47 protein-coding genes and 1 pseudogene (1 of these 48 running past the window's edge) are annotated in these 57,671 nt (G+C 40.4%); 23 read left to right on the plus strand and 25 right to left on the minus strand.

Annotation, left to right across the window (positions count from 1 at the left end):
- From ACKTT2_RS19310 to ACKTT2_RS19320, 3 genes are all read left to right on the plus strand, one after another.
- Positions 1–119: winged helix-turn-helix domain-containing protein (locus ACKTT2_RS19310; protein WP_407889956.1), on the plus strand; the 119-nt coding region annotated here is incomplete at its 5' end.
- Positions 120–218: 99 nt separating this feature from the next.
- Positions 219–776, plus strand: a complete 558-nt coding sequence (locus tag ACKTT2_RS19315; RefSeq protein WP_407889855.1) for a DUF192 domain-containing protein — start codon at positions 219–221, stop codon at positions 774–776.
- 644 nt (positions 777–1,420) lie between these two features.
- A complete protein-coding gene (locus tag ACKTT2_RS19320; protein ID WP_407889857.1) occupies positions 1,421–1,618 on the plus strand; it encodes a DUF2949 domain-containing protein in 198 nt (65 codons plus the stop codon).
- A 309-nt stretch (positions 1,619–1,927) separates the two neighbouring features.
- Here ACKTT2_RS19320 and ACKTT2_RS19325 read toward each other — a convergent pair whose 3' ends face one another.
- The 4 genes from ACKTT2_RS19325 to ACKTT2_RS19340 all read right to left on the minus strand — a co-directional run bounded on the left by ACKTT2_RS19325 (position 1,928) and on the right by ACKTT2_RS19340 (position 5,796).
- On the minus strand, positions 1,928–2,179 hold the full coding sequence (locus ACKTT2_RS19325) for a DUF5340 domain-containing protein (protein ID WP_407889859.1): 252 nt from the start codon (positions 2,177–2,179) through the stop codon (positions 1,928–1,930).
- A gap of 173 nt (positions 2,180–2,352) precedes the next feature.
- Positions 2,353–3,255, minus strand: coding sequence for an indole-3-glycerol phosphate synthase TrpC (gene trpC, locus ACKTT2_RS19330; RefSeq protein WP_407889861.1), 903 nt, complete (start codon positions 3,253–3,255; stop codon positions 2,353–2,355).
- A gap of 72 nt (positions 3,256–3,327) precedes the next feature.
- Positions 3,328–4,755, minus strand: a complete 1,428-nt coding sequence (gene lpdA / locus ACKTT2_RS19335; RefSeq protein WP_407889863.1) for a dihydrolipoyl dehydrogenase — start codon at positions 4,753–4,755, stop codon at positions 3,328–3,330.
- A 228-nt stretch (positions 4,756–4,983) separates the two neighbouring features.
- Complete coding sequence (locus ACKTT2_RS19340) at positions 4,984–5,796, minus strand: SDR family NAD(P)-dependent oxidoreductase (protein ID WP_407889865.1); 813 nt, start codon at positions 5,794–5,796, stop codon at positions 4,984–4,986.
- Positions 5,797–6,170: 374 nt separating this feature from the next.
- Between ACKTT2_RS19340 and dhaK the strand changes: the two genes are divergently transcribed.
- The 12 genes and pseudogenes from dhaK to ACKTT2_RS19400 all read left to right on the plus strand — a co-directional run bounded on the left by dhaK (position 6,171) and on the right by ACKTT2_RS19400 (position 19,118).
- The gene (gene dhaK / locus ACKTT2_RS19345; RefSeq protein ID WP_407889868.1) at positions 6,171–7,244 is read left to right on the plus strand and encodes a dihydroxyacetone kinase subunit DhaK; all 1,074 of its coding nucleotides are present in this window, start codon (positions 6,171–6,173) and stop codon (positions 7,242–7,244) included.
- Positions 7,245–7,247: 3 nt separating this feature from the next.
- Entirely contained in the window at positions 7,248–7,871 is a 624-nt protein-coding gene (gene dhaL / locus ACKTT2_RS19350; RefSeq protein ID WP_407889870.1) for a dihydroxyacetone kinase subunit DhaL, read from the plus strand.
- Between the two features lie 219 nt (positions 7,872–8,090).
- Positions 8,091–9,215: a phosphotransferase enzyme family protein gene (locus tag ACKTT2_RS19355; RefSeq protein ID WP_407889872.1), complete on the plus strand. Its 1,125-nt coding sequence runs from the start codon at positions 8,091–8,093 to the stop codon at positions 9,213–9,215.
- Between the two features lie 127 nt (positions 9,216–9,342).
- Entirely contained in the window at positions 9,343–11,442 is a 2,100-nt protein-coding gene (locus tag ACKTT2_RS19360; protein ID WP_407889874.1) for a PAS domain-containing sensor histidine kinase, read from the plus strand.
- Between the two features lie 68 nt (positions 11,443–11,510).
- Positions 11,511–12,050: a DOMON-like domain-containing protein gene (locus tag ACKTT2_RS19365; RefSeq protein ID WP_407889876.1), complete on the plus strand. Its 540-nt coding sequence runs from the start codon at positions 11,511–11,513 to the stop codon at positions 12,048–12,050.
- Positions 12,051–12,213: 163 nt separating this feature from the next.
- Positions 12,214–12,462 (plus strand): type II toxin-antitoxin system PrlF family antitoxin, encoded by a 249-nt coding sequence (locus ACKTT2_RS19370; RefSeq protein ID WP_407889878.1) that lies wholly within the window; start codon positions 12,214–12,216, stop codon positions 12,460–12,462.
- A 20-nt stretch (positions 12,463–12,482) separates the two neighbouring features.
- Positions 12,483–12,932 (plus strand): type II toxin-antitoxin system YhaV family toxin, encoded by a 450-nt coding sequence (locus ACKTT2_RS19375; RefSeq protein ID WP_407889880.1) that lies wholly within the window; start codon positions 12,483–12,485, stop codon positions 12,930–12,932.
- A 256-nt stretch (positions 12,933–13,188) separates the two neighbouring features.
- Entirely contained in the window at positions 13,189–15,807 is a 2,619-nt protein-coding gene (clpB, locus tag ACKTT2_RS19380; protein ID WP_407889882.1) for an ATP-dependent chaperone ClpB, read from the plus strand.
- Positions 15,808–16,050: 243 nt separating this feature from the next.
- Positions 16,051–16,225: pseudogene (locus tag ACKTT2_RS19385) on the plus strand (glycosyl hydrolase family 57); the annotation flags it as partial.
- Between the two features lie 36 nt (positions 16,226–16,261).
- Positions 16,262–16,909: a Uma2 family endonuclease gene (locus tag ACKTT2_RS19390; protein ID WP_407889885.1), complete on the plus strand. Its 648-nt coding sequence runs from the start codon at positions 16,262–16,264 to the stop codon at positions 16,907–16,909.
- Between the two features lie 425 nt (positions 16,910–17,334).
- Positions 17,335–18,462 carry a hypothetical protein gene (locus ACKTT2_RS19395; protein WP_407889887.1) on the plus strand — a complete coding sequence of 376 codons (1,128 nt, stop codon included), beginning with the start codon at positions 17,335–17,337 and terminating at the stop codon, positions 18,460–18,462.
- Complete coding sequence (locus tag ACKTT2_RS19400; protein ID WP_407889889.1) at positions 18,459–19,118, plus strand: hypothetical protein; 660 nt, start codon at positions 18,459–18,461, stop codon at positions 19,116–19,118. The genes ACKTT2_RS19395 and ACKTT2_RS19400 overlap by 4 nt, the downstream gene beginning before the upstream one ends.
- Before the next feature lie 241 nt (positions 19,119–19,359).
- Here the strand turns inward: ACKTT2_RS19400 and ACKTT2_RS19405 are convergent, their stop codons facing one another.
- From ACKTT2_RS19405 to ACKTT2_RS19430, 6 genes are all read right to left on the minus strand, one after another.
- On the minus strand, positions 19,360–20,133 hold the full coding sequence (locus tag ACKTT2_RS19405) for a pentapeptide repeat-containing protein (RefSeq protein ID WP_407889891.1): 774 nt from the start codon (positions 20,131–20,133) through the stop codon (positions 19,360–19,362).
- A gap of 592 nt (positions 20,134–20,725) precedes the next feature.
- The gene (locus ACKTT2_RS19410; RefSeq protein ID WP_407889894.1) at positions 20,726–20,911 is read right to left on the minus strand and encodes a DUF6887 family protein; all 186 of its coding nucleotides are present in this window, start codon (positions 20,909–20,911) and stop codon (positions 20,726–20,728) included.
- Positions 20,904–21,005 (minus strand): DUF6888 family protein, encoded by a 102-nt coding sequence (locus ACKTT2_RS19415; RefSeq protein ID WP_407889896.1) that lies wholly within the window; start codon positions 21,003–21,005, stop codon positions 20,904–20,906. The genes ACKTT2_RS19410 and ACKTT2_RS19415 overlap by 8 nt, the downstream gene beginning before the upstream one ends.
- Before the next feature lie 9 nt (positions 21,006–21,014).
- A complete protein-coding gene (locus ACKTT2_RS19420) occupies positions 21,015–22,139 on the minus strand; it encodes a substrate-binding domain-containing protein (protein ID WP_407889898.1) in 1,125 nt (374 codons plus the stop codon).
- 82 nt (positions 22,140–22,221) lie between these two features.
- Complete coding sequence (locus ACKTT2_RS19425; protein ID WP_407889900.1) at positions 22,222–22,950, minus strand: hypothetical protein; 729 nt, start codon at positions 22,948–22,950, stop codon at positions 22,222–22,224.
- 111 nt (positions 22,951–23,061) lie between these two features.
- Positions 23,062–24,936, minus strand: coding sequence for an extracellular solute-binding protein (locus tag ACKTT2_RS19430; RefSeq protein WP_407889902.1), 1,875 nt, complete (start codon positions 24,934–24,936; stop codon positions 23,062–23,064).
- A gap of 242 nt (positions 24,937–25,178) precedes the next feature.
- Between ACKTT2_RS19430 and ACKTT2_RS19435 the strand changes: the two genes are divergently transcribed.
- On the plus strand, positions 25,179–29,630 hold the full coding sequence (locus tag ACKTT2_RS19435) for a CBS domain-containing protein (protein ID WP_407889904.1): 4,452 nt from the start codon (positions 25,179–25,181) through the stop codon (positions 29,628–29,630).
- Here ACKTT2_RS19435 and ACKTT2_RS19440 read toward each other — a convergent pair.
- The gene (locus tag ACKTT2_RS19440; protein ID WP_407889906.1) at positions 29,611–30,561 is read right to left on the minus strand and encodes a diguanylate cyclase; all 951 of its coding nucleotides are present in this window, start codon (positions 30,559–30,561) and stop codon (positions 29,611–29,613) included. The genes ACKTT2_RS19435 and ACKTT2_RS19440 overlap by 20 nt on opposite strands.
- Positions 30,562–31,147: 586 nt before the next feature.
- Here ACKTT2_RS19440 and ACKTT2_RS19445 point away from each other — a divergent pair.
- Positions 31,148–31,444: a molybdate ABC transporter substrate-binding protein gene (locus ACKTT2_RS19445; protein ID WP_407889908.1), complete on the plus strand. Its 297-nt coding sequence runs from the start codon at positions 31,148–31,150 to the stop codon at positions 31,442–31,444.
- 264 nt (positions 31,445–31,708) lie between these two features.
- Positions 31,709–32,485 (plus strand): sensor histidine kinase, encoded by a 777-nt coding sequence (locus tag ACKTT2_RS19450; RefSeq protein ID WP_407889910.1) that lies wholly within the window; start codon positions 31,709–31,711, stop codon positions 32,483–32,485.
- A 234-nt stretch (positions 32,486–32,719) separates the two neighbouring features.
- Here ACKTT2_RS19450 and xylB read toward each other — a convergent pair whose 3' ends face one another.
- Both xylB and ACKTT2_RS19460 read right to left on the minus strand, forming a co-directional pair.
- Positions 32,720–34,186 (minus strand): xylulokinase, encoded by a 1,467-nt coding sequence (gene xylB / locus ACKTT2_RS19455; RefSeq protein WP_407889912.1) that lies wholly within the window; start codon positions 34,184–34,186, stop codon positions 32,720–32,722.
- 9 nt (positions 34,187–34,195) lie between these two features.
- Complete coding sequence (locus tag ACKTT2_RS19460) at positions 34,196–35,692, minus strand: mannitol dehydrogenase family protein (protein ID WP_407889914.1); 1,497 nt, start codon at positions 35,690–35,692, stop codon at positions 34,196–34,198.
- 309 nt (positions 35,693–36,001) lie between these two features.
- On the opposite strand from ACKTT2_RS19460, the gene ACKTT2_RS19465 reads away from it, so the two are divergent.
- The 3 genes from ACKTT2_RS19465 (at position 36,002) to ACKTT2_RS19475 (ending at position 42,081) form a co-directional block, all read left to right on the plus strand.
- The gene (locus ACKTT2_RS19465; protein WP_407889916.1) at positions 36,002–36,361 is read left to right on the plus strand and encodes an SDR family NAD(P)-dependent oxidoreductase; all 360 of its coding nucleotides are present in this window, start codon (positions 36,002–36,004) and stop codon (positions 36,359–36,361) included.
- Positions 36,333–36,806, plus strand: a complete 474-nt coding sequence (locus ACKTT2_RS19470) for an SDR family NAD(P)-dependent oxidoreductase (RefSeq protein WP_407889918.1) — start codon at positions 36,333–36,335, stop codon at positions 36,804–36,806. Before ACKTT2_RS19465 ends, ACKTT2_RS19470 begins: the two co-directional genes overlap by 29 nt.
- A 346-nt stretch (positions 36,807–37,152) precedes the next feature.
- Positions 37,153–42,081, plus strand: a complete 4,929-nt coding sequence (locus tag ACKTT2_RS19475; RefSeq protein ID WP_407889920.1) for a PDDEXK-like endonuclease domain-containing protein — start codon at positions 37,153–37,155, stop codon at positions 42,079–42,081.
- A gap of 308 nt (positions 42,082–42,389) precedes the next feature.
- Here the strand turns inward: ACKTT2_RS19475 and ACKTT2_RS19480 are convergent, their stop codons facing one another.
- The 6 genes from ACKTT2_RS19480 to ACKTT2_RS19505 all read right to left on the minus strand — a co-directional run bounded on the left by ACKTT2_RS19480 (position 42,390) and on the right by ACKTT2_RS19505 (position 47,849).
- Positions 42,390–42,623 (minus strand): hypothetical protein, encoded by a 234-nt coding sequence (locus tag ACKTT2_RS19480; protein ID WP_407889922.1) that lies wholly within the window; start codon positions 42,621–42,623, stop codon positions 42,390–42,392.
- 354 nt (positions 42,624–42,977) lie between these two features.
- A complete protein-coding gene (locus tag ACKTT2_RS19485; RefSeq protein WP_407889924.1) occupies positions 42,978–43,361 on the minus strand; it encodes a Uma2 family endonuclease in 384 nt (127 codons plus the stop codon).
- A gap of 25 nt (positions 43,362–43,386) precedes the next feature.
- Complete coding sequence (locus tag ACKTT2_RS19490; protein WP_407889926.1) at positions 43,387–43,659, minus strand: hypothetical protein; 273 nt, start codon at positions 43,657–43,659, stop codon at positions 43,387–43,389.
- Positions 43,660–43,888: 229 nt separating this feature from the next.
- The gene (locus tag ACKTT2_RS19495) at positions 43,889–46,060 is read right to left on the minus strand and encodes a substrate-binding domain-containing protein (protein ID WP_407889928.1); all 2,172 of its coding nucleotides are present in this window, start codon (positions 46,058–46,060) and stop codon (positions 43,889–43,891) included.
- 23 nt (positions 46,061–46,083) lie between these two features.
- Positions 46,084–47,049, minus strand: coding sequence for a DUF1822 family protein (locus ACKTT2_RS19500; RefSeq protein WP_407889930.1), 966 nt, complete (start codon positions 47,047–47,049; stop codon positions 46,084–46,086).
- Positions 47,046–47,849, minus strand: coding sequence for a hypothetical protein (locus ACKTT2_RS19505; protein ID WP_407889932.1), 804 nt, complete (start codon positions 47,847–47,849; stop codon positions 47,046–47,048). Before ACKTT2_RS19505 ends, ACKTT2_RS19500 begins: the two co-directional genes overlap by 4 nt.
- A 550-nt stretch (positions 47,850–48,399) precedes the next feature.
- Between ACKTT2_RS19505 and ACKTT2_RS19510 the strand changes: the two genes are divergently transcribed.
- Positions 48,400–48,735 (plus strand): XisI protein, encoded by a 336-nt coding sequence (locus tag ACKTT2_RS19510; RefSeq protein WP_407889934.1) that lies wholly within the window; start codon positions 48,400–48,402, stop codon positions 48,733–48,735.
- Positions 48,736–48,870: 135 nt separating this feature from the next.
- Here ACKTT2_RS19510 and ACKTT2_RS19515 read toward each other — a convergent pair whose 3' ends face one another.
- The 3 genes from ACKTT2_RS19515 to ACKTT2_RS19525 form a co-directional block, all read right to left on the minus strand.
- A complete protein-coding gene (locus tag ACKTT2_RS19515) occupies positions 48,871–49,668 on the minus strand; it encodes a GumC domain-containing protein (RefSeq protein ID WP_407889936.1) in 798 nt (265 codons plus the stop codon).
- A 204-nt stretch (positions 49,669–49,872) separates the two neighbouring features.
- Positions 49,873–51,351, minus strand: coding sequence for a serine aminopeptidase domain-containing protein (locus ACKTT2_RS19520; protein ID WP_407889938.1), 1,479 nt, complete (start codon positions 51,349–51,351; stop codon positions 49,873–49,875).
- Between the two features lie 289 nt (positions 51,352–51,640).
- Positions 51,641–52,852: a hypothetical protein gene (locus ACKTT2_RS19525; RefSeq protein ID WP_407889940.1), complete on the minus strand. Its 1,212-nt coding sequence runs from the start codon at positions 52,850–52,852 to the stop codon at positions 51,641–51,643.
- Positions 52,853–53,043: 191 nt separating this feature from the next.
- On the opposite strand from ACKTT2_RS19525, the gene ACKTT2_RS19530 reads away from it, so the two are divergent.
- The gene (locus ACKTT2_RS19530; protein ID WP_407889942.1) at positions 53,044–53,916 is read left to right on the plus strand and encodes a helix-turn-helix domain-containing protein; all 873 of its coding nucleotides are present in this window, start codon (positions 53,044–53,046) and stop codon (positions 53,914–53,916) included.
- Positions 53,917–53,944: 28 nt separating this feature from the next.
- Here the strand turns inward: ACKTT2_RS19530 and ACKTT2_RS19535 are convergent, their stop codons facing one another.
- The 3 genes in view from ACKTT2_RS19535 to ACKTT2_RS19545 are tightly spaced (at most 53 nt apart) and all read right to left on the minus strand, a layout consistent with a single transcriptional unit that may run on beyond the window.
- Entirely contained in the window at positions 53,945–54,193 is a 249-nt protein-coding gene (locus ACKTT2_RS19535) for a hypothetical protein (protein WP_407889944.1), read from the minus strand.
- A 5-nt stretch (positions 54,194–54,198) separates the two neighbouring features.
- Complete coding sequence (locus ACKTT2_RS19540; RefSeq protein WP_407889946.1) at positions 54,199–55,659, minus strand: hypothetical protein; 1,461 nt, start codon at positions 55,657–55,659, stop codon at positions 54,199–54,201.
- 53 nt (positions 55,660–55,712) lie between these two features.
- Positions 55,713–57,671, minus strand: partial view of an Hsp70 family protein gene (locus ACKTT2_RS19545; protein WP_407889948.1) — the 3' portion only. It continues 81 nt past the right edge of the window; only the last 1,959 of its 2,040 coding nucleotides appear in the window; its start codon lies off the right edge, out of view; the stop codon is at positions 55,713–55,715.

The raw sequence follows: 57,671 nt of genomic DNA on the forward strand, positions 1-57,671 counted from the left end.
GCGAATCAAACGTAATTGAAGTATATATTCGCTACTTACGGTTAAAAATAGAAGATGAAGGTCAAAAGCGCCTTATTCAAACAGTCCGGGGCGTGGGTTACGTGTTGAGAGAATCGTAGTAGTGACCACCTGACCACCTGACCACCTGACCAGTGACCACCTGACCAGTGACCACCTGACCAGTGACCATTAACAATTAACCACTAACAAAAGCTGTTATGATAAATTGGCTATGCGTCTTATCAATGATGTTGAGTGTATTGCTGATGAGTTGTTCTACTCAAACATCAGCAGTGTCGCCCACAAGTACTCCTAGTTCTCAAACTCAAGCACCAATGGATCGGGAGAAAGTGTCACTCAGCACCAATAGAGGTCAACAGTTACCCATTTCAGCCGTTGCAACTGTTCCTAATGGTGCAAAAATTCAATTGGAAGTAGCACGGACACCTCAAGAACAAGCAATGGGCTTGATGTTTCGACCTGCTTTATCTAACGATAGAGGAATGCTCTTTCAATTTCCGTCAGCGTTTCAAGCAAGTTTTTGGATGAAGGATGTACCCGTTCCTTTGGATATGGTCTTTCTACTTGATGGTGTTGTAAAACACGTTGCTGTTTCCGTACCTCCTTGTAACACTATGCCTTGTCCTAGCTATAGTCCCGAAACACCAGTTAACCAAGTTATTGAACTCCGTTCTAGGCGAGCATCTGAACTTGGTTTGAAACCAGGATCTCGCGTCAAAATCGAGTTTCTTAAGTCTGGTTCTTCGGTAAAATAATCTTCACCAATTTTTGTAGGGTGGGCAATGCCAACTGTTCAATGTTAGTAGGTAATGCCCACCCTACGCCCTGTTTTCAAGCTTTTTAGGTAGGCAAGATGCCCGCCCCACAAGAACTGTATTGAATTCAAATGAAAACCGCTATAGTTTCCAATACAATACCCCATGCCCAATGCCCTATTTTCCAGCCAGATTTGAAGTAATTGTAAAAAAAGTATTACGTATCTGTAAAGAGACTTTCTATAAGACTAATATTTGATACAATGCAATTCAGTAAGCAATGTTGTCCTTAGATCTAATGATAGATTTCACGCTAGGCTGCAAAAGATACTTCTTTTGACGTAAGTGTAAAGTGTAGTCAGTAAGGGAGTATTATCTAAGGAATCTTTCTTAGTGCAGGTGTAGTTAACTGGGGTACTAGGGTAAAAAGAATAAAGCTGAATTGAACAAGAATTTGTGCTATTTGAAACTCAAAATTTAGTGGCACAAGAGCTTGAGTTAATACAAGCCTTCTTTTTCAAGAATATTAGGAAACCAATACACGTGTTTGCCGAAGCTTATTTAGCATAATCAAACACGTCGGTTGCGGAAAAATTTTTACTTGATATACTTAAGTACACTTTAGTTCTCAATTTAGGGGGTCAATGAGGGTGTCGCCATCAACATATTCTAGGTTTATTCATTTTCTGCAGGAAGATTTAGCAATCTCCACTGCTTGCATAGCAGTTGCTCTTCGCCATCGAGAGCAAGATCCAGGTCCTTTACCTATGATTCTTTGGAAGTATGGCTTGATTACCATCGACCAGTTAGAGCAAATCTATGACTGGTTGGAAACAGCATAGTTACGTGATGGTCGTTGAGGATAATCTACTATGCGGGATCTGCCCTGCCTTTTACAAAGGCTAATTCAGAATGCGATTGATTGCTTACCTTATCGCTTTGTTAAACTTAATAGGTTGGAGGAGCGGGTCGAAGAATCTTCAACCCGCTTCTCATTTGGTTGGTAGTTCTTGGTTGGTAGATGTTTGAGCCACAAAAAATCATATTAATTCGCAAATTGTAATCAACAGGGGAATCAATTGCAAATTGCAAATTGTTTGAGTATAGGTAGTATTATTTAAGCTATTGAGCTTCATTTTGAAAGTTTTTTGTTAATCTGGAGTCACCACTTGTTCGGTGTTAAGATGATTGAGCGACCAACGATGATCGACTTCTAAAGAGGTTGATTGGCATGCTTCTTCTAATTGCTTTTGTTGTGCAACGGCTTTTCTGAGAGTAATAATGAGCTGGTTCACCTGATTTCTGAGCTTTGGGTTGCTGTTGAGTGTAGGCATAGTTTGCCTTTCTAGCAGTTGCAGTATGAGTTCGTAGTGAACAGGTGAAGGCAGAGGAATTTGCTCCATGTAATTAATATTTTGATTGCAATTTTTGGATAAGTCTAGTGAAGGATAAAGTGTAAAGTATGAAGGATAAAGGAATGGCGAGGCATTGACCTTTCTTACTTTAGCTTTTATCCTTCACTGGGTTTGTCATTAAATAAATTGTTACATAAACAGAAATGATTTGGTGAAACCGTTTATTTAGTGGGTGATGAAGATTTTGCAAAAAGATTGGTAATTGCTTCCCCTGGATCTGGGCATTTTACAAGAGATTCGCCAATAAGGACGCCAGATACTCCCGCACGTTCCACTATCCCTAAATCTTCTGGGGTGTGGAATCCCGACTCGCTCACAACTAAAATGTTACGCTCTTGTATTAAGTCCCTCCTTGCGGCTATAAGTTCGCAGGTGGTTTGCAAATTCACGGAGAAATCTTCTAAATTGCGGTTGTTTATACCTATTAAGGTGACGCCCTCAAGATTTAAGACGCGATCGAGTTCTGCTAGAGTATGAACTTCAACCAACGCTACCATTTTTAGAGTTTTGGCAATTTTGATGAAGTATTGTAAATCGCGATCGCTCAGTATCGCTGCAATCAACAGCACTGCATCTGCACCCGCAACACGTGCTCTATACATTTGATAAGGATAAATGACAAATTCCTTACATAGCAACGGTAAATCTACCGCAGAGCGAACCTTACTTAAGTTTTCAAAGCTGCCAGAGAAAAATTTTTCATCAGTAAGTACCGAAATACAACTTGCACCGCTTTGCTCGTATTTGAGTGCGATCTCCACTGAATCGAAATTTTCTCTTAAAACCCCTTTACTAGGAGAAGCTTTTTTAACCTCAGCAATCAGTGCTGGGTGTGTTTTTCCTTGACGCAACGCAGCCACAAAATCACGAGTTGGAGGTGCATCGAGTACTTGACGCTGCAATTCTAGTAGCGGTAGCTTTTCCCGCATGATATCTACTTCTTCTTCTTTGTGCCAAACAATTTCCTCTAATATATTGTTTGGCTGAGCATCGGGCACAGCAACCTGATACCGCAGTATCGAAACAGCTATAGATGGGTTAGGACGACGGCGACGGATTTGCATAAAAGAAAATTATGAATTATGAATTATGAAGTGCCAATTTTTCAGCATTCATCATTCATAATTCAGCATTTATTAAGCCACTGCTCGTTTGTATGCTTCATCTAACACTTCAGAAAGTGTTGGATGGGCGTGGACTAGATGAGCTAGGGTGTGAACGGATTGACGGTTAGCAATAGCTGCTGATGCTTCATGAATAATATCCGAAGCGTGCATCCCAAAAATATGGACACCTAAAACTTCTCCCGTGTCTTTGCGATAAATAACTTTTGCCATTCCATCTGCTTCACCTTCAGCCAGGGCTTTGGAATTGCCTTTGAAGTAACTCTTAGCGATTCCTACTGTCCATCCTTCTGCACTCCCTTTTTCTTTAGCGGCGGTTTCTGTCATGCCTACGTAGCTAATTTCTGGGTGGGTAAAAGCAGCAGCCGGAATGCTGGCATAGTCTACTTCTTTATGACGCCCACAAATATTTTCTACAGCAACAATCCCTTGAGCTGAGGCAGCATGGGCAAGCATCATTTTACCAGTGGCGTCTCCGATTGCCCACAAGTGCGGCACTGGTTCCCCAGCAGATAGCACAGCCATGTTATCGTTAACTGGAATAAAATTCCGGCGATCGAGTTCTACACCCACAGAATCTAAACCTAAGTTTTGCGTAGCAGGAATGCGTCCGGTTGCTACCAAGCAAGCATCGACTTCCAGTACATCTACATCTTCTTTGGTTTTGAAATTAGCTAACTCAATAATGACGGGCGAACCGGGAATCACTTTTTTAGCGTATATTCCTACATGGGTTTCAATGTCTCGGTTCGTAATGAGAACTCGTTCTGCGAGTTTGGCAATATCGCGATCGAATCCCGGCATAAGTTGGTCTAGGGCTTCTATCATAGTAATTTCACTGCCCAATGCCGAGTAAACATCAGAAAATTCCAATCCGATGTAACCACTGCCTACAATTGCTACCCAGTCTGGTAGTGATTCTAATTTCACTGCTTGGTCGCTTGTGAAAACTGTTTTGCCATCGACTTGAATACCCGGAGGAACGAAAGGTACAGATCCGGGGGAAAGAATAATATCTTTTGCCGTAATAGTTTTTTCACCGCTATCTGTTGTGACAGTCACTTTTTGTTTTCCAGCGACTTTACCCCAGCCGCGAATAATATCGACCTTCAGGCGTTTCAAGCTATTGGTTAAGTCACCCTGAATTTTTGCCGCAAGATTGTTGGCATGATCGGCAATTCCTTGTCTGTCAAACTCAACATTTCCCAATTGAATACCTAGGGACTTGAGGTGATGAGCATTACGTAATTCCCGCACTCGCCCAGATGCTGCTAGCAGTGCTTTGGATGGGACACAGCCTCGGTTAACACAAGTTCCTCCCATGTCAGCCGCTTCGACAATCGCTGTCTTGAGACCGCAGCTTACGGCGTGTAGAGCAGCACCATGTCCGCCCACTCCAGCGCCTAAAATCACTAAATCGTAATCGAACCCTTCACTCACGTTAATCTCCCCGCGTGCATTCACCAAATTTAATTTTTAACTGACCAAACGATCGGTGCAAGTATTCATTATTATGCCGTTGCTCGATCGAGATTATGACTTACGATACTAGGGGACAAAATTAATAGCGTTTTAGATTGTAACATAAATTACCAAAAAATCAACCTAGAGTTGGGGTTGGCATTGCCAACCCTTTAAATGTCACACCAACATTAGGGAGAAACAGTATTACCTAGCATTTCTCCATCTTTGATAGCGCACTTGTTTTTCTTGAGAGAGCGGAGATGCCATTTGTAATACTTTTTCCAAGAACCAAGGCGCAAGACGATCGCACCACACAGCAATGTGACTTTGCCATCCTACCAAGATTTCAGGCGAATCTCTTTGTAGACCTCTAACAAGTGCTTGAGCCACCTGTTGGGGAGTCATAGGTATGACCCAGCGAAACCAATCTAAATTTCTCACCATATCGGTGTCAGTTAAAGATGGTAACAAAGCAGCAACTCGAATATTGTATGGTGCGAGTTCGCCTCGCAAAGCCTGAGTGAAGCCTAGAATTGCAAATTTTGTAGCTGAATAGGTTGCCATTGTTGGTGCAGCTACTTTACCCATCAAACTAGAAACGTTAATAATATTCCCCGAACGTTGTACAGCCATACGTCTAGCTACTAGACGAGTCATAGTGTACATACCAATAAGATTCACAGAGATTTCTGCTTGTACGTTAGACAATCGAGAGTTGAGGAAAGGTGTTTGATAGGCTACTCCAGCACAATTGACAAGGACATCAATGGGTCCGTAATTCCGCCAAGCTTGAGCGATCGCAATATTCACTTCCACAACTTGAGATAAATCTAAAGCCATAGTATGTGCTTTCACACCAAGCATTTCTATTTCAGAAGCCACCTCAGCTAATCGAGTCGTATCTCTAGCCACTAATAAAAGGCATTTGACTCCTTGCTTTGCCAATTCAATTGCGATCGCTCGCCCAATGCCTCGGGAGGCTCCAGTAATCAGAACTGTTTTGTCTCGAATATTCATAGTTAAAACCTACAAAGTGAAAGTCTCACTCTCGTTAGTGCATGCTTTGCAAGTTGAAAAATTTCTCAAAGAATGCACTTATCGTCGAGAGAGATAGAAAATACTTGCAATCGAGATATCAATTGCAGAAAACCCTAATAGTAAGAAACTCAATTCTGTAAGACAATGACCATGGATAACACCTCTGCTAAATACGAGTGTTTACCAGAACAAACTGCATAGGCATACACTAGCAAAGGGATCGACTGTCAGCAACATTTCTTAATAATAATCTGTGACTGTTACATATCTTGATAAAGCTCTCATAAATCAATAAAGAGCAAGAACGATCTATTCTAGGTTTTAGAAACTTATAAATAAAGAATGGTTAAACCATGAAAAAACTTATTAATAAACCTGAAGATTTTGTCCGCGAAAGTTTACAAGGAATGGCAGAAGCTCATTCCGATTTCATCAAAGTTGACTATGACCCTACTTTTGTTTATAGAGTCGATGCACCAATACCTGGGAAAGTCGCAATTATTTCTGGTGGGGGAAGCGGTCACGAACCAATGCACGCAGGGTTTGTCGGTCTAGGAATGTTAGACGCTGCTTGTCCTGGTGAGGTTTTTACTTCTCCTACCCCCGACCAAATGTTGGCAGCTGCTAAAAAAGTCGATGGAGGGGCTGGTATCGTTTACATTGTGAAAAATTACAGTGGGGATATCATGAACTTTGAAATGGCAACGGAGTTAGCCCGAAGTGAGGGGATTCGAGTTTTAAATATTCTCATAGATGATGATGTAGCAGTTAAAGATAGCTTATATACTCAGGGACGCCGGGGTGTAGGCACAACGGTACTGGCAGAAAAGATTTGTGGTGCGGCAGCACAAGAAGGATACGATTTACAACAAGTTGTAGATTTGTGTCGCCAAGTGAATTTGAATGGTCGTAGTATGGGGATCGCACTCAGTTCTTGCACAGTTCCTGCTAAAGGGATGCCAACTTTTGAACTGAGCGATCGCGAAATAGAAATGGGTATTGGTATCCACGGCGAACCGGGAAGAGAACGTAGAGCTTTCGTACCCGTAGATGAGATAACAGAAATGCTGGCACTATCTATTATTGAGGATACGTCTTACAGTCGTACAGTGAGGGAATGGGATGAAGAGAAAGATGAATGGGTAGATGTAGAACTTATCGATCCTGCTTTTCAGAACGGGGATCGCGTTCTAGCTTTTGTCAATGGTATGGGTGGGACTCCTCTGAGCGAACTGTATCTTGTTTATCGCAAACTCGCCGAAATTTGCAAAAAGAAGGGATTGTTTATTGTACGCAACCTAATTGGCTCGTATATCACTTCTTTAGAGATGCAAGGATGTTCCATAACATTATTAAAAGTGAACGACGACATGGTTCGGTTATGGGATGCACCTGTAAAAACACCAAGTTTGCGGTGGGGAAATTGAGCTATGGTTACAAAAGAGCAGATTTTAAAGTGGTTGCAGCATTTTACTGACGAGATAGAGAAGAATAAAGATTATTTGACAGAATTAGATGCGGCAATTGGTGATGCCGATCATGGTATTAACATGGAGCGTGGATTTAAAAAAGTTATAGGTCAATTGCCAACGGTAGCAGATAAAGATATCGGTAGTCTTTTAAAAACCGTTAGCATGACCCTCATTTCTTCAGTAGGCGGTGCGAGTGGTCCTCTTTATGGGACTTTCTTTTTAAGAGCAAGTACAGCTGTCGCTGGCAAAGAAGAACTAAATGATGGGGATTTGCTAGCAATGTTGCAAGCAGGTTTAGATGGTGTTTTTCAAAGAGGTAAAGCAGAACTGGGAGACAAAACGATGTTGGATGTACTCTCTCGAGCTGTCGCTGCTTTTCAACAAGCTCTAAGTGAAGGTAAGAATTCTATCCAAGCCATGCAGGAAGCTGTCGCTGCGGGCGAACGGGGAATGCAAGACACAACTCCTATGCTGGCTAAAAAGGGACGGGCTAGTTATTTAGGAGAGCGAAGTATAGGACATCAAGATCCAGGAGCGACTTCATCTTACTTAATGTTAAAGAGTTTATTAGAAGTACTGTAGGTAGGGCTAAAGCCCACCCTACCATGTGTATATAGCTCATCACTTGAATAAAGTAAAGATTTATCCGCGTTCGTCTGCTACAGCCTGCGGTTCCATAACTTTTTATATATTATACCCAAATGAAAACCGCTATATTTCAAAAATTAAATAGGGATTTTATAGTGCATAAAGTAGGAGCTAACAGCTATAACAGTTCAGGAGTAGAGATTTCATTCAAATATGACAGAAAACCGAGACACAAATAAATTAACTGCCATTGCTGACCAATTCGCCTTGAAAGGACAGGTGATGACTGTTCAAGCATTTGGTAGTGGCAATATTAATGATACATTTCTGGTCACTTTGGATTCTTCAGAGGAGAAGCACTTTGTCTTACAACGCATCAACACGCAAGTGTTTCGTCAACCAGAACTGATTATGCAGAATATGCGTACTTTTACTGAGTACGTTCGCGCTCGCTTACAACGTACTCCTCTCAATCGTCGTTGGGAAGTACCAAGAGTACTAGTTACAAAAAATGCACGAGATTACTGGAAAGATACTGACGACTCGTTTTGGCGAGCAATTAGTTTTATTGATGGTACTCAGTCTTTTGATACCATGCAAACTATGGAACACGCCAGAGAAATCGGTTATGCTTTGGGTATGTTTCACAACCTCATCAGCGATTTGCCCCCTGAAAAACTTGCTGATACCCTAGAAGGATTTCACATCACTCCCCTGTATCTCCAACATTACCACCAAGTGTTGGCAAAAGCTCATCCCCAGAAATCACCTGAAGTTGAATATTGCTTGCAGTTTATTAGCGATCGCCAACTTTGGGCAGAAGTTTTAGAAAAGGCTAAAGCGACAGGTGAGTTACCACTACGTCTTATGCATGGCGACCCCAAAATTAACAATGTTATGTTTGATACTGCTACTCAGCAAGCTGCTAGCGTGATAGACTTAGATACTGTAAAGCCCGGTCTCGTGCATTACGACATTGGAGACTGCTTGCGCTCTGGTTGCAATTTAGCTGGAGAAGAAACAGAAGAATGGGAAAAAGTTTCTTTTGATACAGATTTATGCCAAGGAATTCTTCAGGGGTATCTCTTTGTAGCTAAAACATTTCTTCTTGAGGAGGATTACGTATATATGTATGACGCAATTCGTCTCATTTCCTTTGAGTTGGGGTTAAGATTTTTTGCTGATTATTTAGCAGGAAATATCTACTTTAAAGTTAAGTATCCAGAACACAACCTTAATAGAGCACTTGTCCAATTTAAACTGACAGAGAGTATTGAATCTCAGGAAATAGCTATTCGTAAAATTATTCAAGATGCGAAGTTATTAACTCGAAAGTAGCGTTCGGAGCTTATCTTGAAAATAGGGCTATGGGCATGGGGCATTGGAAAAGAATTATTTTTATTCCCTCGTTGTGGGTTATTCTATTGCCCGTGGGTGTCTGGCTTAGATAGAATGGGAAGGTACAGTGAAACAAAGTTATGGTAAAACACCATACAATAAAGTAGGAAATGTGACCGAGCGCAAACAAGCCGAACAGCAGCTTGCAGAACAAGCACGAGTTTTGCAGCAACAGGCTAAACTTTTAGAATTATCTAGCGAAGCAATCTTTGTCCGAGACGAACGAGGTACGATTACTTATTGGAATCGTGGCGCTGAAGTCATGTATGGCTGGATGCGGGAAGAAGTAATTGGACTTGTGCCTGATACTTTACTAGAAACTCAAAATCCGAAAAGTATAAATCTCGATAACACGTTGTTACAACAAGAAAGCTGGCAAGGTGAGTTAATTCGTACCTGTAAAAATGGTCGGCAATTAATAGTTGAAAGCCGTCAAGTCTTAATACGGGATGAGCAAGGAAACCCAACCGGATTTTTAGAAGTGAATTGCGATATCACCGTTCGCAAACAAGCTGAAATTGCCTTGCGCGAGAGCGAAGAACGAATGCATTCTGCTCTTCTGAATTTAAATCAGGAACTCCAACGACAGTTAGCAGAATCTCAGACTTTATTAGAGGTTATTCCCATTGGTGTTGGCATCGCTGAAGACTCCCAATGCAAAAAAATTCGGGTCAACTCAGCATTTGCTCAAATGTTATCTATTTCTTCTACTGTAAATGCTTCTTTAAGTGCGCCAGAAGACGAGCGACCAAAAAACTTTAAGGTCTATTGTGAAGGTCAGGAACTTTCTTCAGAAGATCTGCCCTTACAGCGTGCAGCCGCTCTTGGGATAGAAGTTCGGGATTTAGAGGTTGATGTGGTTTGGAATGATGGCACAGCCTTAACTCTTTTAGAGTACGCCGCCCCGCTTTTTGACGAATGCGGAAAAGTAAGAGGCAGTATCGGCGCGTTTTTGAATATTACCGAGCGCAAGCGGGCAGAGATGGCATTACAGCAAACGCTCAAAGACTTGGCGGACTTTAAGTTTGCTCTCGATCGCTCCTCAATTGTTGCCATTACTGATACTGAAGGAACGCTCGCATACGTAAACGACAAATTTTGCGAGCTTTCACAGTACTCAAGAGAAGAATTGATCGGACAAAACCATCGTGTTGTAAACTCCGGCTATCACCCTAAAGAATTCTTTCAACATCTATGGGCAACTATTACTCGCGGACAGGTATGGCAAGGAGAAATTAAAAATCGCGCCAAGGATGGTACTTTCTACTGGGTTGCTACCACAATTGTGCCGTTTCTAGATGTCTCTGGGAAACCGTATCAGTACATAGCCGTTCATACCGACATCACAACCCGTAAAATGGCAGAAGTTGAGCTTCAACAACTGAATATCACCTTAGAACAACGGGTTGAAGAACGTACAATTGAACTTCAAGAGGTGAATAAAGACTTGGAGGCTTTTTCCTACACTGTGGCGCATGACCTACGAGCACCGTTACGAGGTATTCAAGGGTTTGCTCAAGCTTTAGCTGAAGATTATGACGATCGCTTAGATGAAACAGCTCGAGAATATATTCAACATATTTTTCGCGGCACTGAGGTCATGAGCGAGTTAGTTCACGATCTGTTAGCCTACAGCCGTCTCAGTCGCGAGAAGATTAAGTTGGCTCCTGTGCAATTGGCTCAAGTTATAGCAGATGCTCGCTCGCAATTAGCAACAGATTTACGCGAGCGCCAAGCTCAAATTGCGAGCGCTGAAAACTTGCCTATTGTTATGGGACATCACCCAATTTTAGTACAAATTATTGTTAATCTCTTTTCAAATGCAATTAAATTTATTACACCAGGAATTCAACCATATATTCGAGTTTGGGCGGAAACAATAGAACTAAAAGAAACAAGGGAATCAGGCGAAGATTCCTCTCCATCATTGCAACAAGTGCGTCTATGGATAGAAGATAACGGAATTGGTATTGAACCAAATTATCAGGAGCAAATTTTTGGTGTGTTTGAGCGACTACATAGTACTGAAACTTACCCAGGAACTGGAATTGGATTAGCTATTGTGCGAAAAGGAGCAGAACGTCTCGGAGGACGAGCAGGTGTTGAATCTACTCTCGGTCAAGGAAGTCGATTTTGGATTGAGTTGCAAGAGTCAACTGACCAGTGACCACCTGACCAGTGACCACCTGACCAGTGACCACCTGACCAGTGACCAGTTTTCTATGAGGTTTTTTGATGAAAGAGCAAACATTTTTCCTACAACCTTTTTCTAAGAGTGAATCGCTAAGCAAACTGAAAATCAAAGGCAATGTCGCCCGATATGAAAATCAATTTACTATTCAATATGCTCTTCTGGAAGATTTAACAGAAATCGAGATTGCTGAAGAATCAGAAGAACCCACACGCAAGCACGAACTTTGGCAAAACACTTGCTTTGAGTTTTTTCTTGGGGTAGAGAATAGCGATCGCTATTGGGAATTTAATATGTCTCCTTCTGGGGATTGGAATGTGTACCGATTTGATAGTTACCGTCAAGGGATGCAAGAAGAAACTGCTTTTACAATACTTCCTTTTAGTGTTCAGTATCTCTCAGATGGTTTGGCGATCGTCCTCAGTGTAAATTTGAATTTAATTATTTCAATAGATATGATTTTGAAGGTTGGTATTTCTACTGTCATCAAACATAAAGATGGTTCTGTTACTTACTGGGCATTAACTCATCCGGAAACGGACGCTGACTTTCATCAGCAGGATAGTTTCATAATTGAGTTTTAGCTTCCTAGCAGTCTGTCGCCTTGAATTTGAGGAATAAATAAGAAAAATCGCAAAGACGCAATAGATTCTGAGACTGTATGTACATTAATAAAACTCTTTTGCCAAAATCAACTAAAATAAAAATATAATCCAGTACTTATGTATAAGACAAACAAGGAAAAGAATGGATAAAAGGCTTCAATCACCCAAGGTAGAGCACTACGATCGCTTTGAGCAAGATTTGGAAGTTCTGCGTATAGAAGAGAGCGTTACTGCATCTGCCTTCCTGGACTTACTCGATTGCGATATGACTGGCAATCCAGAGATCTTGCAACTGCTTCCAGAAGACTTATTCCGTCGAGGTGAAAACCTCACGACAGGAATGAAAACAGATCTTGACGAAGAGTTACCTGACGATTTTGTGTTTGCATGAAAGTCAACGGATGGACACTTTTGGCTCACCCTGCTTTTCTTGAGCAATATAACAAGCTAATTACTACCGTAGAAGAGCTTGAGAAGCAAGAGCCTGAGAAATATCAGTTACATCCAAGTACAAAGCTGCTTAAAAGTATTCAAGAGCTTGTTTACAGACGGATTCCTCTCGATCCAACTGCACAAGAGTTTCGACAAGGTACTACGTTGGGACAAGACAAAAAGTATTGGTTTCGAGCAAAGTTCCATCAACGGTTTCGTTTGTTCTTTCGTTACAACATGACTTCTCAAGTCATTATTTATGGATGGGTCAATGATGAGAAGTCACTTCGTAAAGCCGGAGTTAAGACAGACCCGTATCGCATCTTCGCAAGAATGCTTGAGAGGGGATATCCTCCAAATAACTGGAATGAACTTCTTCAAGAATCTTCCAATCTTAATGAGCCTTCTGATGAATCTCCTGACCTTTAAACATATAAGATAGTGCAAATAATAACTATTGTGTAGCTTAAAAAGGGGGGCTATGCGTAAGTCCTCATTATCACGATGAACCTGAACGGACAGATGGACGGTAATACGACTATGGAAGGACGTGAATTCCGATCCAGCGACTAACACCCCTGTTTTTACAATGATTGCATAAGAACAAACTATATTTTTGTTCTATCTGCGCTCTTAGCAAATTTAAACACAAGCCTAGAGTAATTCTTTCCTGGAATTAAAGCTTATGCAACCAACTAATCCAAACCAATTTACAGAAAAAGCTTGGGAAGCAATCGCGCACACTCCAGATATTGCCAAACAGTATCAACAACAGCAGATAGAAAGCGAACACCTGATGAAAGCACTGTTAGACCAGGAAGGACTCACTAATGGTGTTTTCACAAAAGCTGGTGTCAATCTGCAAAAACTACGCGATCGCACCGAACAATTCATTCAACGTCAGCCTAAAGTCTCTGGTAGTAGCAGTTCAGTTTACTTGGGACGCAGCTTGGATACGCTTCTCGATCGAGCAGATGGGTATCGTAAGGAGTTTCAGGACGAGTTCATCTCCATCGAGCACCTGTTGCTAGGTTATGCTAAAGATGACCGCTTCGGTAAAGGGTTATTCCAAGAATTTGGGCTGGACGAAGGAAAAGTTAAAAATATTGTTAAACAAATTCGTGGGAATCAAAAAGTGACCGACCAAAATCCAGAAGGGAAATACCAAGCACTGGAAAAGTACGGGCGCGAACTGACAGAAGCAGCCCGTCAAGGTAAACTTGACCCAGTGATCGGACGTGATGATGAAATTCGCCGCACTATCCAAATTTTATCACGTCGTACCAAAAACAACCCCGTCCTGATTGGGGAACCAGGTGTTGGTAAAACAGCGATCGCTGAAGGATTGGCTCAGCGTATCATAGCTGGTGATGTTCCTCAGTCTTTAAAAGACCGCAAACTCATCGCTCTAGACATGGGTGCTTTGATTGCGGGTGCAAAATTCCGAGGTGAATTTGAAGAACGTCTAAAAGCAGTCTTAAAAGAAGTTACCGAATCGAACGGCAATATAGTTCTATTTATTGATGAAATTCATACAGTTGTCGGCGCGGGTGCAACCCAAGGCGCAATGGATGCTGGTAACTTATTAAAGCCAATGTTGGCGCGGGGCGAATTGCGCTGTATTGGTGCAACAACTTTAGACGAATACCGTAAATATATTGAAAAAGATGCCGCTTTGGAAAGACGTTTCCAACAGGTTTATGTCGATCAACCTAGCGTGGAAGATACAATTTCTATTTTGCGGGGTTTGAAAGAACGGTATGAGGTTCACCATGGAGTGAAAATTTCTGATAGTTCTTTAGTCGCAGCAGCAACTTTGTCTAGTCGTTATATTAGCGATCGCTTCTTACCCGATAAAGCCATTGACTTGGTAGACGAAGCAGCTGCTAGACTGAAGATGGAGATTACCTCCAAACCTGAAGAACTCGACGAAATTGACCGTAAGATTCTACAGTTAGAAATGGAAAAGCTCTCACTACAAAAAGAAAGTGATGCAGCTTCCAGAGAACGTTTGGAAAGATTAGAAAAAGAACTTGCGGACTTTAAAGAAGAACAAAGAGAGTTGAAGACGCAATGGCAATCTGAAAAAGATGTAATTGCAAAAATTCAGTCTGTTAAAGAAGAAATCGACCGCGTTAACTTAGAGATTCAACAAGCAGAACGCAATTACGATCTTAACCGCGCTGCTGAGTTAAAATATGGCAAACTTACCAGTTTGCATCGCGATTTAGAAGCAGCAGAAAGCGACCTGGCTCGCGCACAACGAAGTGGAAAATCTCTGTTGAGAGAAGAAGTCACCGAAGCTGATATTGCAGAAGTGATTTCTAAGTGGACGGGAATTCCTATCAGCAAGTTGGTGGAATCTGAGAAAGAAAAGCTGTTGCATTTAGAAGATGAACTGCACAATCGAGTTGTCGGACAACAAGAAGCAGTCACAGCAGTAGCAGATGCTATTCAACGTTCTCGTGCTGGGCTTGCAGACCCCAATCGTCCCATTGCTAGCTTTATTTTCCTCGGTCCTACAGGTGTTGGTAAAACCGAATTAGCGAAAGCACTTGCTGCTTACTTGTTTGATACGGAAGAAGCGCTTGTTAGGATTGATATGTCCGAGTACATGGAGAAACACGCTGTTTCTCGTTTGATCGGTGCGCCTCCGGGATACGTGGGTTATGAAGAAGGAGGACAACTGACAGAGGCTATTCGGCGTCGTCCTTATGCTGTGATTTTGTTTGATGAAATCGAAAAAGCTCATCCTGATGTTTTTAACATCTTCCTGCAAATTCTTGATGATGGTCGCGTGACTGATGCTCAAGGTCATACGGTGGACTTTAAGAACTCTATCATTATCATGACGAGTAACATCGGTTCGCAGTACATTTTGGATGTCGCAGGTGATGACTCGCGTTATGATGAAATGCGCCACCGGGTTATGGAAGCAATGCGAAATAGTTTCCGTCCTGAGTTTCTCAACCGCCTTGATGAGATTATCTTCTTCCATCCATTGCATAAGGAAGAATTGCGTCGAATCGTGCAGTTGCAAGTCGATAGATTGCGCCAAAGATTGAGCGATCGTAAGATGTCTCTCAGACTTTCAGATGCTGCTCTTGACTTTTTAGCTGATGTTGGTTACGACCCAGTGTTTGGAGCAAGACCCCTGAAGCGAGCCATTCAACGAGAGTTAGAAACTCAAATTGCCAAAGCTATCTTGCGTGGCGAGTTTCATGACGGCGATACCATCTTTGTCGATATCGAGAATGAGCGTCTTTCCTTCAAACGCTTACCTATAGAGGTGTTTACAGCTTAATCAAACTCCAGTTCCACCTCTCATCTCGTTCCCAGGCTCCGCCTGGGAATGCTTTTTTAGAGGCTCCGCCTCCTGAGTGGAGTTTAGACTAAATTTTTCTCCTTTTCAGGTTGATTTACTCCTATCCTGCTTAAAGATTATTTAATTAAATGAACCGCACAAGGGCACAAAGAGCACGAAGAAAGAGAAGAAGAGAATCGGTAATTTTATGGCGCAAAGGGAGTAAGATTCATGCTGCTGTTGAAATGCGATCGCTTAGTACAACAAGATCCGGAAGTGACAAAGCGTGCCGACTACCAAGAAGCACTATTGTATAAATTATTACTACAACTTAGTTGTTTTTCGCTATTGGAGACAAGGAACTTGGACTGACTATGCTCGTGAACTTTATCGTCATGGTGAAGCATTGTTAAACTAAGTTTAATAGCAAAAACACAATGCAGGTTCCCCAATTATGCTTAATCAAGCGCCAGTAATAGATACTGTTCCTACAGATACCTGGGTAGAGGCAGCTTGGGAAGATTTTCTGACCTTTGCAGATGACCCCACCTTGGAAGGTGCTAGATTTTACTATGATGACGGTTACATGAGGATTGAGATGTCACCACTAGGTCCTGCACATGGTCGAGATAACACTATTGTTTCAACAGTTATCATTTTATATGCAACAATCAAGAATATTCCAGTGATAGGACTAACGAATACTAGCTTTAGAAAAGCTAGAGTTCGTGAATCTCAGCCTGATATTGCTTTTTATATTGGCACAAATTTGCAACTTCCTCCCCGAAATAATGCTCCAGTAAATCTCAATGAGTTAACTCCACCCACGCTAGTTGTAGAAATTGCCGCTTCGTCTCTAGAAGACGATACTGAGCGTAAACAAAAACTTTACCAACGCCTGGGAGTTCAAGAGTATTGGGTAGTTGATGTCAGTGCAGGGAAGGTAATTGCAAATTCATTGTTAGCAACACAAACTACCCCCATTCGTGAATCTCAAGTACTGCCGGGATTGGAAATTGCCTTGGTTGAGGAAGCTCTTGTGCGTTCTCTAAGTGAAGATGATGGAGCTATTACTCGTTGGTTACTAGCAAAGTTTAATTAATGATAGCCTCACGCTCTAAGTCTAGACGCTGTAGAGACACGAAATTTCGCGTTTCTACTTTTGCGATGAGTGCGCCTTCCCAGACGAAATTGAGACAGATATTCGAGAAAATAATGAAGTGATGCATGAGGTTCTGTAGCGCATGGCGCGTCTTTATACTGACGAAAAGTCGGGGATCTAAATTTTTACGAATGATACCAAATCCGTTTTTCTAACCCCTTTTAGCCCAGCGATTGGAAATCGCGACTATACAAACGAAGCCCCCCGCCTGCACGGACTAAATTATAAAGGGGGTACAAGACGCGAATTTAGTATGATTTAAGATTTTCATAGTCACAAATCTGCCCTTTCTTTGACAAGTATGTTTTACAAACTGCCAAAAAAGCATCGTTTCATTCTACAATATTCTTCAAAAACTGAGAAGAATGAGCAGCAGGCAAGGAAACAAATATTGGGCAAATTTTCCTAGTAAACTTAAGAGTATTACTCTAAACATTTTAGAAATTAGTTCAATTACAGAACAAAAGCAAAAAGTTTTAAAGAAAGTTTACCAAGTCATAACGGTAAGTGAACAAATACCGAAGCAGACGTTTGTAAAAGTCTGTCATAGAATCAATGATGTTTTAGAGACACTACAACGACAGCTAAATCACAATGGACAGATTATACCTGTAGTTGGTTTTGTGACTCAGGATCAACTGAAGTCACAACGACTAGAAGCATTGAAGATAATGGGAGACAGCCATTCTGTCCCTAGTAGTAGGAATTTGACGGATGAACAGCTCTTTGAAGCTGTCCGAATACGTAGGTTTGCAAATCCACAACATCTGGCAGAACTGCTTAATCGTACAGATATATCCTTAGATCTTATGCAACAGGTACGTGTAAATTTATCAGAAGCTTTAAACTCTGAGAGATTTTTTCAGGACGATTTACAAAGAGTTATTAGCCAACTTAATTCAGCCAACAGTTCAAATCGATTTGATGAGGTTTTAGCAGAGCTAAGATATCCCAACCGTTTAATTCGTACAGGTGAGGTAGCTGTAGATTCGGGAGTTATACTGGGTGCTACTCAAGGACGTGAGTACGTTTTAGGCTCGGTGAGAGTAAGAACAGATCCTGTACCCGACGTGGATGTGTTATACCTTGGGAAAGAAAGGTTAGTTCGCATCGATGAGGTCAAAAACACCGCTAATGCTCTACGTGAAAAACTTAACAAAACTCCTGAACAGCTTAGAAATATGCAACGGTGGCTTGCCGAGGCACCGACTGATAGAAAAATAACAGTTGTGATAGAACAAGAAGATAACTGGACAGATTTATTTGCAATTCGTAAGAAAGGAGAGACAGCAGCTTTACGAATATTAATTGACGAGAGAGTTCCGTTGACTATTGGTTCCTACAACCTCAGTGTATCTAAAATGAATGAACTGTGGAATGCTGTTCTGATAAAGTCCCAAGAATTGAAAATGTTTCCACCCAAGAGTGATTTCTTTAGTCAAATACCAACGCTAAATGATGCTGAAAGATTTTTAGGAATTTCACTGAAATGAAACCAATTACTTTGCCAAAATCCCTATTGAAACTACCTTATCCGTGGCATATATCTAGTGGCACGCAACGCCGTCAGCAAATTGAAAAATTGAGCTATTCTCCAGACGAGAGCGAGACATCTCTTGAAGTCCTAGAACAATGCTTGCATACCCTTTCACAATTCAAGCTCCCTTCTGAGGATTCTATCCCCGAATCCTTAATGCAATATTGGGATTTTTCAGCAGAATGGTTGGCTCAGAGTATGCCAACTTTAGGTGATTTTGACCTTGCTAAAGTGGAGGAACGCTTAAAGGAATACGAGATGGCCTCTCCTACAGTAGCTATGGTTGAAGATGTGGGAGAATATTGGCTTTGGTGGGTATTAAAAGATATTGTAAGTACAATTCTAAAATGGCTTGAAGATGTTTTTAGAAAAGCAAAAAATGTTGTTCCAATTTCACGTCTTATTGATATTACCTTGCGTTATTTACAACAAGTCGAGCCACACATAGCACAATCTCTTTTAAGTTGTACTGCTGTTATTGGTTGGAATGAAGCCCTACCTTTACTGGAGTGTGTGGAAAGGAATACGTCAATTTCTTCATCTGTGATAGACTCTGCTAGAGGATATCGACAATGGATATTAGGCTCAAAAAGCTCCGCCCTGTTAGGTTGACCACAACTTTTGTGTCAACCTATGAGGATCGTCCTAACTTTAAATCATGATTGCACGTGATGATGAAATTCTATCTATCATCAAAATTTTCTCATGCTGTCAAATTATGAAATTTGCATAATAAAATTAAGGTTCTTTACCTTGGCGTCCTTTTTCTTCCAAGCTTTTAACAAATTTATCCACCGTCAGGCGTTTACCCTCACGGTGAATGCACTGCCCTAATGCGTGAATCGCTTTGCTGTTATTGCGATGCTACAAAACGTAGCTTCCCCAATTTGTTAACCAGATATAAACTTGGATAATACGATGGAGAAAGCGTTCCTAGAAATATCTGGGGAAACCCCAAAAATGCCTGTGTGTAACTATCAATGATTTGAGTATTTTTGAATTTCCAAACATCAATTAGAGACATGAGCATAAGTATAATAATGGTTACTAGTAACAGCTTCAAAGGGTTTTCTCCATTGCCCCACACGAGGTCAAAAAATTTGAAGTTAATCCATTCTAGAAGTTTTTCAAGTCGCTTCAATCCTGCATATTTCTTTCGATAATACGCTTCATTTGAACCCCATGCTTTATGCAAGTGAATTTCGGTAACTTGTAACTCTATGCGTATTGCCTTATTAACAGATTCAGCATCTCCGAGTTGCTGGTAATTCATGCGTAGCGTCCGAGCAAATTTCATCTTGAGATTTTCACTGCCTGGACATTCTGTATCTAGGATTGGGTTCTCAACCACTGTTCTCTCAAAGATGGAATAATCAAACTTACATCCTGAAAATTTCGCCCCGTGTAGATTAGTGCCAACGAAACGACACCCAGTAAAGTCGCATGAATCAAACTTACAACCTCGAAGATAGCAAGTGTCAAAAATTGAGTACTTGAAATCAACCTTGGTGAACTGCTTGTCTTTCGCCACGAGGCGAACGAATAGCTGGTTCATAAACTGCTCGTTGGAAACGTCAGCATCAAACTTTTTGTCTATCTGGTGAACTCTGTTACTTTCGGACAGCATCAAACTCTTTTTGGATCATTATTTATGATATGGAAACCTGACAGATTTGAAAGATTTAGCATCTTTGAAAGGGATTGTCGAGCAATTTCTTTAAACACGTTTTAGTATTAGAGTACTACTTTACTTCTTGATAACCAAGTGAGAAAATAGGATCTAGGTTTAAGAGCCGTCTTCAATGAAAGAGCTTAAGTATTTTTATAACACTTTTAGATAAAAATGATACTTTACTTAGCTTCTCTTGCATTAAGGGCATATCAAAACTTTAAACTTTAGGGCGTTTATGCATTGTTACAGATTAGACAAAGTGAGAAAATTTTCTCGCTTGATTTTAAGCATAATATAAAAATGAATCGCCGTTAATTAAGAGAACTGAATTTTGGATCTGAATCGATTGGATATTTCACCTAATCATACTTCTGTATCACCCAAAGATTACCTATTTGATTGAACCGCAAAGACGCAAAGGACACGAAGAAAGAGGAGAAGAAAATCGGTAATCTTGTAGAGGAAAGGGAGTAGTCTTATCCTTACCTTTTTCGGCACAGTTTCGCCATCCTCTCCACTTCAAAATTGTGAAATTAGCATGACAAAATTAAGGTTCCTTGCCTTGGCGTCGTTTTTCTTCCAAACTTTCAACAAGTTCATCTACCGTAAGGCGTCTACCCTCACGGTGAATCCTCTGTCCTAGTGCATGAATTGCTTCGCTGTCATTGCGATGCTGCAAAACGTAGTTTCTTAATTCTTTAATGGTCATTTGCTCAAAATTAGGTTTAATCACGGTAATCAACCTCCCCTTTGTTATGAATCACTGCTTGAGTTTCTTCGCCAGCGATGATTATTAAGTCGCTAGTGCGATTATCAATACAAACCACACAATTCCATTAATTAGCCCTTTGCCAAATGCGTTGGATTTCGGCTTGAACCTGTGCTTTGGGAACTGGTACTGCTTTCACAGATGGATTCAGTTCCACGCCAGGAATATTCTGATTCCAAGGGCTGTTAGCAACTCCTTGCAAATTAACACCATTAATTGCTGGACGAAAACCGTACTGTATAAAGACTTTTTGTTGTTCGGGTTCTCTTATATAAGAGATAAAACTTTTCGCTGCACTGGCTGTTGCTGTATCTACATTTTGACGAAGAACTGCCGCAGTTGCTACCGTTTCAATGGTGGGGTCGAGGTAGTAAATTTGATAGGGTTTTCCTTGATTTTTACTAGATTGCTGCCATCGCAATAAGGCAAGACTTTCGTAAACAGTCGCTACATCGGCATCATTAGGAGCGCGAGCAATAAACTCTTGTAAAAGAATATCTGTAGAACGAGACGGTTGATAAACTGAACGCTTTATTGTTCCAAATAAGGAACTTACTGTAGGATTGCTAAAGTTAATATTATTAGGATTATCGCCACCAAATTTTGACAGCGACCACAAACTGAGAGTCACTTGACCGCTATTAGAACGGCTGGGATCGGTCATCATAAAATCAAAGCTTCCCCAACCTTTTTGACCGCCGATCGCTTGCCAATTTGAAGCTTGCATAGCTTGTTCTACCCGTTGCCAAGAAAAGCGACCATTGGGGAAAAGTACTTTACCTCGTTCCGACCAAGCAACACCAACTAGAAGTGTTTTAGCAATTGGTTGCGGTGATTCTATAAATGGATCGCTGTTATTTTGTGTTGTGTAGCGTTGGCGCAATTCATCTAAAAATTCCGATGAAGCAGGAATCAAGACAGTTGGCTTTTGTTCGTTTTTTTGGTCTATGTAATTATTAACAATATCTTGAGAACCTTGAAATTTGAGTTCTATTTTAATGTTAGGATTGTTTTGTTGAAATTTTGTTGCTAATTCTTGCAATGGAGCTTGTAATTCTGTACCGCTCACGATCGCAACTGTTTGCTGTAATCCCGGTATGGGAGCATAAGCTAAACCGAGTGCTGATAGAGCGATCGCAATGGAAGTTATTGTCTGTTTCCGCCGAAGCGATGAAGAGTTTTTAACAGTCATAGATGTATCTTCTAGTTGTATATTAAGTAATTGCTGGACTTGTGCTTCTACTAGTGGACGATGTGAAAATATTTTTTTCCAACTAACGACCCACTAAAATCTCCATATTCTCCTGGTAACTATTAAGCTCAGCACTTAAGGAACGTAACTCATTAACCTCCTCAAATTTAGTCAAATCGGAAGTACGCAGCTTATTTTGTAAATTCTGCAATATACCTGCAGTCTCTTGAATTAAAGTGTAAAGATTGACGAGTTGTGCTTGTCGAGTATCTTCACCAGCTTTTGCTAATTCAATATTGCGTTTTAAGCTATTTGCTAATTGCTCTAAATGTTGACGCGCAGCCCCAGAACTTACACTTAATTTATTTTGAACTTCTAACAATTGCTGCTGTAATTCTGTAGGAGAGAGCAAGGAATTATGACCTTGGACGCGCTGAGATAGTCGGTCAATTTTTTTTGGCAGTTCTGTAGCGCGATCGCAAGCCTCTTCAACAATCGCTAGTAACTCAATTTTAAAACTATCATCAGTTAACAAATGCTTGGCTTCTTGCCGTAAATCTCCCGATTTGTCAGCCAAATTTTTAGCAGCATTTTGTAGCATTTGTAATTCCTTTTGTAACTGTTGTTTTGCTAGTTTTTCCTCATTTGGTTCCCTAGAATTCAACAAAGCTGCCCCTACTGTTGCGACTAAAGCAGCAGTAGGTAATATAACAACATTAGGGATTTTAGCAAAACGAACACCAACAACAAGGACGACACCACCAACCAAGATACTGAGTGGGTAGAAAAGAGGATTTGCCAATTTAATCATTGTTTGAACCTAATTTAATTAATAATTTTTAACCGCAGATGAACGCGGATGCACGCTGATAAAAGAAAAATCCGCGTTCGTCTGCGTTCATCTGCGGTTCTAAACATTTCATTAAAACTCCACCTGTAATTCAGACATCAAAGTAGAAATTGTTGCCGGATCTCCCTTCCGATAGTAACCACCATTAACTCGAGCAATTTTCTTCAATGCTTCTGGATTAAATTCTCCTTCATTGCCATAACCAACAGTAAAAAAGGCAATTCTTTTGTCACTATTAAAGTTACTTTTGGCAAGTTCTTGCTGTAATTGCTCTAGGTTAATTGAAGACTCAGAATCTTCACCATCCGTCAAGATAACAACAGCATTAATAGCATCTTTGCGAAGATTGGATGCCAACCAATTACGTGCATAGAGAGCAGAATCATATAATTTAGTTCCACCATCTACTTGCAAACTAGCAATAAATTGCATCCCCCGTTCTTTCCCTTCAGGAGTTCCGTCAACAACAATGGGAGAACGAATGGCAGAATCAAAATCAACCAGAGCAATCTTTTCTTTTGGTCCTAGACTTTCAATATATTGACGTAAAGTACTTTGTACAGCAGGTAATTTATTCCCTTGCATAGAACCAGAAGAATCCACGACCACAATCACTTGTGAAGGTTTTTTGGCAAACTCTTGCCAAGATTTCAGCATTGCAGCCACCACTTCTGGTTGTGGGGGACGCAAAGAATCATATTTGGCATTGGGATCGACACCATATTCCGGGCTAAATTTTGCTCCCAACTCCACTCCAGGAACGCCCGGTCTCAAACCGAGTTCTGTTGCAATTTTCTGTGCTGGAGGGGATTGTAAATAAGCAATGACTTTTTCCGCCGCAGCTTTTTCATCTGCACTTACCCAAGGTGCATTGGGTATAATAGCCCGCATATTAGAGGTAAAGGTTGCTTTGGGATAAATAGCTTTGTAGCGGGTTTGACCGGGTTGTAAATTGGAGTTGGCTTTGATAACAGATGATTCGTAAACAGACGCCACAGATGCCCAAAAAGAACCATTTTTGACCATATCAGTTGCTAAAGCATCTGTAGAAACACCGTAGCGAGTGATTTTGGTATGAATATTTTGGATTTGGGTTTGGAAGTTTTGAACATCTGTTGCTGTCAGTTGTTCGGGACGCTTCCCAGAGACAGATACAAATTGGGCGACAAGAGTTTGCAAGCCGGAATTTGAGCGAGTTGGTGCGGATTGAACGAAGTAAATCGGTAGTGTGGGACTACTTGCATCGAGTTCTTTGTGGGTTTTTGCTTTGACTAATGCTTTATAGACATCTTCTTGCTTTTGCAATCCAGTTGCTACATCCGCAGGAACCATAAACACCATGGGGCTATTTGCTAGTAAAGGCGCATCGGTAATTTGAGGAATGTAGTTTTGTCCGGGAAAAATTTGATTGAACTGGTAGATTAATTGAGAGTGGTAAATTTCTCCGTCTAAAGAAACTAAACTAGGAAATTCTGGTGAGTCAGCTTGCAAACTTCCAGATTGAAGTTGCTTGGCTTTATTGACTAAGGTTGTAACTACATCGCCACTTCCCATCGCCTGACAACTTAAGTAGAAAGCTTTACCGTCACTCAGCTTGGGTTTTGTTTGATTGAACTGTTCTGCTGCTTGGTTACAGAATTGTTGTAAAGCACTACCGACTAAAAACTTAACTTCAAAACCATCTCTGGAGGCGGAATTTACTCCAGAAGCGCAACCACCCAGTAGGACAGCACCTAAGATAACACTAATATAGGAATTACGTATAGCCCCCCTTTTTAAGGGGGGTTGGGGGGATCTGCTTTTTAAGGGGGGTTGAGGGGATCTGCTTTTTAAGGGGGGTTGAGGGGATCTGCTTTTTAAGGGGGGTTGAGGGGATCTGCAACGTCTAGAATCCCAGAAAATAGGTTGAGCTTGCGTAAGTCTGGTAATATAATATCTTCTTTTCATAGTCTGAGTTCATAAATAGTTAACAGAAACATTGCGAAGGCATATTCGTATAGTTCCCCGAACTTTACTTCAGGTAACGGTTTTTAGTTAAAAATGGTTTTTTGGGTTATGTCTTTATAGATGAGCTAGTACTTAATCAAGCTTGTTGTGAGAATTTATGAAAAAGTTGAGTGGACATTGCTAGCTCTGTCAAGATAATGATTGAAAAATAAGTATTTTCTTTGATTCCTTCGATCTGTATTATGCCGATGCAACTACCTGATACCTCGCTGCTCTTCCTTTCAAGTGACTGTATCGATCGCCACTTTGTTGCGGTGGCTCCAGATGCTTCTTTATTTGACGCAGTTATGCTGATGAGTCAAGTAGGTCATATTAGCTCCAGCAAGGAGTCAGATACTAAACAAGAAAATACCGTTCGAGCAAGTTGCGTTTTGGTGTTGGATAACCAGCAATTGGTTGGTTTATTAACAGAGCGAGATTTAGTCAGGATAGCAGCAGAAGGGCGCAGTTTCGAGGAAACTAAAGTTTCTGAAGTGATGACGCAGCAACTGATTACGTGTCGAGAATGGGAAGCAACAGAGATAGTCAAAGTTATTCAATTACTCCGCGAGCACCGCATTCGCCATCTACCAGTTCTCAACGAGCAGAATCGACCTGTAGGGATCGTAACGCCAGCCAGCATCCGCACCATGTTGACACCAGCAGATGTACTCAAGTTTAGATACATTAAAGAAGTGATGTCATCAATTGTGATTTATGCATCTCCCACTGCGACAGTGCTTGAGTTGGCACAATTGATGACCTACCATCAGGTAAGTTGTGTAGTCATTGGGGAAGCGATCGCACCCGAAACCATTCGTCCCTTTGGAATTGTGACAGAGCGAGACATCGTCCACTTCCAATTCCTCCAACTTAAGTTGAATGAATTGCGAGCAGAACAGGTGATGAGTACTCCCCTGTTTTTGGTTAGCCCCGATGATTCCCTATGGGAAGCTCATCAAGAAATGCAGCGCCGGAATGTACGGCGATTAGTTATTGCCAATCGCCTCGGTCACCTTGTAGGGATCGTGACTCAAACAAGTATTTTGCACGCTGTTGATGTAAATGAATTGCACAAAATTATCACCGTATTACAGCAGCAAGTGCAGGAGCTGCAGAACGATAAAGTCAATTTGCTGAAATGTCTGACTAGTGAACTTAAACAACAAGTTAACGACCGTAACGCCCAACTATACGAACAGGGTCAACGGAACCAACTTTTAGCTGACATAGCACTTCGGATTCGAGCATCTTTAAGTTTAGACACAATTCTTCTCACAACTGTCACGGAAGTGCGCCAACTACTACACATCGATCGCGTAGTCATTTATCGCTTTGAGCCAGATGCAAGTGGAAAAGTTATTGTTGAATCGGTCACGCAACCAGAGTGGTCAATTTTTAATAGAGTTGTCGAAGATGAATGCTTCGTACAAACGTGGCTTGAGCCTTATCAAAAACGCCATTCTAAAGCTATAGACGATATTCACCGGGCTGGATTAAGCCCAAGCCATGTGAATTTTTTCACTCAGCTTCAAGTGAAAGCTAATCTTATAGTACCAATAGTGTTGGATGAGACGTTATGGGGGCTTCTCATTGCTCATCATTGTACTGATACTCGACAATGGCGATCGGAGGAAGTAGATTTTTTGGAAAACTTAACAGTACAGGTTGCAAACGCCATTCAACAAGCCACGTTGCTCGAGCAAGCCCAAAGAGCCAATGTCGAACTTGAAGCAAGAGTTGCGGAGCGAACAGCTCAATTGCGAGATGCTAATAAAAGTTTACTTGAAGAGCTCGTTCGCACTCAGCAAGCCGAAACCGCATTGAGAGAAAAGGAGGCGATACTACGTAGCTTCTATGACTCAGCGCCAATGATGATGGGTATAGTGGAACTATTTAATAATGACATTCTGCATTTATCTGATAACGCTACCACTGCTCGATTTTTTGGTACAACTTCAGAAGCAATGCAAAATCAACTAGCCAGTCAAATAGGTGTATCTCTAGAAGATATACGCACTTGGATAAGTCATTATCGGGAGAGCCAACATAGCGGTCAACCCGTGCGTTTTGAGTATCAGCACAACCAAGATGGAACGATGAAATGGTTATGCGCTACTGTTTGCTACATTGGTGGAACAGATGAAGAACGTCCTCGTTTTTCCTACGTGGTCGAGGATGTGAGCGATCGCAAACAGGCAGAGGAAGCATTAAGAGAAAGTGAAGAGCGCTATAGAGTCCTTGTCACCCATGCTCCTGTGGGCATTTACCAAACAGACGCACAAGGTAGCTGTTTATACGTAAATCCCCACTGCTCGGAAACGATTGGACTTTCAATGGTAGAAGCACGGGGTATGGGCTGGGTTCCTGCAATTCATCCCGAAGACAGAGAACGGGTTTTCAGTATATGGAGAAACGCCACTCAACAAGCGAGTCCTTTTGAGATGGAATATCGATACCGCAAGCCGGACGGACAAGAAACCTGGGTGTCGGGTCAAGCGGTCGCCATTTTTAACGAAGCAGGTGAAGTTGCCTACTATTTTGGCACAGAAATGGATATTACCGCTCGCAAACAAGCTGAAAAGGCTTTGCAACAGCAATTGCATAAGATGGTATTGTTACAGCAAATTACAGACGCAATCCGCCAAAATCTTAAAACACAGCATATATTTGAAACTTCTGCTATTCAAATCGGACAAGCGTTTGGTGTGAACCGCTGTCTGATTCATGCTTATGTCGCCGAACCAGAACCACAGTTACCTTTAGTTGCAGAATATTTAAGTGGAAATTACAAATCCATCAATAAAATCAAAATTCCTGTTGCAGGGAACCCTCATGCAGAAGCAGTGTTACAGCAAGATAGAGCAATTGCTACATCGGATGTTAATACTGAACCATTGTTTCAGTCCGTGCTTCACTTGTGTCATCAACTTCAAATCAAGTCAATGGTGTCTATTCGTACCTCTTATCAAGGGGAAACAAATGGTTTGATGGGATTACATCAGTGCGATCGGATTCGCGAGTGGACGCTTGATGAGATTGAGTTACTTGAAGCTGTTGCTGCTCAAGTAGGTATTGCACTAGCTCAAGCAGCTCTTTTGGAACAACAGACCCTTAGAAGCGAAGAACTGACTCATAAAAACTTTGCCTTAGAGCACGCTAAGCGAGAAGCGGAAACTGCAAATCGAGCCAAGAGCGAATTTCTAGCGAATATGAGTCATGAAATTCGTACACCCATGAATGCCATTTTGGGTTTTGCGGATTTGCTACAATCAGTTGTTAGCGAATCCCGCGCCCGTTGCTATTTGGACGTAATCGCTAGTAGTGGTAGAACTTTACTAGGGTTGATTAACGATATTCTCGACCTTTCTAAGATTGAAGCGGGAAAACTCGAACTTCATTACGAAACAGTCGATTTGCGATCGCTAATTCGAGAAATTTTGCAAATTTTTAGCCAAAAGGCAGTAGAGAAAGATTTAATTCTGCACGCGATCGTAGATGATAGTTTACCATCTGCCATTTTCATTGATGAAGTTCGATTGCGCCAAATTCTGTTTAATATTGTAGGAAACGCTCTCAAGTTTACAGAACGGGGATACATCCAAATATCTGTCCGTGCTAGGGTTTATTCTATTTCTGAGAATAAAAAAGTCTGGTTAGAAATGGCTGTTGAGGATACAGGAATTGGTATTGAGAAAGAGCAGCAGCAACATATTTTTGAAGCATTCGTTCAAAGTACTGGACAAAGCAATCGTAAGTATGGCGGGACGGGTTTAGGGCTAGCGATCGCTCGACGCTTAACTCATATAATGGGTGGAATGGTGTTACTTCAAAGTGAGTTGAGACGAGGTAGTATTTTCACCTTGGTTTTTCCAGAAGTGTCATTAGCTCAAACTGTAAAAGCGATCGTTCGGTCTCCCATAGATGATAATTTAAATCAATTTGCGCCTTGCACAATTTTAGTTGTGGATGATGTTGCCTCTAATCGAGAACTTATCAAAGGGTATTTTGAGAAAACGCATCATCTGCTGATATTTGCTGAGGATGGTAGAGAAGGGATTCGCCTAGCTCGGGTACATCACCCCGATTTAATTTTACTCGATCTCAAGATGCCCTGTATGGATGGAAAAGAAGCTGCACAAAATCTCAAACAGGATGAACAAACTCAAAATATTCCTATAGTGATTCTGACTGCTTTATCTCAGAGAGACGAACAATCAAAGCTCGAACAAATCTGTCAAGGATTTTTACATAAACCTGTTAGCCGTACTCAATTAATTGCAGAACTGAAGAAACATTTAAAACCTGCTTTTACAGTAGGTAAAGAGTTAGAGGAAAAAAGACAGCCATCTGACTGCAATAGTGTTTCTCAACCATTCCCCACCGCCACAATTAATTTGCCAGATTTATTAGTGAAATTGCAACAAGAGGAAGAAATAGTTTGGATAACCCTACGTAAAACATTGAAAATTCGAGAGTTAAAGCAGTTTATTCAGCGCCTAGAGCTTTGGGGAAGGGAGCATCAATGCCAGTTATTGTTAGATTATGTTGATTCCCTCAAAACTCAACTAGATACTTTTGATACGGAGAAACTATCTCAAACTATAGATAAGTTCCCAACTGTGAGGCACAGTCTTATAAAAGATCTGCAATAACTCGGTTACGACCTTGGTTCTTAGCACGATACAAAGCTTTGTCAGCACGTTGAAGCATCGCATCTACTGAATCGTCCCTCAAATGATAACTAGCCACCCCTATACTCACTGTGATGAATATCTGTTGTTCTTGCGCCAAAATTCCTGTCTTTTCAAGGTTCTCTCGTATACGATCGGCTACAATAATTGCCTCATCAATATCTGTTTCTGGTAGAAAAGCCACAAATTCTTCACCACCAAATCTGCCATAAAAATCAACCGTTCGCAAACAATTTAAAGACACTTGTGCCATAACTGTTAGCACTCGATCTCCAACAGCATGTCCGTAGGTATCATTAATTTGCTTAAAGCGATCTATGTCTAACATGAGTACAGAAAATACAATATTATATCGCAGAGAACGCTTCAGTTCCTGTTCTGCAAGTATCAACAAATGACGGCGATTAAAAACTTTAGTTAATGGATCTGTCGTAGCTAATCTTTCTAACTCTTGAATGAGTACCTTTTGTTCGTGCAGCAATTTTTTCAATTGCTCTCGTGCCAATTTCAATTCCAAATGAGTCCGTACTCGTGCAAGAAGTTCTGCCGCATGAAACGGTTTAGTAACATAATCAATTGCTCCTTTTTCAAAAGCTTGGAGTAAATCCTCTTGCTCGGTGCTAGCAGTGAGAAAGATAATTGGAATATCAGTTAAATCTAGATCGGCTTTCAGTTTTTCACAGACCTCCAAACCATTCATCTCAAGCATCATTAGATCCAATAAAATTAAATCTGGTTTAGCTGCTCTAGCACGTTCCAAAGCTTGCTGACCGCTAGAGGCAAAAGTTGTTTCATAACCTACATTCTGTAACATTTCTACAATAACTTGTAAATTTTTGCTGACGTCATCAACAACAAGAATTAAACAATCTTCTGGAAAAAACATCGTCATTATAGAAGCTCCAAGCAAATAAATTTCTGGCTGTTGCTAACTCTTTTGAGGTTAGAAATTCCACAATAACCGAGAATGAAGCAGAACTGTTTCACTCGTGAGATCAATTTTCTGTTTCCCCCCTTTATAAGGCTACGGTGTACACACAAGTCTAAAGCTAATAGACAAAGGTTTTAGTCTTCGTTTTACCCCACCCTAACCCTCCCCTTGCTAAGGGGAGGGAACTGGATTTTTTTTGTTTCCCCCCTTTCCAAGGGGGGATTAAGGGGGGTAATAATGTGATTAAAATCACAACTAACCACTTTTCAAACAACCTCTTAGAGATCCCCCATTATCCACGCCCTTACAGTTATATAACGTTGGTTATATTCTTTTTGATTCCACTAGAGGTGAATTTGCAGCACTTAGGTACTATTCCCCTATTTATCTGGGTAAAACTCCCTAATTTCAGTAATACTTCTATTGTTATTACAGAGATAAATTTATTACCTTATACACAGATGAATTTTTAGATCGTGCCAAGTGTAAAAACTAGGTATTCCTTAATTCTTTGGGTGTTTACTAAAACTAACCCGAACTTATCATAATGAAAAAAAATCCCTTTTTTTTTATATCAGTCTGCTCAACTATTTTGTCTGTATTATTGAATAGCTGTATCTCAGTTCAGAAAGAATCAAAATTTATTACCTTAACGGTATATGCTAGTGCTAGCCTAAAAAGTGCTCTAGCAGATATCCAAAAAATTTATAGCCAAGATCGTCCAAATATTAATTTTAAATATAAATTGGCTGGTTCTGGAACTTTAGAAAAGTTTATTGAACGGGGTGATAGAGGAGATATTGTAATCGTTAGCAACTCTCAAATCTGGCTCTTGCGTACTTAGCGTGCTATTTTTATAGGAAAATTAGCTTAAAATCCTTGTCTGGATTGTATTACAGCCATTATTACCTTTATAACAGTATTCTTTTCTAAAATTGAAACTAGAAGTGTCTGTAAGCCCTGCAAATAAAGCATAATTATAAATTTTAATTAAAATTTAGCACGCTATGTACGAAAGAACCCATCTCTCAATCAACTTATCCAACGAGTTGCAGAATATACTGAAGAATTGAATTTTGCTCAAAGTCAATTGATACAAACTGAAAAAATGTCGAGTCTTGGACAGATGGTTGCAGGTATTGCCCATGAAATCAATAACCCGATTAATTTTATTTATGGCAATATCGAACATACTAAAAATTACTTTCAAGATTTATTAGAAATCATACAGATTTACCAGCAGAAATATCTTCAAGTCGAAACTGAAATTGAGGAACGAGTTAAGGAAATTGATTTAGAATTTATCATTTCCGATTTGCCCAAAATTTTATGTTCTATGAAAATGGGTACTGAACGTATCCGTCAACTCGTGTTATCTTTACGAAACTTTTCTCGTCTCGATGAAGCAGAGGTAAAATACGTTGACTTGCACGAAGGAATTGACAATACATTATTGATTCTCAATAATCGGATCAAAGATAAAATTGAAATTATCAAAAAATATGGGGAGTTACCATTAGTAGAGTGCTATCTAGCACAAATAAACCAAGTATTTATAAATATACTAAATAATGCGATCGATGCTCTAATTAGCGCTAGAGAACAATTACAAAAACAAATTGTGATTCAAACACAACTTATTGCTTCAGACTCAATTCAAATCAAAATTAAAGATAATGGTATAGGCATTACTTTAGAAATTCAAAACAAAATATTCGACCCTTTCTTTACTACGAAGCCAGTGGGTTCTGGAACAGGTTTAGGATTATCTATTTGTTATCAAGTTATGGAAAAGTATCAAGGCAAAATTGTTGTCAACTCGCAACTCAATCGAGGAACAGAATTTGCTATCTCTCTTCCAATTAAACAACTCCATTCTTCTTAGTAAAAGTTAAATTCAAAAAGGAAGTATCTCACATCTTGCACCAAAGTATTAATACTGAGTTTTTGCGTTTTTAATAAATATGTATTTTTCTCAACAACACCAAAAACTAGAAATTCTAGCCTGCTAGTCACGGTTCGTTTGTATAGCCTCACCCTTCTAGGGTGTAGGTGCAAGATATCAGGTATGGCTGCTAATGTAAGAGCAAACATATAAGAAGCGCTATAAATGTCCCGATTAACGAACTGCTTTTAAGGCATCATAAAGTAGCTTATATCGCTTAAACCCTGCTTCATACAAAGGATTCGCCTGCGGCTGTACCACATGACTATCCTGCGGTAGGATCTTGAAAGCAGCTTCTAAGTTCGGGTAGACACCAACCCCCACCATTGCCAAAACAGCTGCTCCGTAAGCAGCTCCTTCTTCGGCTTTGGGAGCAATGAGTTCTATTTGCAAAACATCGGATAAAATTTGTAACCAAATGTTAGAGCGTGCTCCTCCACCCGTTGCCAAGAGTTGATGAACGGGTGCGATCGCGCTGATAACTTCCAACGCTTCCCGCAGGCTGAAGGCAACTCCCTCTAGAACAGCACGAGTTATATCTGCTTGCGTGTGAGCTAATGACAGATTCACGAAAGTACCCCGAGTATTTGGATCGAGGTGGGGACTGCGCTCTCCTGACAGATGGGGCAGAAATAAAATACCACGCGCTCCGGGCTGCGATCGCTCTGCTATACCCATCAGCTCGGTATAGGATATATGTGGTGCAAATGTATCTCGATACCAACGTAGAGAACCACCAGCCGCGAGTGTCACTCCCAGCAGATGATAGCCCCCATCCACATGACAGAACAAATGTACCCGACCATTTGGATCGGGAATTGGGCGATCGCACGGTGCAAAAATAACTCCCGATGTGCCAATACTCAAACTACCTCGGTTCAGGTTGCTTGATGAGATGCCCAAACCGATGGCTGCGGCTGCATTGTCACCCCCGCCTGCAACCACAGGTAATCCTACAGGTAATCCCACCCGTGCGGCTATTTCCGATCTCAGCCGTCCGGCGATCGCAGTAGATTCGATAATCGGGGGGAACAACGCTGGATCGATCCTGAGAGCATAGAGAATATCTGTATCCCATTGCCGATTCGCCAGTTTCAGACACCCAACACCAGATGCATCAGATGGTTCTGTCACTGGCTCGCCTGTTAGCACATATCCCAAATAATCTTTTGGCAAAAGAATCTTCCACAGTTGAGCATAGGCTTGTGGTTCTTCACTCCTCAACCATAAGAGCTTCGGCAGTTGAAACCCGGTAATTGCAGGATTTCCAGTGCGCTGGATCGACTCCTGACGGGGAATGGTGGCTTCAATTTCAGCAACAGCTTTACCCGTGCGCTGGTCATTCCACAAAATTGCCGCTCTAATTGCTTTGCCTTCTCCGTTCAGAGGAACCATGCCGTGCATTTGTCCGGACAAACCTAGGGCAATTGCTCGGTGTCCCTCCAGCTGATGAGTCACATCGAACAGAGCATCCAAACTTGCTTCGACCCAATCTGATGAGTTCTGTTCCGTCCAACCGGGTTGTGGAGTTAACAGGGGATAGCTTCTGGTTGCCTGAGCGATAATTTTACCTTGTAGGTCAACTGCGATCGCCCGCACTCCTCCTGTACCCAAGTCTAAGCCAACTACGATGTCGGTCAATTGCCCCTCCTAAATTCTCAGAATTTGGGCTAATGTTTCTTTAGCTCCAAGTTCATACAAACTGTGTAAATGGTTTGTAACTGAATCGACAAAACGCGACGACTGCGATAAATCGCCAAAAATTTCAGTTAAGCTGAGTAATGGTTTGGGATCGGAGCTACCAGAAAGAGCTAGTTGAGTCAAGATACCTGCCATTGGGTCATCAATGGGAATGGAGTTACCTCGGTCATCCCGTGCATTGAGGTAACGGAACCACGCAGCAACTGTGAGGTTCATGTAATCGATCGCTCCTCCTTGCCGCAGCGCGTCACGGAGCGAGCCGAGAACAAATTTTGGCATTTTGGCGGAGCTATTGAGGCAAAGACGCGGCAGTTGGTCCCGAATCTTGGGATTGGAAAAGCGTTCAATTAGGGTTTTTTTGTAATCGTCTAAATCGATCCCAGGTACGGGTTGGAGTGTGAGCGTAACTTCTGCCATCAAATTATCAACCGCTTGCCGGATCGATGTATCAGCCATGACCTCATGGACATAAGTGTAGCCGACTATTGTGCCGAGATAACCAATTAACAAATGGCTGGCGTTGAGCAACCGGATTTTCATCATCTCGTAGGGATGAACATCATCGGTCATCTGGACGCCAACGGCTTCCCAATCGGGTCTACCCGCACAAAACTTGTCTTCAACTACCCATTGGAGAAACGGTTCGGCAACAACTGGGAAGGCATCATCAATGTTAAACTGTTCTGCCACCATTTTGATATCTGCTGGGGTTGTGGCGGGAGTAATGCGATCGACCATGCAGTTGGGGAAGGCTACTTGTTCGGCAACCCAACTTCCTAACTCGGGATCGCGCATTTGGGCAAATGCAGTTAACATTTTGCGGGCAATATTGCCGTTGCCTTGCAAATTGTCGCAGGATAACACAGTAAACGGTGCTAGTCCCTGTTGGCGGCGTCGATCGAGTGCTGCCGTCAAAAAGCCATAGACTCCAATTGGTTCATGAGGATGCTGCAAATCATACTGGATCGTTGGGTGATTGGCATCAAATTCACCGCTACCTTCTATGTAGTAGTAACCTCCTTCCGTAATAGTCAGCGTGACAATGCGGCATTTAGGATCTGCTAATGCCTCGATCGCTGCCTGACGGTTATCTGGTGCGTACAGATATTGCGTAATTGCACCAATGACACGAGCGCGATCGCCATCCGGTGACCGTTCGACTAAGGTATACAAACAATCTTGAGAATCCAGTGCATCCCGCATCCGCTTGTCAAATTCCAATAGACCAACCCCACAGATTCCCCAATCACTGCCGGGATGCTGATGCAAATAATTATCGAGGTATAATGCCTGATGTGCTCGATGAAACCCACCTACACCAATATGCACAATTCCATTGGTGATTTGGTGGCGATCGTAATTGGGTACGCGGACGTTATTCGCTAAACGAGACAGGGATGCTTCATTGAGCTTGATTGCTGAGCCTGTGCTGATATTGCTGTTCATGAGATTTATCAAGGGTTACATAAGTGCACCAAAAGTAAGACCTCTGACTAATTGCCGTTGACTCAGCCAACCAAAGATGAGGCACAATCATCCACAGCAGAAGGACAACGACCAAAGGCGCAACCAGAGGTAAGGTTGATACTTGACGCCTAGTCCGTTGCTTACTAGGTGGTGGCGTTTCGCGTTAGCGAATCAATTAAATTTTTAATTTTATGCTCTATTTTTAGGCAAAAGCCCAATAATAGAATCATACTAATCCCATCTCAATGAGAGGCATTTGCAACAATTCTTCAATAAGACGTTGATAGTATGACAGCAAAAGCAACCTATCAGTTTGCAGGCAAGACTATCCTAATTACGGGTGGTGCGGGAGATATTGGCAAGGCAACTGCACACCGTTTTGCCGCTAATGGCGCTGGTGTAGCCCTGCTGGATTTGAATGAATCGAAGATGGCAGATGTAGCTGAGGAACTAAAAAAGTACAATATTCCAGTCGGTACATTTCGCTGCAATGTTACATCTGCTGATGATGTTGCCAAAGCTTTTACTGGTGTTATGAAGCAGCTTGGGCATATTGATTATGTGTTTAACAACGCGGGCTATCAAGGAATGTTTGCGAAGACTGACGAGTATCCCGAAGATGACTTTCATGCATGTCATCGATATTAACGTTGTTGGCGTTTTTCACGTTCTTAAGGCAGCTGCACAACATTTGCGGGATGCAGGTCTCGGCGTCATCGTCAATATGGCAAGTTATGCAGGGGTAGTTGGTCCGCCAAATATGCTGGCATATGCTGCTTCAAAGTTTGCTGTCATTGGAATGACTCAGACGGCGGCGAAAGACTTGGCTCCTTACGGCATTCGGGTGAATGCGCTCTCTCCTGCGCTCATCGGTCCTGGTTTTATGTGGACGCGGCAAACAGAATTGCAGGCAGCAGTGGGTTCCCAGTACTTTGATACCGATCCCAAGGTAGTTGAGCAACAGATGATTAATTCAGTACCGATGCGCCGTTTGGGTAGCCTGGACGAGGTTGCCAATGGGGTAGCATTTCTGATGAGCGACGAAGCAAGCTACATCACTGGATTCAACTTGGAGATTACTGGGGGGCAGTAAAACTTTAAAGATATTTGAGCAAAAGTTCTGTCTATGGGCATATCATCAAATTAATGCGATCGCTCTTTTGATAGGTACATAGTCTTTAAAGGTGGGATATGGAAGAACCTTTCTTGGAGCAGCGCGATACTAGCAAACCGGGCTGATTACTGATGAAAGTGCGGCTCACGCAATTCTTACTAAAATTTAGTGACTTACCTGCCTAATGAGAAAGCAATATAGCTTTTTGCTTATAGAAATCGACTTTACTGATTTTCCCTGAGGGAGCTGTTTGCTAACGAATACTTATGCAAGAAAGCGCTGTTATACTATAGGATAGCATCTCTAATTTACCAAAAAACCTAAAATGCGACAGTCCACTCCAGGTTCTCAATCAAACCTTATTCAAAAAATTGCTAAGTGGAAAGCTGGACTGGCTGACTTGGGACGACGAAACCCTCTGATCAAATTCCGGCAAGATAGCCCTCGAATTTTAGAAATTCTGACAGAGGAACCAGATCTTCTCTTCAAACACCTTACAGAAGAGAAGAAATCGCTTCCTTTTCAGATGATAGATAGCGAATATCAAGAGATTTTCCAGTCAAGAAGACTTAAAGCATTACCAACAGAAAAAAATCTTCTTGAATTAAGAACTCGTCAAACAGGTAACGAGCAACTGAAACGGCTCAAAAAATTGCGTGCTGAGGCGCGAAAATCATTTGAGGAACGAGGAGTAAATAGCTTGTTTCTTGCATTTGGAACTTTGGCTTGGTACGACAAGGATAAACCAGACGATGTTTTGCTTTCACCACTGATTCTGGTTCCTGTGGAATTAATAAAAGAACCTAAACGAGATATCTATAAACTATCTATTCTTGAGGAAGATATTGCATTCAATCCAACGTTAGCACAAAAGTTAAAGCAAACTTTTGGAATCGAGTTTACAGAGGGAGAATCTTTACAAGGAATAAGCTACGGTGAACTGTTTGCCCAGATCCGCAACTTGCTAGCAGAGCAAAATAAATGGCAAATAAAAGAAAATGTGTTTCTCTCATTGTTTTCCTATGCCAAAGCCGCAATGGTTCGGGACTTGATCGAAAATGAAGCTCGAATTTTTTCCCATCCCATATTACAGGCGATGGGTGGTGATTTGAGCACATATCAGTCTAACTATAAAGAACCATTGCCTGCATCTGCTCTTGATTCACGCATTAAACCCGAACAAACATTTCAAATTCTTGATGCTGACTCTAGTCAGCAAGTCGTTATTGAAGCAGCTAAGGCTGGTTCGAGCTTTGTTGTTAAAGGTCCACCAGGAACGGGCAAAAGTCAAACTATTGTCAATATGATTGCTGAACTGGTTGGTGATAGTAAATCAGTTTTACTAGTTGCAGAAAAAGAAACAGCACTGAATGTAGTTCAAAAGCGTATTGCAGAATGTGGTCTAGAGCATTTGTGCCTTAATCTCCATCATAGCAGCACAACAGACAAACGGAAACTGGTTAATAATTTATCGCAAACCATTACCTATATTGAACAAATTAATGAGCAAAACGATCGCTCTTTTTTCTTTGAACAACTCGTTTCTAATCGTCAATCCATAAATTCATATCTTACGAGTTTACATACCAAAGAGCCGCCTCTAGATAAATCAGCATTCGAGATATTTGGGGAACTTTTGAGAAAACAACATGAAGCAGTACCAAGCTTAAATATTGTATTTTCTAAATACCATGATTGGAATCAAAATAGGTTACAAAAAGCCAAAATTTTATTAAATGAATTAGCGAAGTTTTTACCCTTCTTCAAAGGAGAACAAACAACCGTTTGGGCAAAAAGTTCTCTCGATACTTATTCCTATGAACTTGAATTGGAAATAAAGGATAAAATAGAGGAATTTCAGCAAGCGTTATTTTCTATCCAAAAACTTAATCCACAATTACAAGAGACTCTACAAGTTCAACCTTTAGAGAATTTAGAATCTCTGGAAAGCTTCTATCCAGCCTTAGCCTATATACTAAAGGCTCCATCTAATTTGCCTGAAATTTGGGTTAGAGTAGATATTTCTACTGCTCGGGATGCGTTGATTCTTTTGCAAGAAGACGTTAAAGAAATTGAAGAGAATAAACTTTCGCAAGAAGTACAAAATTTATTGACTCGGCTTTCTTCATTTTTACCCTTTTTAAAAGGAGAGAAAACAACTGTTTGGGCAAAAAGCACCTTAACATCTTTTTCTGAGCAACTGGAATTAGAAATCACTCAAAAAATAAATAAACTCCAACAAGCAATTTCTTTGATTCAGACAGCTAGTCATCAACTTCAAATAATTCTAGGGATTGAACCTTTATTAAATTTGGAAGATGCAGAAGCTTGCTATCCTCCTCTTAAACATATATTAAAAGCTCCATCAAATTTACCTACAAATTGGACTAGGACAGATAAAATATCTGCTCAAAATGCCTTTAAGAAATTGAAAGAAGATGTAAAGTTTCTGCAAGAAAATGAGCCGATTTTAAAACAAAAATATCATGCAGAATTATTTTCTTCAGAATTGCCTGCTTTAGCTAATAGATACCAGAAATATAGTCGATTTTGGCTTATTAGAGTTTTTAATCCCAGCTACAGGCGCGATATCAGGCTTTTGAAAAAGCTAAGTACTAAAAAGGGGCAGATTTCCCACAACGAATTAAAACGTGATTTAGCACAAGCAGTTCAAATACAAGCCGCACGAAACGAACTATATCAAAGCAATTACCCAGCTAGTCAACTTTTTGGCTCTTTATTTAACCCAGAAATTTCTAGCGAAGCAGAATTGAAACCGATTGAACAGGCTTTAAGTTGGTTAATTGCCTTACAAAATTATTCACTTCCTGCTGACTCCGTTCAGCGCGCTATCAATTCTCCCTCTACATTTAGCGAACTAGCTGAATTAGTTAAGAAAATTGAATCCCTTCCTGAAGATATTAGACAGGGCATTCATTTCCTGTTGTTATACTTTAATGAGACTGATATTATTGGTCAATATCTGCCTCACAACCAAATTTTATTTACCGAACTAGCAAGTTTTTTAAGCCTAGCTCAATCTGACTTAGCCCATTTCCAAGAATGGTTGATCTACAAAGAAACTTATGAAAAGCTTGAAAAGCTCGGAGCTAAAAAGTTCTTAGACGCTTTGCGAGACAATAAACCTAATCCTATTGAGTCTGTGCAAAATAGGCTACGTCTAGTTGATTACCTACCTCATCAGGTTTTTGGCTGTTTGTTTAATCCAGATGTTTCTAGCCAAGCAGAACTAAGACCCATTGAACAAGCTTTAAATTGGTTGACTGGCTTACAAAAGTATTCGCTTTCGGCTGATTCCGTTGAACGTGTTATAAACTCTCCCTCTAGACAGCGCGATCTGGCTGAATTAGTTAAGAAATTTGAATCAATTCATAACAGTATTAGGGAAGGACTAGAGTTTTTATTGTCATATTTTGATGAAACTGACATTACAAGTTCTTACTTACTGCGTCATCAAATTCCCTTTGCCAAACTAGAAGCTTTCTTGAACTTGGCTCACTCTGAACTACCTTATTTTCAAGAATGGTTAACCTATAAAAAAACCTATCAGCAACTTGAAGAGATGGGAACTGATAAGTTTTTAAATGCTGTACGTGATAACAAAATAGATTCTAAACTTTGGTTCCCAATTCTAGAGAAGCTGATTTATCAAACCTGTCTTGATGCAATTCTTGCCAGAAAGCCTGAATTGAAAAATTTTAATGTTGAAATACACGAACGGCTAATCAAGGAATTTGGTAAACTCGACTATAACCAACTAGATGCTGCTAGAGAACGTCTAAAAAAACTTCACGTGCAACGTTGGAAAAATTGGGAAAAAACCTCATTGGCTCAAGCTGAGTTGCCAAAGCTGAAAAAAGAAGCGACTAAGAAAAGACAACATTTGCCTATCCGTAAAATCCTCAACGACACACAAAAGGGGATACCAAATCTAGTCAAAGTCTTGAAGCCTTGCTGGATGATGAGCCCGCTTTCAGTTAGCCAATACATCAATGCAGATGTAGTTCATTTTGATGTTCTCATTTTTGATGAAGCATCTCAGCTGCGTACAGAGGATGTAGTTCCTGCGATTATCCGTTCTAATCAAGTGATTGTAATTGGCGATAATAAACAACTTCCTCCCACATCATTCTTCTCAACCGGAGACAGCGAAGAAGATATCAATGATGAGGATGATGCAAGCTATGAAAGCGTTTTGGATGAATGTTCAAGTTTTATGTTTAGGCGAACCCTGAAATGGCATTACCGCAGTCAAGATGAACGGTTGATAGCTTTTTCTAATAAACATTTTTATGACTCTCAATTAGTTACATTTCCCAACCCAGTTCAGAATTCAGATTTGGGCGTTTGGTTTAAGTATGTTCCTAATGGAGTCTACGATCGCGGTGGACGCAGAGATAATCGACGGGAGGCTGAAGTAGTTGCTCAGTTGGCGTTAGAGCATTTTCAAAAGTTTCCCGAACAATCTCTTGGTATTATTGCGTTTAGCGAAGCCCAATCCGATGCAATTCAGGAGCAAATTGAGATTTTAGGCAAAAACAATCCCGATTTTGAGACTTTTTGCAGCGATAATTCACCTCAGTTTTTTCTCAAAGCACTGGAAAACGTTCAAGGTGATGAGCGAGATACAATTATACTTAGTGTAGGCTATGCTCGTGACGAGCAAGGTAAGCTTTCTCTTAACTTTGGCCCCCTTAATCGCCAAGGTGGAGAACGACGGCTGAATGTAGCTGTCACACGGGCAAAAAGCAAAATTACACTAGTTTCTTCCATACAAGCTGGTGACATCGATTTAACACGTACTCAAAGCCAAGGCATAAAATTACTGCGTGATTACTTGGAGTACACCGCGAGTGGTGGAGAAAGACTGCAAGGCAACTTCTACACAGATACGCTTCGTTTTGACTCGCCATTTGAAGAAGATGTCTATCATACCTTAGTCCAGCAGGGATACACTATACGTACCCAAGTTGGATGCTCAGACTACCGGATTGACCTGGCTGTAGTCAATAATAACCGCCCAAGTGAGTTTTTATTGGGGATTGAGTGTGATGGTGCATCTTACCATAGTTCACCCACTGCAAGAGATCGCGATCGGCTAAGACAACAGGTGCTTGAAAGGTTAGGTTGGAAAATTCACCGGATTTGGTCAACAGACTGGTTTCGTAACAAGTCTGCTCAAGTTCGTTTCTTAATAGAAAAAATTGAACAACTACAACACATGAATAGCTAATTTTACAGCAAATGAAATGTAAAATCTTGTACTTCCGCTCGTAGTTGCGCTGTCTCTACCTGCGGAACCTTAGCGGCGAACACGCTTGTTGCAACTACAAATTGTTAATAATTATTTGCACCGACTTACTTACAGCATTTTTCAGGTAAATGAAGTACATCGTAGGGGCGCAATGCCTTGCGCCCTTATAAGAATCTGTATGTACCTCATGTAGTTGCAACGGTAAAGCCATTCTTTACAATTTTTGGCTTCTCCAGTGTTACTGGAAGAAGGCACTAAACCAAGTACCCCTATATTTAAGAAAACTATCATTCTTTGGAGTAAAGTTTATAACCGGATGGTCTTTCATTATCAATGATTTCTTTAAAAATTTCAAATTGTCTTTCTCTTTCTTTTGCTTCTTCGTCTGAAACTTCTTCTTCAAGCCAACTTTTCAATAGTTTCATTACATCTTGATTTTTCTGAAGTTGTTCTTCTGGTGTTTCACCCTTATGTTTTAAAAAGGGTTTGAAAGAATTTTTAAAAGCAGGTTCTAATGTCATATTTGTTACTTGAACTACAGTTAATAAGAGGATGTTTGAAAAGTAGCTGGCTGTCATTTGAATCACATTATTACCCCCCTTAGTCCCCCCTTTACAAGGGGGGAAATTAAGAGAAATTCAGTTTCCTCCCCTTTATAAAGGCTACGGTGTACACACAAGTCGAAATTACCCCCCTCTTAGTCCCCCCTTGGAAAGGGGGGAAACTCAATTTCCAGTTCCCTCCCCTTTATAAGGGGAGGGTTAGGGTGGGGTAAAAAATATTTGCTACATCAATCATGACTTTTAAAACATCCTCTAAATGTATTTAGCCATAAATATAAGAGAAGTGACATTATCAAAACTTAACTCTTCTAATCAAGCCCTTTGTTCCCGGCAAAACTGCCTGACAGCCCTGATAACAGTTAAATCTGTCCCAGTTCTTCTTAACTGTAGCCACTGATTCAACTGTTCTGCACTAATTAAAGGAAATGCTCGACTGATAGGTGAATCAACATACTTCCCTTCTCGCAGTTGTTTGATTTTGATTGTTTCTTGTTGATAAAGCCACACTTCAGGAACTAACATCGCCCGGTAAATGCCTAGCTTACTATCTGACTTGTTTGCAATATCAACTTCTAAAGCAAGATCTGGTGGTAAGTCTTCAGGAATTGTTTCACCAAGCCCTTGTCCTGCTTGGGCATTTTGAATGTAGAAACAGCTATCGGGTTCAATACCTTTTACTAGGTTTTGCCGATTCATTGTCATCGATCCCAAATCGTTAAAATCAAAACCGAATTCTTCTGCTAATGTAAGAGCGATAAGCCGGGTACGGCTTGCGCTTCGCGATCGCAGCAAGCACTCGATTAGCTGCTTCGTGCAATTGACCGGGCATTCTAATTTCTAAGACTCCATTATTATAAGCAATACGTGTCGGGCGATTGTCTCCAAGTTCCTTCAAAAGTGTAATGTAGTTCTCCCAATTCACTCCATCAATTTTGATAGCGCTACCAGGCGCTAGCTCTATCTGGCTGATGGATATAGCAATTGTTGCTGTCATTTTACAAAAAATTTAAACCTACATATAGTAATTTTATTTGATTTTTGAACTATATGTAGTAGGGTGGGCAATGTCCACTATAAGCTTAAGTTGGTGGGCAATGCCCACCCTACAGTAATTAAAGTTTTTCATCAATAATTGAGAACGATCGCCATAAGCTTAAGTTGGTGGGCAATGCCCACCTACGGTACTTAAAGTTTTTATAAAGAATTTAGAATTGTTATATAGATTATCGCATGGGAATAAACTCAGCTTTCTCGGTTAACTTCTGCCCTTCTCTTGTTAACAATAAACTAGCATAAGCTTCTCCTGCTTGTTCGTCCACTTGACCGTTTTGTTTAATAATGACAAATAGGCGGCGGGTCAATGGATATTCTCCATTCTGCAAAACCTCAAGATTGAGCTTATTGTGTTGTCTCTGACACTTACCTCCCGACTGAGAATTTCCTATTTCTGGAGAAATCAAAGCACTTCCTCTGTGACGACTGACGGGTAAAGTCTTCACAGTACACTGCTTGATAATTTCAGAAGCTGAAGCATAATAAATAGCGCCTTCTTCTGGAAAATTGCCTACTTTATTGAGTGCTTGAGTGGTTGTAGGAATAAAGACGATATTTGAACCAAAAACTTGATTCTCTAAAATATTTTCTTTGAAAAATTCACTCGTTCCACTATTTAATGGGCGAGATAAGGGTGTTATTTTTACATTGGGTCCATCTATCTGACTCCAGTTGGTTATCTTACCTGTATAAATACCTCTGATTTGTTCTACAGTTAAACCTTCAATCTTTAAACTGGGATGCACTGCAATTGCGATCGCATCAATTCCCACAGGAACCTGTTTGAGTTTCACGCCCCTCGCCGCCGCTAGTTCGTATTCTTTATCTAGAATCGGTCTAGAAGACTGAGAAAAGGAAATTTGACCATCTAATAACATCTTGATACCAGTTCCCGAACCGGGTGGTAAACTAGGATGCTGAGTGTAAGTCAAGTTAAATTCAGGCAATTCTTGTTTAATTTTCTTATCTACCAAACCCCGAATGGGTGCCCAAGTTGTACTTCCACCATACAGCCAAGTTCCAGATGGAACAGTGATGGATTTAATGCTAGTTTGTTTGGGCTGTTGTGCGGATTCCGAGCGCTGGTTGAGAACAATAGTAGCAGGGATTGCGATCGCAAATCCAAGGCACAATCCCATCATTCCTGCCAATAAAGCTGCTTTTTGACCTTCAAGAATTGGAAGTGAAGGCTCGAATTTAGCAGTTATCGGTTTTGAAACGACAGGTTTAAGAGCGTTTCCACATAATCCTTGCCAAGTTAGAGGTTCTACATTAGACGCAATACAAATTGTAGGTAACCAAACAGCACCGGGATAACGCGATTTAAAATGTTCTAACCGTTTGCGAGCTTTCAATACCGAAGTAAATAAAGATTTATCGCCAGTAAATTCATGGAAAAAGTGTTTTAAAAACTCCACAGCCACGGGATCGGGAACGGGTTCCCGCATCACTACGCTTTGCGGTAAATGTAACTCAGCCAGTTGGTTGGCTAAACCCAAACCATCACAAGAGTTGAAAATTGCCAGTTGCAATCCTTTGGCGATCGCTTCTTTTAATGCTTCCTTAAATTCCTCTATACTTAAACTTTCCTTGTCGTTAACTTCTATCCAACCAATTTGCCCATCCTTTCGACTCCCACTATGTCCGGTAAAAATGAAGATGTGATAGCCCTGTTCGTCCCAAAGAGCTTCACACAAATTTTTGAGATTCGGTTGCATCAAACAGACAACTTCAGCCCCAAGTTCCTCCAACCGCCGAACAACTTCTATATCATCAGTAGTATTAATCCCATCACTTCTTCCCACAGCTACTAAAATTCTGACTTTTGAACTGTAGGGACGTGCAACGCTTTTGCGATCTGTTGTTTTGGGCGCACTTAAGGCAATTTCCACTTGAGGATAGTGTTGTTCAAATAAACTCCACTCTTGCCAAGGAAGACGCCGCAAGTTAATATCTTTGGCATCCAGAATCACCCGAATTTCTTCACCTGAGGAATGCAATTGTTGTGCAATGGCAATCAATCCATCCCGAATCGGCTGCCATTTACTATCTCCTGAATTCAACCACTCATTCAAGTTAGTTTTCAGTGCTTGGGTGTGTTCCAAATTGGAATGAACCGTCACACTCTTTGGTGTTAAACGTAAACCCGGTGAGGGAGCAATGCAAGATCGTACATCTTCAATTTGACGATAAGCAGATTGCCATTGAGTAAAAGAAGATTCTAATTCTGGTGGAAGTGGTAAAAGAAAACCCTCCGTTTCATATTCTCTATTTGTTGCCGTCAGAATAACTAGAAATCCCTCTTCTGATGTTCGCCTGATTTTAATCTTGACAATGCCCATACAGGTATCCTGTTATTTGATGCTCAGACAATAAACTTTTCAGTCAAACTTGTCCCCTCTAACACCACTTTGACACTAAACATTTCGTTTTGTTGGCAACTAAACTCCAATTCCATCCAACTGTCAGTTTTTTTGGATTGTGCTTCCATACAAGCACTTCCTACTTCATCAAACAAAACAAGCTGTAAATTTTCCGGCAAATAAATTCCATTTTTACCTGGATAAAGACGCAAGCGAATATCCACTGAGTTAATATCTGTAGGTGTAACTTGTACGACAAGTAGTAACGGGTGATGGTCTAGATAAATTTCCTTTACCCGACTCACAGAGTTTGTTAGAGTGGTTATGTGCCTAAAGCCACTAGCAAGTGCCAATTCCGTTGGCTGCCAATCTCGCTCGAAAATTCCCTCAAGCCATTGACGTAAGTTGACTAAAAATTGTTCTGACTGATTCACAGAACTAGCAACGCGATCGCCCTTGGCGCAAGCTGTAGCTAGCTTATCGCTACGGACACTGTATATAGTATCCATGAGAGCCTCTAAAGGCTGTAATTGCTCTAGTCTCACGACTTCAACATATGTATCAGCAGTTATGGCACGAGCAAACCCTAGTAATTCTACGGAATCCAAGTGATGATTAAATTGAACTGCCACATAACCAATTCTATCTTGAGAGACTTCCATTGGTAACTCAAAAGCAACCTCACCAGGTAGTACCGGACGACACTCCAATTTCCCCACGTTGGGGACAACCAAATCCGCTATATTAAAAATCGCCCGCAAACCTGGTTCCCAACTGTCACCAATTGTGAGGTCGGTTTCAACCATCAGCCATTTTAAATAACTGTGAACGGCACAAACAGCTAAAGTATTGAGATAAACTTGCTTACCCTTTTGAGGTGTAGCTTGTTCTCTGGCAAACATTTCAGCCCAATGATGGGCATCTTTACCGAGAGGAACAGCGATCGGTTTTAATTCTATGCTAGTCATAGTTTATATCCGCAATTTCGTCCAATATCTGCTAATAAAGGAAGGCATTTTTGCTTCCAATGTGAATAAAGGGTTTGGTTGTTCATATCAAACTCTCTGGCAATGTCAGAAATTTTTTCAGGAGGTTCTTGCAATAGCAAACGCTTTGCTAGTAACTGACAATGACATTCTGGATGTTTTCGCGGATGACACGCACAGAGTGTTCCTTGAGTATCTTGTATAATATGTGCCTTAATTTTTTCGCCGAGATGCTGGCGTTCCCCTTCTTGCACCTGAAGAATTTTAATATCTAATAAATCTAAAGAAAGGCTTGTAAACTGGGTATCGGGCAGGAAATCGAGGAGAGTCGTTTGGTCTCCTTCATCATTCCGTATTGGTCTATCTAAACTAGTAACATTTAGATTCTCCTTAGCGTACAAATCCACAATTCTCCACTTAAGGTAGCCATTAATCCAACTGACCAAGCTTTGTTGCACGGATTTATGACGTGGCTGAAAATCACAGATACTGCGGCAAACCCACTGCCAAGTATCATTTAAAGCTTGAGGATAGTCTTGGTGAGCAGACTTATAAATACCAGGGAGTTGCTGTAGTTGTACGAGTAGCCGATTGAGAGCTTTTTGCCGTTCCGCAGTTAAATCCGCATGACGACAAACCTCATGAATGAGATTTTGCAGTTGTTCATCCACAACAAATTTTCCTCGCACCTGCTGTGCTTGTTCTAGGTATAATGATTCCAAGATACAAGCACCCGAACAGCTAGAGTTTAACTGATTTTCCAAAGATAGGGTAGTTATCATTTTCACCAAATATACTGTATCATTAATAGTAAAAAATTTTACTTAACTGTTCTCCTTTATTAGGTTTATATAGTCTTATCTGCCCATATCAAGCTTTTTATGAAAATTAAGAGATTAGGTAGGTTGGGTTGAGGAACGAAACCCAACATTTAAGAGGATGTTTGAAAAGTGGTTGGCTGTCATTTTCATCACATTATTACCCCCCTTAGTCCCCCCGATGTATTGGGGGGAAATAAGAGAAATTGAGTTCCCTCCCTTTTACAAGGGGAGGGCTAAGGTGGGGTAAGAAATATTTAATACATCAATCATGACTTTTAAAACATCCTCTAATGAAATTAAATAAAAAAAGTGAGTGAATTAACACTCGACGATACTCCCAGGTGACAAGAGCCCGATCTGCCATCACCACCTTTGAATATTGCTAAAATTGAAATTAATGGGGCATTGTAAGAGTAATGTGGTAGCTTAGGGTCGCAAACTTACTGATGATGTTACAAGAAAATACAATAAAACTCATTGTTTACAATATTGAGCATCAGGAGATTGTCCAATGGAGAAACTAATACATTATCAGCAAATAGTACAAGAACTATTGAGAAGTTACGCCGAAGTTAAACCTGCATATGGTGAATTTGAAGTTGAAACTATTTTCGATACGCAGCGCAACCACTATCAAATTGTCCATCTTGGTTGGCATCATCAGCGATGGGTACATCATTGTACAATACATCTAGATATCCGGAATGAAAAAATATGGATTTTCAAGAACTCAACAGAGCATAATATTGCGGCTGATTTAGTAGAGTTAGGTGTACCAAAGCAAGATATTGTGTTAGGTTTTTATCCTCCTTATATGCGAGAAATGAGTGATTATGCAGTGATGTAAATGAGCGTTTGAGCTACTGTATCCAGCCTCTTGGAAGTACGAACAAGGTAGTTCAATCACAAATTAAATATAAAGGGCAGGCGAAGACGCCTACCCTACAAGAGTTATGTCAATTAAGAGATATTATTGGATGTCTTATTTATTGACTGTTTCCTTGTCTTTTACCGAGTCTTTGTCTTTAAATCTATCGGCTGCAGAGAATAATAAATCTCTCAAAATTTGTCTGATTTGTCGCTCTTTTTTTGCCAATGCAGTACCTGCTTCTCCAAGTTTTTCGTCAATTTGAGAATGCTTTTCTTGTACCTGTGTAACTACGACTTCTGCTTGGGGACGAGCTTTGTTAAACCAGTTCTTAGCCTCGTCTAGATACCTTTGAACTTCTTGGGAACGTCCACCATACCGTGCAGTTATATTAGCTCTTGCAATGGCTAGCTGTCCTTGCAATTGAGCATAGCGTTTTTTAAGCAAAGCAACTTCCTCACTGTCTTGGATAGCGTGAATAGCAGAGTCTACCGCAGTTTTAGTTGAAGAAGATTTTTCGTTACTTGTTTCTTTAATTTCTGCTAGTATCCCTTCTACTTCTTGTTGAATTTTATCTTCTTGTTCGTCCAATTTAGCCTGTAACTGCTGAACTTCTGCTTGAGTTTTTGCGATCGCTTCGTGTCTTTTACTATTGACTGCTTCTATCGCTCCTTCAATAGATGCTGTCACTTCTTCCTTGATTTCGCTACCTTTGTCTTGCAAGTTTTCTATGACTGTAGAAACAGCATCTTTAACAAGAGACCGTAGTTCTACTGAACCTTCTTTAAACTCAGAAGCTACCTGAGAAACTGCCGCTCTAACAATTTCTCGAATGCGATCGCTTCTTAGCTGTCCGGTTTGTTTTGCTTGTTGCAGATCGGATTGAATTCGCTCTTTGATATTATTAGACATTTTTTTTACCTACTAAGTATTTAATCATTCATGTGGCTCGATGTAGGTGTTGTATAATCTCCAAGTAGTTGCCTATCAAGACATGAGAAAATATCATTTTTATATATATTTGTATATACAACACCAAAATGTATAAGATCGCAATCTTACATTGATATTGTGACGTAGTATTTTTCAAGCAGGTACATCCTTTAGATAGAAAAACTAACTAGCCAAAGGAAAAGCGGCGGCTAGCATCCAACCAAACAAAAACGCACATCCAATGGCATAACTCCAACTTTCTTTAAATATACTGGCGGTAAAAGAGAAAATCGCCATCACTAGGGGAAACAGTGGAAGTAGAAGAGCAATAAATCCTAGTTCAGGCAACAAGTAAAGCACCAAAATAAAACCTCCTACCAAAACCACACTCTGCCCCAACCACCACAAAACTCGCTTTCCCATCCCAATGCTTTGTTGTGCTACCCCTGACGCTAAAAACCAAGGAAGGCAAACAAGTGATAGTACCGGAAATAACTTTAAACGTGCAGGAATTAACCACCACTGTAACCAGACTAACTGTGCCATTGCACCAAACGCAATCCACAGCACTGCAAATAATGCGACTCCTATTCCTACAGATTGCAGAGTAGGACGGGGTAGGCGAAATATAACAAGTAGCCACATTAAGCCAGCAACACCAAACCAAATACTGACCGCACCGCCCACTAGCAAACCACCATTACCGCCAATATCACCATTGCGACTGAGTAACGTCAATACGCCACTAGCTACAAACGGTGCTATGAGTAAACCTCCCCAACTTCTCAACTGATTTACCTTAGAGATGTTGGAAGGTAAATACTCGAACCCCAATTTCTTTTGACTAACTCCAAACAGAAGAGGAACAACAGCACCAAGTAACACCAGCCATCCTAGCAAGTGCAAGCCATACCAAATAATACGGCGGTCAACATAGTCACTGCTGCGTTGTACTCCAAAAGTAGAATTCAGCCAGTTTTTAGCAGCTTGGTGACTAGGATTGCGAAACAATATCGTAATGTGTTCGGCATTAGGAATAATAACTAGAGAACGCCCCTTTCCATCCGTTAAATTTTGATTGTCTCCTCCTGCTGCTTTCAGCAACCGTCGTGCATTAGCAACAAAACGACCTTCCCAACTTCCGGCTTGCAGTTGTAAATTACGTGGAGCAGAGGGTGTTACATTTGCGCCTGTAGGTGAAACAGCGATCGTTGCAGCAAAGCGATTGATATCCAGAATACCAGCTGACATGACTGCACCACTTCCCATAGAATGACCGAGCAAGGCTAAGCGTGATGCATCTACCTCTGGTTGTTCTATAAGAGTGGCATAGGCAGTCTTGAGGTTTTGCTGAAGAGAACCACGTTCTAATAGGTTGCCATTAGCTCCATGACTATTAAAATCCCATAATATAGCCGCATAACCTGCGCGTGCTAAAACATGAGCATAACCTAACATTAATTGTTTCGATCCAGCGTAACCATGTGCTATCAGGACACCCGGTATCTTGTTAGCATTGCTTGGCGCAACGTATAGCATGGGTACGCCCTCAACCTCAAAGTGACGTACCAACAATCCGGTTCGCGCTGCTACCACGCCCCACCAAGATGAGATAATTAGCACAAGTGCAGCGACTATTAAGAATAAATTTTTGCGAGTCATACCATTTTGGATTTTGGATTTTGGATTTTAGATTTTGGCTTGGGAAAGCTTTGCTTGGACTAAATTTCACACTACTCTCTGTCGCATTGGCGGAACATTCGTTGAAGAAGAAGGGTATTAAAACGCATTTGAATGTTGCATTTTTTGAGGGATCTCAAATCCATAGATAAACAAGTGAAGAATCTCTAACGGAAACATTGGTGGGCTGTGCATTATAAGGTCATCAGAGCCAGGATGTGAATGAAAGCGTAAACCATCAGATTGATTGTTAGCTTTCTACTCCTTTCAACTAAACTACAAACTGTCTTATAACTGGATGTAAGTCAAAACGACGCTCTGGAAATCCATATTCTAAAATTCGACCGCTAGATAAAAGATAGATTTCTTCAGGGGAAGTTGGAGTGACTAACGTACTCTCAGTTAGCTTTTTCAAAGTAGTGTCTTGCTCTTTATTTAAACATAAAATCTTTACTCTTCCCATCGAAAGCATTGCTTTCTCAACGTGCTCTCGCTCGACTATCTCAGTATCATTTAAATACGCTTCTTGAATAGATTCCTGAGTTAGATTAATCAAGTCTCTCAAAACGCCACCTGACAAAATAATCAGATCGTTCAAAGCATCTGTTTGAAAAAAATTTTTATCCGCTCGTGCAAGTAAAACCGTTCTAAAAAATAAGTATGCTTCTTCGTATCTTTCAACATCAAAAGCAGAGCGATATTCAATATGGTTGAAGATGTTATCAATACTATTAATGAAACGACTGTAGAGAAGACTTGCTGCACCAGCAATCAAAAATCCAATCCCAGAGTTTAGCAAATCCAGTGAAGCTGCTTGAGTAACTTTTTCTACTTCATCAACTCGATCTAAACCATCAAAAAGGAAATAAGACGTTTGTTTAAATTTAGTTTGAAAATCTTTAAGCAGACTAGATAAAACCTGAACTAAGCGAGTTGATAAATTAGTTAACCTAGTGTAAGAAGATAAAACACCTTTAGAACTTGGCGTTTTTAAAATTGACAAAGCTTCTGAATTTTTCAACTGCTCAAACAAGCTTCTTTCGCTTTGTGTAACAGTAGAACCATACGCAAATTCTTGAATAATTTTTTTTCTGCTTTCGTCAACTTTTAACCCATAGTTCTCGCTAGCGTTCTCAAAAAGGTTTATAAGCTCTAAACCAATAATTGTATCCAAGGTTCCAACTTGAATATCATTAGGTCTTGTATATTCACTGACATCAATATAAAGAGGAAAAATGCCGATATCAGGATTTTCTTGAAAGATCTGAAAAAGTTTTAGAATTTGAGTTGTTTTTCCCAATCCGATGCCACCAATGAGTAAGTTTTTGGACTGAGGTCTCAAGGAAATTCTTTTAAAGAGCGTGTTTGTAGAAGATTGATATGGCTCTTCGATGATATAGCCCTTGCGAATCGCACCAGTTGGATCGGCTGCTCCATCAAAAGCGGCAATTTGCTTTCGGAATAGCTCTAGACGATTTTTCATTCCCTAGTTTAGTTGCTGATGTGCCTTTTGAAAATTGTAGCGCTCTTCTTTAGTCCGTGAAGAGCAATCTGTCAATTATTTCCCTCTCTTATTGTATGTTTACTCATTTTTAAAGGGAGAGAGAAATTAATACTTTACTGTCCAAGGAAAAAAATGCATACAATCAAAAGGAATAGATTAAGTGTTGTGTCATGAAGACTCCATTCGCCCATGAGATCGAAACAACTCTCTTACCCATCTTGTCTAGCCAAGATCGCGGTTGGGAAAATATTTTAGTCGAACAATTCCAACAACCTCCAGGTGAGGCGAGGTGTCTTCACCGCAACGAACATACAATTTGTTTGTCTCTTGCCTCGCGTCCAGTTCGCTTGCAACAAATCCAGGGAGACAAGATTTATACAGGGCTATATGCAAAAGGTGACATTTCCATAACTCCTGCAAAGACCCCATTTTTTGCTCGTTGGCACGCAGATGATAGCTACTTACAGATTCGGATTGCGTCTAGCTTTATCCACAAAGTTGCAACAGAAGCCATTGACATAAATGCAGGTGGGCTTGAATTACAAAGCGAATTTCGGACTCGCGATCGCCAAATTGAGTCCCTCGGTATGATGCTGCTCTCTGAACTCAAACAAGAGAATTTCGGCGGAAAGCTTTATATTGATTCTCTAGCCAACATTTTAGCAGTACATTTGCTCAGACAATATTCTACTGCCAAATCTAACCTTGAAATTTATAAGGGTGGTTTACCAGAGCGTCAACTTTTACGAGTTGTAGAATACATTAACGAACATCTGAGTCAAGACATTAAGCTTGCAGATTTAGCTCAATTATTAGGCATTAGCCAATTTCATTTCAGCCATGTATTTAAGCAATCGGTTGGTATAGCTCCCTACCAATACCTACTTCAGCAACGGATAGAACGAGCGAAGCAGTTGTTAAAACAAACAGACCGAACGATTGTGGATATTGCTTTAGAATGTGGGTTCAGCAGCCACAGCCATTTGAGCAAGCAGTTTCGACAACTGACAGGTATGACACCAAGAACCTACAGAGCACAATAAATCACTCTTAGGAAAAAAACTTTTTGGTTTACTGATATTCGATTTCTGTCTCTTTCCCTTTCTCATTCAGTATTGTTTCCGTGAAAGTATAATGTATCTCCTGTGGTTTCCCGAAGTAATACCGTAAAGTCACTGTGACACTATCTGGCAATGGACTGTGTATGATGATGCGCTCGCCCTCCTTGCATATCCGCAAGTAAGCATACCCGTCAATCATCACATCATTATCTAATGCCGCCGCTACGGCTCGAATCAGCCAATCTTTGAGTACTCCCACAACAGCTACCCTCCTTTGGGTAAGTTTATCAACATACTTAATTCTTCAGTATTGAGAGGGGTAGTTAGACCATTAAAAGCAGAACCAAGAGGATGATTTAGACGATGCTTGGGGTTTTTAGGGTCAACTAGCGCTAAACTGGGCTGTTGAAAATTTCTCAGAGCCGTGAGAACAGTATAATCTTTTTTATCTAGATCGTTAGGAAAAGGTAAATCCAATATAGACTCTAAATCATGAACCCTAATAGGCTCAAGCAAACTTTTTTCTCCACTGAGTAGCCCTCGTAGTTGTTTTACAGCACGCTGAGCAATCTTTGAGTTTTCAGCAAGGAAGTAAACACTAACATTCCAACACCCTAAAGCACGAGCCAGTTTCAATCGTTCAATATATTGTTGAATCTGTCTTTCTGTCTCCTGGACACGTACATTGATAAATTCTCGGCTTAAAGTCTGCGCCGCGCTTTGTTTATTTTCCGTTGCTTGATTAACATTATTTTCCTCTTTTGTGGTATCTACTTGTGAATCTGTTTTTGTATTTTTGTGAGTAACACTATTTTGTATTTCGACATTACCTTTTAACTTGGCTGCCAAAGCAACCGGGTTGAAAGTCGGTGCTAATTTTGCTTCTATCTCTGCTTCCAAAGATGATTTTAAGCTTAATTCACGAGATTGTTCGCCGCTTTTACTTCTTTCAATAGAATTTTCTTTGCTGGTAGTCTTTATCTGCTCTAGCTTCTCAGATAAGTCCTGAGTAAAGGTTTTATCAAGCATTACCTTTCCTCCTGAAGAATATATTTGCCCCATCAATTCATGTAGATTATCGATGATTCTATTTACTTCTGCTTCAGCCATCGGCTCAGCGATAAGCATATATATGAAAGGTGAGCCGTGCAAGCTTGTTAGTAAGTTGTCAATGTGGGAGTGTTCAGGATGAATTCCAAGATTAGGGGAGGGAATACCTGTCAGTGCGCTAGCATACTTGAATGTGTGTTCTTGCGAGTTCTTGCTATCAGCTTTGAATATCTCATCTTTAGGATTGCAATCGTTCAACTGTGTACTTGGTAAATTTACCTTTAAGAAATGTTTTAAGTCTTCAAAAAATTCTTTATCTTGGCTATGCGTCCCAAAATATACCTTATTCTCCCTTCCATCACTGGAAATGATAAAAGCCAACTGATTATCTCCAGGATTGTGACAAGCAGAAAGGGTTGTTCGCAAGGCTTTTAATTGTTCCTGTGGAGAGGTAGCTACTGAACTATCTACTGCTTTAATTCTCAAAAAAAATGACTTTCTCAAGATATGTTTAACAGGTTTAATGGATTTTGCTTGCTCAAACGATTCACTTAAGTATTGCCGTCCTAAATTGAAGAGCAATGAATAAGATATAACATTCGTCGTTTGGATAATAGCATCTATCGTTTGCAAATCTTCAAGTGAAGGGAGACTATAATAAGATTCTTCTGTCATTTGTCTAACCTTTAGCTCTAAATATTGTTGAAATACTTGACAAGTATGTAAAACTAAATAAGCAAAGAAATGTCTTTATCTTCTTGAGTTTTAAATTCTTGTGCAATATTTTTTTGTAAAAATTGAGTAATTTCATTAGTCAATTCTAACTGCTTTTCTGATGGGTCTCTTTGGGAATTTTTTATTTGCTCATTTATATTATTTATTATTTCTTCAATTTTTCTATCTGTTAAAATACGCTTACGAACTATTACTGGTATATTCATTTTTTTAATTTTTTCTTCGCCTATTTCTTTAAAATTAGAAATATTATGCTCGTCAACTAACGTTTTAACAGCAAGTCCAACTCCAACAGCAAAAAAAGCAACATTTGTAGGATCTAATACCATAAACCAGGTAATAGCAGCGCTAACAGTTCCGGCCATAACTCCAGAAACAATACCTGGAACCTGAGATGCTAGCTTTACTGTGTCTATAAAATTAAATTCATGATTATTAATTTGTCTTAAAATATTTTGAACAGCCGAATTTAATCCAGGCACACTATCATCCAACATATTCAATATAGTTTCTTCCCGAAAATGGTTCCGTGATAATTTATTGATTTCATCCTGCACGCTAAGTTTAATATCTGTCAGTAAATTTTTCATTTCATTTTTGCTAATTTCCTTTGCTTTATCTCCTCTAAGCCAATGTCCGACTTTATCTGGAATATAATACTCTAGGCTTTCTAGCGTACTTACTTTGTTACTCCGCCAATCATTCAGACAATCTTTAATGAGCTGTTCTTTAATCAAAGCTTCTACCAGTTTTTTTTCCAAATTAGGAAACAGAGAGTGATTAATTATGCGCTTAATAAGATTTTCTAATTCGCGATCGAGAAAAGAATTAATTTTCTTATTGTATTCAATTTGATTAATACAGTACCTTCCCCAACGGGCTAATCCTAGAGCTACACAAACCTCATGTTCACTATCTAAGATTTGTGATGAATCTGGAAAAACTTGAGCACATATTTCGTTGACAAAATGCATCTTGGCTCCACCACCTGTCAGGAGTATTTTACGGATATTAATGCCTTCTGTCAGTTCTTTTTTTATCTCCTTTAATTGTTCATAAAAAGTTTGTTTCCAAGTCTTATTCTCGAATTCCTTCAAATGTGTATTGAGAATTTCATCCATGATTCTCCCATTCACTTTTGGCTTGAATTCGAGTCCAGGTTGAAGCTCTTCACTACGAGACGAGATGTAACGTTCTTTATAAATTTCTGGAGAAGAATAGGAGAAATATTTTTCTTTTGATTCGCGACATAAAACCTCACAGCATTTTCTTAACTGTTCATTATTTTCAATAATCTTTTGTATTTCTTCTTTCTTTTCTTGGAGTTTCAGACTCTGTTTCAAAATTTCTCGTTCTATTAATGATGCACCTAAATTGTATTTACTATGTCCAAAATCTTTAACAGTTTTACCTTGAATAAATGTAAAATCTGTAGTTGACGAACCAATATCAATTACAAGTATACCCCGTTTAATATCATTTATCGTTAACGGAATGGTTTTAATTTCAAGAGCATGGATAAAAGCGGCGCGTGATTCTTTAATCACAACCACATTAGCTAGACAGTTCTCAAGCATTTCTTTATAACGTTTTGCTTCGTCATCAAACCAGCCTGATGGACATCCCACAAAAAATAGTTTTTTTCTATCAGATATAAGTTGGGATGTATTTTGCAAATTTTTGTAAACAGCATTGACAAAATTTTCTATTAATTTTTGTGGGAATCCTTCTTGAGATGGTCTTTGTTTAAAGCAAATTTCAAATTCTCTGGCAAGATCTTCTAGCGCTAGGTCAAAAGCTTGTTCGCCAAGAACAGCATTTCCTATGCTATCATAGGCAATTGCAGTCATTATGTGATCCTTATTGTTAATTTTTAATTTTGTTGGTTCTGTGTTATTACTATCTGTTTTTGAATAATTAATTTTTGCTATAGCTGTTTTTCCATGACCTAA

The organism is Scytonema hankhaensis NUACC26, from assembly GCF_045865695.1.
Lineage (GTDB): Bacteria > Cyanobacteriota > Cyanobacteriia > Cyanobacteriales > Nostocaceae > Scytonema.

What these genes read in the sequence shown, in the direction of transcription:
- ACKTT2_RS19315 (WP_407889855.1), top strand. Translation starts at nt 219, where the DNA reads ATGATAAATTGGCTATGCGTCTTATCAATGATGTTGAGTGTATTGCTG.
- ACKTT2_RS19320 (WP_407889857.1), top strand. Translation starts at nt 1,421, where the DNA reads ATGAGGGTGTCGCCATCAACATATTCTAGGTTTATTCATTTTCTGCAG.
- ACKTT2_RS19325 (WP_407889859.1), bottom strand. Translation starts at nt 2,179, where the DNA reads ATGGAGCAAATTCCTCTGCCTTCACCTGTTCACTACGAACTCATACTG.
- trpC (WP_407889861.1), bottom strand. Translation starts at nt 3,255, where the DNA reads ATGCAAATCCGTCGCCGTCGTCCTAACCCATCTATAGCTGTTTCGATA.
- ACKTT2_RS19340 (WP_407889865.1), bottom strand. Translation starts at nt 5,796, where the DNA reads ATGAATATTCGAGACAAAACAGTTCTGATTACTGGAGCCTCCCGAGGC.
- dhaK (WP_407889868.1), top strand. Translation starts at nt 6,171, where the DNA reads ATGAAAAAACTTATTAATAAACCTGAAGATTTTGTCCGCGAAAGTTTA.
- dhaL (WP_407889870.1), top strand. Translation starts at nt 7,248, where the DNA reads ATGGTTACAAAAGAGCAGATTTTAAAGTGGTTGCAGCATTTTACTGAC.
- ACKTT2_RS19355 (WP_407889872.1), top strand. Translation starts at nt 8,091, where the DNA reads ATGACAGAAAACCGAGACACAAATAAATTAACTGCCATTGCTGACCAA.
- ACKTT2_RS19365 (WP_407889876.1), top strand. Translation starts at nt 11,511, where the DNA reads ATGAAAGAGCAAACATTTTTCCTACAACCTTTTTCTAAGAGTGAATCG.
- ACKTT2_RS19370 (WP_407889878.1), top strand. Translation starts at nt 12,214, where the DNA reads ATGGATAAAAGGCTTCAATCACCCAAGGTAGAGCACTACGATCGCTTT.
- clpB (WP_407889882.1), top strand. Translation starts at nt 13,189, where the DNA reads ATGCAACCAACTAATCCAAACCAATTTACAGAAAAAGCTTGGGAAGCA.
- ACKTT2_RS19390 (WP_407889885.1), top strand. Translation starts at nt 16,262, where the DNA reads ATGCTTAATCAAGCGCCAGTAATAGATACTGTTCCTACAGATACCTGG.
- ACKTT2_RS19395 (WP_407889887.1), top strand. Translation starts at nt 17,335, where the DNA reads ATGAGCAGCAGGCAAGGAAACAAATATTGGGCAAATTTTCCTAGTAAA.
- ACKTT2_RS19400 (WP_407889889.1), top strand. Translation starts at nt 18,459, where the DNA reads ATGAAACCAATTACTTTGCCAAAATCCCTATTGAAACTACCTTATCCG.
- ACKTT2_RS19405 (WP_407889891.1), bottom strand. Translation starts at nt 20,133, where the DNA reads ATGCTGTCCGAAAGTAACAGAGTTCACCAGATAGACAAAAAGTTTGAT.
- ACKTT2_RS19420 (WP_407889898.1), bottom strand. Translation starts at nt 22,139, where the DNA reads ATGACTGTTAAAAACTCTTCATCGCTTCGGCGGAAACAGACAATAACT.
- ACKTT2_RS19425 (WP_407889900.1), bottom strand. Translation starts at nt 22,950, where the DNA reads ATGATTAAATTGGCAAATCCTCTTTTCTACCCACTCAGTATCTTGGTT.
- ACKTT2_RS19430 (WP_407889902.1), bottom strand. Translation starts at nt 24,936, where the DNA reads ATGAAAAGAAGATATTATATTACCAGACTTACGCAAGCTCAACCTATT.
- ACKTT2_RS19435 (WP_407889904.1), top strand. Translation starts at nt 25,179, where the DNA reads ATGCCGATGCAACTACCTGATACCTCGCTGCTCTTCCTTTCAAGTGAC.
- ACKTT2_RS19440 (WP_407889906.1), bottom strand. Translation starts at nt 30,561, where the DNA reads ATGACGATGTTTTTTCCAGAAGATTGTTTAATTCTTGTTGTTGATGAC.
- ACKTT2_RS19445 (WP_407889908.1), top strand. Translation starts at nt 31,148, where the DNA reads ATGAAAAAAAATCCCTTTTTTTTTATATCAGTCTGCTCAACTATTTTG.
- ACKTT2_RS19450 (WP_407889910.1), top strand. Translation starts at nt 31,709, where the DNA reads ATGTCGAGTCTTGGACAGATGGTTGCAGGTATTGCCCATGAAATCAAT.
- ACKTT2_RS19460 (WP_407889914.1), bottom strand. Translation starts at nt 35,692, where the DNA reads ATGAACAGCAATATCAGCACAGGCTCAGCAATCAAGCTCAATGAAGCA.
- ACKTT2_RS19465 (WP_407889916.1), top strand. Translation starts at nt 36,002, where the DNA reads ATGACAGCAAAAGCAACCTATCAGTTTGCAGGCAAGACTATCCTAATT.
- ACKTT2_RS19470 (WP_407889918.1), top strand. Translation starts at nt 36,333, where the DNA reads ATGACTTTCATGCATGTCATCGATATTAACGTTGTTGGCGTTTTTCAC.
- ACKTT2_RS19475 (WP_407889920.1), top strand. Translation starts at nt 37,153, where the DNA reads ATGCGACAGTCCACTCCAGGTTCTCAATCAAACCTTATTCAAAAAATT.
- ACKTT2_RS19480 (WP_407889922.1), bottom strand. Translation starts at nt 42,623, where the DNA reads ATGACATTAGAACCTGCTTTTAAAAATTCTTTCAAACCCTTTTTAAAA.
- ACKTT2_RS19485 (WP_407889924.1), bottom strand. Translation starts at nt 43,361, where the DNA reads ATGAATCGGCAAAACCTAGTAAAAGGTATTGAACCCGATAGCTGTTTC.
- ACKTT2_RS19490 (WP_407889926.1), bottom strand. Translation starts at nt 43,659, where the DNA reads ATGACAGCAACAATTGCTATATCCATCAGCCAGATAGAGCTAGCGCCT.
- ACKTT2_RS19495 (WP_407889928.1), bottom strand. Translation starts at nt 46,060, where the DNA reads ATGGGCATTGTCAAGATTAAAATCAGGCGAACATCAGAAGAGGGATTT.
- ACKTT2_RS19500 (WP_407889930.1), bottom strand. Translation starts at nt 47,049, where the DNA reads ATGACTAGCATAGAATTAAAACCGATCGCTGTTCCTCTCGGTAAAGAT.
- ACKTT2_RS19505 (WP_407889932.1), bottom strand. Translation starts at nt 47,849, where the DNA reads ATGATAACTACCCTATCTTTGGAAAATCAGTTAAACTCTAGCTGTTCG.
- ACKTT2_RS19510 (WP_407889934.1), top strand. Translation starts at nt 48,400, where the DNA reads ATGGAGAAACTAATACATTATCAGCAAATAGTACAAGAACTATTGAGA.
- ACKTT2_RS19515 (WP_407889936.1), bottom strand. Translation starts at nt 49,668, where the DNA reads ATGTCTAATAATATCAAAGAGCGAATTCAATCCGATCTGCAACAAGCA.
- ACKTT2_RS19520 (WP_407889938.1), bottom strand. Translation starts at nt 51,351, where the DNA reads ATGACTCGCAAAAATTTATTCTTAATAGTCGCTGCACTTGTGCTAATT.
- ACKTT2_RS19525 (WP_407889940.1), bottom strand. Translation starts at nt 52,852, where the DNA reads ATGAAAAATCGTCTAGAGCTATTCCGAAAGCAAATTGCCGCTTTTGAT.
- ACKTT2_RS19530 (WP_407889942.1), top strand. Translation starts at nt 53,044, where the DNA reads ATGAAGACTCCATTCGCCCATGAGATCGAAACAACTCTCTTACCCATC.
- ACKTT2_RS19540 (WP_407889946.1), bottom strand. Translation starts at nt 55,659, where the DNA reads ATGACAGAAGAATCTTATTATAGTCTCCCTTCACTTGAAGATTTGCAA.